Origin of the sequence: Paenibacillus sp. FSL R7-0189, assembly GCF_037969925.1 — a bacterium.
GTDB lineage: Bacteria > Bacillota > Bacilli > Paenibacillales > Paenibacillaceae > Paenibacillus_AQ > Paenibacillus_AQ odorifer.
Genome location: NZ_CP150223.1, coordinates 5,882,489 through 5,940,159, shown reverse-complemented (window position 1 = coordinate 5,940,159; position 57,671 = coordinate 5,882,489). Strand labels below are relative to the sequence as shown.

Below are 57,671 nucleotides of genomic sequence, written 5' to 3'. Positions count from 1 at the left end.
TTCTGGCCGCTTTCTGATGATTATGATTACATTTATAAATTTCAATGGAAAGCTGATGAGCAAAAATTGTTTATGCAGAGTTATCTCGGCAATGTATGGATCTTTGATCTGAAAACAGGAAAGGACGATATCCATCTTCTGAAATATCGCGTAATCCCACATTCGACGACCGGGGCGCCATCCCTGTTCCTCTCACCAACTTTTAAGAGATTTGTACATGATGATGAGAGCGGCGAATTAACTTTTTACGATAATAAAGGAGTTTCGTTACGTACTGTACCGTTACCACAAGAGCAATATGTACCTTCTGAGAAAATAAAGTGGAATCCGGCGGGCACGATTGCCTGGATGGATACAGCAGAGATCAACGAAAACCGAATTCTTGACATCGATATCGATTATCTGAAAATAGCTGCACAAAAAATTAATTTTTATAATCAGGATGGTCTTTCCATCGGTTCCATTAAGACTGAAGGCAACCATGAAGATACAGCTATTGAAGTTGTGGGGTGGATGGATGCTAATGTAGCCGTGATAAAATCATATACTGTAGAACTTATGCACAAGGATAATATAGGGCTTAATGTTAAGGATGTTTCTTATTATCTCTATGATGTAAAAAAGAAGCAGAAGGGGGCAAGCTTTTCGTCCATCCCTTCCAGTGCTACCGTTACTACAGATCTTCGAATGGGCGATGCCGATAATACGGGGGAAATCACTGTGAGTTTTAAAGAAATTACTTATAAAAAAGAAAAATAAATAAGCCTCGGGAGTTCACCGTAACGATCACACAAGATCATTGGGTAAGCTTTCCGAGGCTTCTTTTTATATTTAAAAGACAAATACTAAAGAATTCTCGAATTCTATAATTGTCCCGCTGTAGAACGCACGGAGGACAGCAGGTCTAGTCGGAAGCTTTGTACCAAGGTGTCACCGTTCATAAGATCGGTCTCATACGCACGATTAAAGCCTAAGCGCTGGTACAGTTTGATGGCTGAAGACATCATTTCCGAGGTGTGTAGGTTCAAGGTGGTGGCACCCAACTGTAGTGATCTCTGTGCAGCTTCGTGAATCAAAAGAGTTGCAACGCCAAGACCACGAGCGGATGGAGATACGGCTAGCAGACGTAGGATAGGGGAGTGAATCCCGAGCTCCGGTTTCCCGTATGCCGTTTCCGAGGAACTGAACAAGAGTGCGCTACCAACGATTTTCTTGTCGATTTCAGCGATGATCCGAACGAGCGGGGCATCACCATGAACGGAATCAAGAAGCGATTTCCGATACTCCAGCCACAACGGCTCAGGCATGATCTCCGAATATTGGTGGTATGCATCTAACAGCAAATCGGCGATAGCATTACGATCTTTATTCTCAGCTTCACGGATAATGATCTTTTGTGACATGTTTTCGCTATCCCCTTTCAGACAAATGTAATGTTCATTCGAATGAAATTATTATATATGATAATTCCCAGTGGAATAAGAGGGGTTTTATAATTCTGATATAGGAATAGAAAAGTTCTATATGAAATAAACATAACGTTTGATTCAAAATCCGATTGTTTTAAACGGAATTAATTGTTGACAAAAAATAGGGCGATGACTAAGATATAAACAAAATCTATAGGAAAGCATCGCTATAATTCATTGTTTTTACATCGGAATAGTAAAATTAATAAAAGCATAGGGGGATTAGGGATGAACATTGAAAATATTGAGGCCTTTGTCTACATCAATCATTATGGAAGCTTCAATAAAGCGGCCGAAGTCCTATATATCTCACAGCCGACAGTAACGGCCCGGATTCAATCGCTAGAAAGGGAACTGGATTGCAAAGTATTTGATCGGTTGGGGAAGCAGATTAACCTGACGGATAAAGGTAAACAGTTTCTTCCCTATGCCCAGCAGATTCTCCAGATCTATCAGAACGGTAAATATCAGGTTCAGGCTAAGGGGCATATTCCAAATGAACTGAGAATCGGCAGTACGGTCTCGGTTTCCAATTATTTAATGCCCTATCTGATGCTTCATTTAAAGCGTAGATATCCTCATATCACAATCAAGCTGATGACAGCTTCTACGGAAGTATTGACTGAAAAGTTGAAATCAAAAGAGGTTGATTTGGCTTTTATCCGTAAGGTCGTAAATCCGGCAATTCAAACCTTTCCTTTCTGCGAGGACCCCATCTCACTGTATGTACATGAGGGACACCGCTTTGCTAAAGCACAGCGGGCTTCACTGGAGGATATCCGCCAGGAGACGTTGGTTTTTTTTGAATGTGGCTCTTTGGACTGGATGCGGCTGCATCGTGTTTTTGAGAGTATGGAACAGCCGCCGAAGATTGAATATCAGGTAGATAACCTGGAGACAGCCAAAAAGCTGGTATTGAAAAAAGCAGGCATCTGTTTTCTTCCCGCCCTCAGTGTGCAGGAGGAAGTGGCGGTTGGGTCACTGATCCGGGTGGATATTGCGGAGACGGAAGGCATCTCCTTGCGAACCAGCCTGATTTCGCTAAATGGAGAGAACGCAGAATTCATCAAAACCCTGCTAGAACTGGGGATTGGTAAAGTGGGAGATCGACTAATTGTATAGATGTATTAAAAAACTCTATTAGCGCATGGACACATGCAGTGATAAAGTTAATTGCATATAATCACGACTATTTCGATAGGGATTATAAAGTTAATTTTCGAAAGGCTGGAGGGCATGTGATGAGTGAGGTATACAGGCTGGCAGAACTGAAGGATGCGGAGCAATTGCTGGATGTTACATATCGTGCCTATCAGCTGATTCGTGAACTCGGGCTGCATTGGCCGGCGGCCACAGCCGACTTGGCGCTTATTGAAGACAATATAGCTACAAATGAGTGTTATGTGCTTGAAGTTGACGGAACGATAGTTGCGACCATAACCCTTTCAAAGGAAGAAGAGATTAAGAAGATTAGCCCACTGCCTTTTATTAAATGGTTTGCTGCTCATCCAGATTACAGTAACAGAGGTTATGGTGGAAAACTTTTGGATTGGGTGGAAGAGAACATTATTGCTGGACAGTTAGGTTCGGCTGCAGTCACGCTGGCAACGGCGAAGAAACATCCGTGGTTGGTTCAAATGTATGAACGCCGGGGGTACGAACGGTTTCTAGAACTGGATCAGCAGAATGGTGACGGCATTATGTATCTGCTGAAAAAAACACTTACAGACAAACCACAGTTCATTCAAAGGGGATAAAACAATGAAAAAGTCCATTTCACTAGTATTTGCATCGATATTGACACTGGCGATTGCCGGCTGCGGAAACAACAGTAACAGCGCTAGCAGCAATCAGAATGGAAATACAGCAGAAGCTGCGGCACCGGCAAAGGATTCGGCTAAGATAACTAAGATCATTGTGGGCACGGGTACTGCTTTTCCGAAAGTCTGCTTCATTGATGAGAACGGCAAACTCACCGGATTTGATGTGGAGCTGCTCAAAGAAATCGATAAGCAGCTGCCAGAATATGAATTCGAATTTCAAACCATGGATTTCAGCAATCTGCTGCTGAGCCTGGAAACCAAAAAAATCGATTTGGTCGCCCATGTCATGGAGAAAAATCCGGAACGGGAGTTGAAGTACTCTTTTAACAAAGAAGCCTATGCCCACTGGAGAAACCGCATTGTAGTGGCAAAGGATAATAATTCAATCCAATCGCTTGATGATCTCAAAGGGAAAAAGGTGCTTGTAGGTGCAACGAGTGCACAAGCACAAATACTCGAGAACTACAATAAAGAGAATGACAATGCGATTGATATCGTGTATCAGAATGGTGCAGCGAATGATACCGTCGCACAAATCAGTACTGGGCGTGTGGACGCAACGCTGGCTGCAGATTTTGTCCTGCCGATCATTGATCCGCAGAATCAGCTAAAAGCAACGGGCGACGAGCTGTCCTCCGCGGACATTCTCTATGTTTTCCGTAAGGATGATGCCGATTCACAAAAGCTGTCAGATGCGATTGACAGTGCGATTAAAGAGCTGAAGACAGACGGCACACTAGGCAAGCTTAGTACGGAATGGTTGGGTGCGGATGTTACAGCGGATTCGGTTAAATGATTGAGCCGGTGAGCACGGGAAGGGAGGGAATATATGGGCGCACAGTTTGATATCAGCTTTGTATTTTCGTTTTTGCCTAAGTTACTAGGGACTTTAAGCACCACGCTTCTGATTGTCGCCTGTTCTCTACTGACAGGAATTCTTGTCGGCTTTCTCGTAGCTCTGCCAAGACTTTATAAAGTGCCTGTGTTAAAAACCATCTCCGAAATCTATATTTCTTTTTTTCGGGGAACTCCGATTCTTATCCAGCTCTTCTTGTTTTATTATGGTCTGCCCGAAATTATGAAGCTGGTTCATGTCGATATGACCCGGACTCCCGTGCTTGTTTTTGTGATACTTACTTACGGGCTGCATACGGGGGCATACATGTCCGAAATGATCCGGGCTTCTGTAATGGCGGTGGATAAGGGGCAGGTAGAGGCTGCTTATGCTACAGGAATGACGGGGTTTCAAGCCTTTACGCGAATCGTGCTGCCGCAGGCGCTCGGAATCGCAGTTCCGGTATTCTCCAATCTGGTGATTGCTCTACTGAAAGATACGTCATTGGCCTTTACTCTTGGGGTGATGGAAATGTCAGGTAAAGCTCAGACGCTAGGCAGCTTAACTCAGCATTTTATTGAAACGTATATCGCGCTTGCGCTAATCTATCTGGTCATCAGCTTTACAATCGAGAAACTGCTGCTTATAGCAGAACGCCGGCTGTTACGGCATGAGAAACGGAATACACCGGAGAAAAAATCGTTCAAAATCAACAAAAGCTGGTCCTACCGCCGCATCATTGCTGAACTTGGACCGGGTAAAGGAGGTAGCGGATTATGAAGCTGGACCCATCTTTTATCTGGACTGCTCTGGTGCAAATTTTAAGTGCAATTCCTGTGACCTTATCTATTACTGTTGTCTCAGTACTTATTGGATTTGTGATTGGTGTGGCTGTAGCGTTGATCCGGATATACAGAATTCCGCTGCTGTATCCGCTGGCTGTCGGTTATGTTACGTTCATCCGCGGGACACCGATGCTGACGCATCTTTTGCTCATCTATTTTGGGCTTCCCGTATTAATCGATGGTCTGGCGGTACAGTTCGGCTGGAGCTTCAGGTCAGTATCGATTCCGATGATCGGTTTTGCCTATATTTCGTTCTCGATTACAGCGGGAGCCTATATGTCCGAAGTCGTCCGTTCCGGTCTGCTTGCGGTGGATCGCGGTCAGTTGGAAGCGGCACATTCTATCGGCATGACCACGCCCCAGGCACTGCGGCGGATTGTTTTTCCTCAGGCGCTGGCGGCGAGTCTGCCCAATCTCTCAAATTCGGTAATTGGTATGCTGCATGGATCTACCCTTGCTTTTACCGTTTCGGTGGTGGATATCAATGCTAAGGCGCAAATTGTTGCTTCAACGAACTGGAAGTTTTTTGAGGCTTATCTGGCGGCAGCACTGATTTTCTGGGGACTTACGTTCCTGATCGAACGCGTGACGTCGCTGATTGAAAAAAGAATTAATCTTTACAATCGAGGTGGAGTAGCATGATCAAGCTTGCGCAAATTTCGAAGTCATTCGGTCGGAATCAGGTGCTCAACAATATAGATTTAACGGTGACGAAGGGTGAAGTTGTCGTCATTCTCGGTCCCAGCGGCTCAGGCAAAACGACACTTTTACGCTGTGTGAATTATCTGGAGAAGCCAAGCAGCGGAGAGATCGCCATCGGCGATTTCAAAGTGAACTGCAAGCATGCCCGTAAAAAGGAGATTCATCTGCTCCGGCAAAAAACGGCAATGGTGTTCCAGCAGTACAATTTATTCCGCCATAAAACCGCGCTGGAGAACGTGATGGAGGGACTGCTGATTGTCAAAAAGCTTCCGAAGGACGAAGCGAAAAATCGGAGTATTGCTCTACTTGAAAAGGTTGGTCTTGGCAGCAAGCTGGACGCCTATCCAAGTCAGCTGTCCGGAGGCCAGCAGCAGCGGGTTGGCATTGCCCGTGCCTTGGCACTCGAGCCGGAGGTTATATTGTTCGACGAACCCACATCGGCGTTGGACCCAGAGTTAGTGGGTGAGGTGCTGGCCGTCATCCGTAAAATTGCCAAGGAAGGCATCACAATGATTGTGGTGACTCATGAAATGGGCTTTGCTCGCGATGTGGCGAATCATGTGGTTTTTATGGACGGAGGCGTCATTGTTGAAGAAGGGACTCCGGCAGAGCTGTTTAACCATCCGCGCGAAGAAAGAACGAAGCAGTTCCTGAAGCGGATCACACCTGAATTTAACTATTCCATATAGGAGGAAAAACAATGGCTATTACAATCAGCGTACTTGATCAAAGTCCGATCTATCCGGGAGAAACGCCGGAGGAAGCATTCCAGCATACGATCAAGCTGGCACAATTGTCCGAAGAGCTTGGATTCCACCGGTTCTGGGTTTCAGAGCATCATGACTCCGAGCAGGTAGCCGGCTCTTCCCCGGAAGTACTTATCTCACATCTTCTGGCTAAAACAGAGCGAATCCGCATTGGATCCGGTGGAATCATGCTCCAGCATTACAGCCCGTATAAGGTAGCGGAGAACTTCAATGTGCTGTCTACACTGGCTCCTGGACGAGTGGATCTCGGTGTGGGACGTGCTCCCGGTGGACTCCCACGCAGCACACAGGCACTACAGCAGGGAAAAGCTGAAACCCCAGACCTTACGGGCAAAATCATCGAGCTGGAAAAGTATGTACATAACCGCCTCGAAGAAAACCATCCGCTGGCAGGGTTGAAGGCAGGTCCCCTTCCTGGTATTCCTCCCGAGCTGTATGTCCTTGGCGCGAGTGTAAGCAGCGCGGAAATTGCCGCTGAACTGGGGTTACCGTACGTATTCTCCCTGTTTATTAACAGCGATAAGGCGGTAGCGCTGGATGCCATTCGTGCTTACCGCAGCGGTTTCGCTTCTTCACAGGGCAGACAACCGCAAGCGATTATCGCTTTAGCGTTAGTGGTGGCTGAGACTGAGGAGGGAGCGAAAGAACTGGCAGGTGGACATAAGCTGATCCGGATTCAACTGGCGAGCGGGAAGAAGCTGACAGTAGGGACCTTGGAACAGGCGGAGGAATTTGCCCGCCAGAGCAATGAAGCCTACACGATTGAAGAGCTGGAACCGGAGATTACCAAAGGAACTAAATCATCTGTCCGTGAACAGTTGTTGGAACTTTCAGAGGCATCCGGTGTCGAGGAGTTCATCATAACGACGAATGTACAGCCCTTTGACAAACGGCTCCGATCCTTTGAGCTATTGAGCGAAGCAATCGCTGAAGTGGCGGCAGAGGCATAAAGCGGGCGGGCTCGGTATCACACAGGAAATCGTGTAAAGGAGGGTGACTGTATATGACAAGTAAAGCTAAAGAGTTAAGTGCGGAAGCGCTTGAAGAAGAATTAATCGGGATACGCCGTCATCTGCACCGGCACCCGGAACTGTCCAATGAAGAATATGGCACAACAGAATATATCATTTCCCTGCTGGAGCGGGCAGGAGTCAGGATCGTAGAATACGGTCTGTCTACCGGCGTGATCGCAGAGATTGGCGGCAAAAAGCCTGGTTCGGTCATCGCACTGCGCGCAGATATTGATGCCTTGCCAATCCAGGAGGAAAGCGGAGTATCCTTTGCTTCATTATATCCCGGCAAAATGCATGCCTGCGGGCATGATTTCCATACGGCTGCCTTGATGGGTGCCGCCTATCAATTGAAACAGCGAGAGCAGCAATTACAGGGAACGGTGCGCCTGTTATTCCAACCAGCGGAGGAGAAGGCACAGGGTGCACAGCGAATCATTGCTAGCGGGGCACTAGAAGACGTCCGGGCAGTGATCGGGCTGCATAACAAGCCAGACCTGCCAGTCGGAACCATCGGTATTAAGGGTGGTCCTTTAATGGCAGCAGCTGACGGGTTTGTGATTGAAGTGCAGGGTGGTAGTTCTCATGCTGCCGTTCCGGAAGCTGGCATAGACCCGATTGTAGCGGCTTCGCATATTGTGGCGGCATTCCAGTCCATTGTAAGTCGCAATGTCAGTCCGCTGCAGAGTGCGGTGGTTAGTGTGACGCAGATTCACAGCGGCAATTCATGGAACATTATCCCCGAAAAAGCCGTGCTTGAAGGGACGATCCGCACCTTTGATGAAACGGTACGCAGCAAAGTGCTGGACCGGTTTCAGGAAGTGGCGGTCGGTGTAGCAGCGGCTCTTGGAGCAGAAGCTACCGTTCGCTGGATAGAAGGGCCACCTCCGGTTATCAACGATCCCTCCCTAGCAGCGCTTGGAGTTGAATCGGTCGAAGCTCTTGGCTACCGAGCGATTCAGCCAGAGCATTCTCTGGCTGGAGAGGATTTCGCCTTCTATCAGCGCGTGGTACCCGGACTGTTCGTTTTTGTAGGTACTGAAGGAAGCCAGGAATGGCATCATCCGGCCTTCAATCTGGATGAACGCGCACTCCCTGTGGCAGCACGTTTCCTTGCGGATGTAGCTGTACGATCCCTAGTGCAGTACAGTCCCGATGGAGGTGCAGAATTATAGCTGAACATAACAGTTACGATGTAATTATCGTCGGCGCAGGCTCGATGGGCATGAGTGCCGGTTACTATCTTGCGAGGCGCGGAGTGAAGACGCTGCTAATTGATGCCTTTGATCCTCCACATACACAGGGAAGCCATCACGGGGAAACGCGGCTGATCCGGCATGCTTACAGTGGTGATCCCGCCTACATTGATTTGGCTCTGCGGGCAGATCGTTTATGGAAAGAAGCTGAGCAGTTGAGCGGAATAGAACTGCTTGTCCGCTCGGGCGTTTTGAATCTCGCAGATAGTGCAGTGTATTCCTTCAGCGGTCGTCTCGCGGAAGCAAAGAAACGGAAGGTGCAGGTCCAGCATCTGGATGCCGGAGAGATCCGGCGGCGCTGGCCGGGATTGAACATTCCGGAAACATTCGCAGCAATGTATGAACCAGATGCCGGGTATTTGTACAGCGAGCGCTGTATCTCCGCCTACCGCCAGCTTGCCCTTGGACAGGGTGCGGAACTGTTGACGAACACTTCGGTAGTAAACATCACCGCCAGCGAAAGCAGTGTAACAGTTCATACAACAAACGGCGATTATCACGGAGCGTCAGCTATCCTTAGTGCCGGAGCCTGGTTTGGAGCGTTAGCGCCTTTTGTGCATTTGCCAATCAAGGCGATCCGCAAAGTTGTGGGCTGGTTTGAGAGCTCACCTGCTTTTGCAGCCGGTAACTTCCCTGGCTTCGCGCTAGGAGCTGAGGAAGGTGGCTATTATGGCTTTCCCAGCATTGCTGGAGCCGGTCTGAAGATCGGCCGGCACGATACGGGGCTGGAATGGAAACCAGGCACACTACTTGCTCCCTTTGGCAGTGAAGCCAGCGATGAGCAAGACCTCCGAAGAGTACTGGAGACTTACATGCCGGGTGCAGCTGGCCGATTACTTAAAGGCTCTGTATGCAAATATGAGCATACACCTGATGAAGATTTCATTATTGACCGCCATCCGCTCCACTCCAATGTGCTGGTAGCCGGAGGGTTCTCAGGGCATGGTTTTAAATTTTCTAGTGTTGTAGGTGAAATACTTGCTGATTTGGCGACAAGTGGAGCTACCAACCACAACATTCAACCTTTTGCGTTATCACGTTTTACACCTGATCATTCGCAAGCAGGCTTTATATTGGAGGGGATTTAATGAGCAAAGTTCAAATCAGTAATTTTTTAAGTACTTACAACCAGCTGGTGCATGCAACTGCAGGGTTAACAGAGGAACAGCTGAAATGGAAGGCGGAACCAACAAGTTGGAGTGTCACTGAGGTGCTGGCTCATCTAGCTGATCACAGCATTGTGGTTTCGTTCCGCATCCGTGATATTCTCGCTGCTACAACTGCGCAGCTGCCAGTCTTCAATCAGGACGCTTGGGTCAGCGGCCAGTACGCCAACAGTGGTTATGCTTCCGATAGCCTGGAGTTGTTCCGCAGCCTGCTTTATTATAACAGTCTATTGTTTGAACGGCTCAGCGCAGAGGATTGGGAGAAAAGCGGGATTAACTTCAAGGGGGAGATCGTGAAAATTTCCGATATCGTCCATAGCTTCACCGCACATGTGGAAAGGCATCTTGGCCAGATCGAGCGAATCAAGCAGGGCGCTGCCAATGCATCGTTCGTGCAATAAATGCTTATAAAGTGAGTTTTGCACAAAGTAAAACCTGGGAATCGTATGCTCACAAAACTTTTAGGAGGAATGAACATGACCAAACCAAAACAACTGAAGCTAGGCGCACTGCTGCATGGAGTAGGAGGCAGCACGTCGATGTGGCGCCATTCTGATGCTAAGCCGGATGCAAGTGTAAACTTTGAATTATACAAAGCGTGGGTACAGAAGGCAGAAGAAGGCAAGCTGGATCTGATCTTCATCGCAGACGGTTTGTACATTAATGAAAAGTCCATTCCGCATTTCCTTAACCGGTTTGAGCCGCTGACCATCCTTAGCGCACTCGCCGCCGTCAGCACCAACATCGGTCTGGTTGGTACCCTGTCCACCTCCTACAGTGAACCGTTTACTGTCGCGCGTCAATTCGGCTCACTGGATGTAATCAGCGGAGGCCGGGCCGGCTGGAATGTGGTGACTTCACCGCTGGAAGGCTCTGCCTCTAATTACAGCAAAAAAGAGCATCCTGACCATGGCAAGCGCTACCGCATTGCTACCGAATATTTGCAGGTGACGCGCGGATTATGGGATTCCTGGGAAGATGATGCGTTTGTCCGAGACAAGGAATCAGGTGTATTCTTTGATCCGCAAAAAATGCATACCCTGGACCATCAAGGTGAGTTCTTCTCCGTGAAGGGACCGCTCAATATTGCTCGTTCGAAGCAGGGGCAGCCAGTCGTGTTTCAGGCAGGTTCCTCAGAAGTTGGTAAAAATTACGCCTCAAAGGAAGCGGATGCTATCTTCACTGGCCACGAAACGCTAGAAGATGCCCAGGCATTCTATAGCGATGTTAAGACACGGGTAGCTTCATTTGACCGGGATCCGAATGAGGTGCTGATCTTTCCTGGCATTGCACCAATCATTGGCGACACACCAGAGGAAGCAGAGCGCAAATATCAGGAGGTTGCTGGTCTCGTGACGATTGAGAATGCACTGAACTATTTGGGCAGATTCTTCGAGCATCATGATTTCTCGCAATATCCGCTGGATGCACCGTTCCCTGAGCTTGGCGAGTTGGGGCGCAATAGTTTTCAGAGCGGCACGGATAAAATCAAAAAGGACGCGAAGGAGAGAGGCTTAACACTAAGACAGGTCGCCTTACAATCCGCTACCCCGCGCAGCAGCTTTATTGGCACACCTGAGCAAGTGGCGGATCAGATTCAAACCTGGTTTGAGGGTGGAGGAGCAGACGGATTTATGATCGCAGCTGCTGTTCCTAACGGACTGGAGGAATTCGTCGATCGGGTAGTGCCGATTCTGCAAGAGCGGGGTCTGTTCCGCACTGAATACGAAAGTAGCACCCTGCGTGGAAATCTCGGTATTCCATTGCCTGAGAACCGCTATTCCAAGGCATCTCAACCGGCAGGGCATAAAGCCATACATTAACAATAATATTAATTTGAATTTCAATATTTAGCTTTCGTCATAAAAAATGTAACGCAGCCGTTTAAGGCTGCGTTTATTTGCGTGCGCGCGGAGCTTGTATATCAACGTAAGCGCTTTAAATATCCAATCAGAGCAATAGATAACCAATCACTGTTATATAGGCAGGGTTCCCGCTGCACCTTATGATAGAAATATCAAGGAGGGATGTAAATTGTACGCTAAGTTCTACAAGTACCGATGGCAATATTTAATGATTCTTCCGGGAGTGCTGTTGCTATTTCTGTTCAGCTATATTCCGATGGCAGGGATTCAGGTCGCCTTCCGCGACTTTCAGATTGGCACCTCGATCTGGAACAGCACATGGGTGGGATTAGACAACTTTTCTTTCCTGCAAGATCCCCAGTTTTTAACTGTCGTCAAAAATACGTTATATATATCTGTGCTTAAGTTCATCTTCGGATTCCCGGCACCGATTCTACTGGCACTGGTGATTAACGAGGTAACCCGGCCTGTATTTAAGCGATTCGTGCAATCGGTCAGCTATTTGCCACATTTTTTCTCATGGATTGTAGTCGCTTACATCCTGCAGTCTTTTCTGACTTTGGATGGTGGGCTGGTCAATCAGTTCATCGAGAAAGCAGGCGGTGATCCTGTATTTTTTCTAGGTTCCACGGAGTGGTTCCGGCCCATGGTTATATTAAGCGGCTTGTGGAAAGAGACCGGCTGGAACACGATTCTCTATTTGGCTGCGATCACAACGATTGATCCGCAATTGTATGAATCCGCCAAAGTAGAGGGTGCAGGAAAGCTAGCCCAGATTCGGCATATCACCTTCCCGGGTATTCTACCGACAATATCGATTGTGCTAATTCTGAGTATCCCAAGCCTGATTTCAGTAGGGATGGATCAGATTTATCCGCTGATGAATTCTGCTAATCAAGGGGTCGCGGATGTACTGGATACGTATATCATCCGCAACGGATTGCAGCAGGGATATTTTGGGATGGCGACCGCAGTGGGATTGTTATCCTCAGTGATCAGTTTGATATTGGTTGTTTCGACTAATCAGTTATCCAGAAAAATAAATGGTGAAGGATTATGGTGATGGTATATGAAGCTCAGCAGAGGTGAAAAAATAGCTCAATACGTCATCGTCATAGTACTGGCCGGTCTGTGCTTGTCTGTACTATATCCATTCCTGTACATGCTGGCTATCTCACTGAATGACGGTGCAAGTGCGGCCAAAGGTGGCGTGTATCTATGGCCCAAGAATTTCACATTAATTAATTATGAGATTGTATTAGGAAATGAGATTATCCGCCAGTCTTATCTAATTACAATCGCTAGGACAGTCATTGGCACATTTGCAGGACTTATCGTCACACTTCTGGTGGCCTTTGGCTTGTCCTACCGCGGTCTTCCATTAAGAAGCACGATACTAGGCTATGTTCTTTTAACCATGTTATTCAGTGGAGGACTGGTTCCTTTCTATATTCAACTTAATAATCTCGGGCTTATCAACACGTTCTGGGTGTATATTTTCCCCGGGCTGTTCTCGGTCTGGAACATGTTTGTCATGCTGAAGTTTATACAGGGAATCCCTGAAGCTCTGGTAGAATCCGCTGAACTAGATGGAGCCGGTCCTGTTCGTACTCTGATTCAGATTATTATTCCACTCTCTCAACCTATGCTTGCCGCACTTGGATTGTTTACCGCAGTGGGACACTGGAATGACTGGTTCGCCGGTGCTTTCTTCGTCACGAAGCAGAACCTGATTCCGGTGCAGACCTTCCTGCAGCAATTGCTCGCTGCACAGGATTTATCCGCTGTCCTTGGCTCGAATACCAATCAAGAGGCTTTGGCGAGAAGCTCACAAATGCAGAACATTACACTGATGTCGATTAAGATGGCAGTCGTTATGGTGAGTGCAATCCCCATCCTGTGCGTGTATCCGTTCCTGCAGAAATATTTTGTGAAAGGAGTTCTTGTAGGGTCAGTAAAAGGTTGATTTTCAATAATAGAACAGGGGGAAAAATCAATGATATTCAAAAAAACGGGTCTAGCCGCTTTGGCTGCAGCAACCTTACTGATGTCTATTGCCGGATGCTCCGGATCAGGTGGGAATACTGCGAACAAGCCTGGAAGCGACAATGAAACGTCAAGTAACCAGCCCGCCAGTGGCTCGACTTCCTTTAATCTCTGGCTTGGATGGACGGCAACCATCAATAATGATAGTTTGGTCCAGAAATATTGGCGTGAACAGGAGCCTGGAGTAAATGTGAAGCTGGAAACCACTCAAGGCGACGCAATGACTGCACTTAATTTGAAGATAAACACAGGCGGCTTTGAAGATGCAGCTATCTTCAGCCGAAACGAAACGGTCAAAAGCGCGATGAACCGGTCGAAACAGCTTATGCCGCTAGAGCAGTATTTCGACATGCCTGACAAATATCCAGGACTGGCGTCTATTCCAAAGCAGTATCTGGAACTTATGAAGGATAATGAGGGTCATATCTGGTCCATTCCTACCTGGTTTGACCAAAACCCGGAAGATCCGTGGCCAGGCTGGGCATCTCAAGCCTGGATTGTCAGAAGTGATGTGCTGGAGAAAACAGGTATGACCAAAGAGGACTTAGCAACGTTAGAAGGAGTTGAGACCTTCCTTCGGAAAGCTGCAGAAGAGAAGGATGCTTCCGGCAAATCGCTTATTCCTCTATCATTCCTGATGGACACTAGTGATAATCTGGGCTGGAGCGATGAAAACGCGATTTTGACAGCATTCGGGGTGACTACAGCAGGTAATGGCGTTGACAAACGCGGCGATGATTTTGTATTCGCTTACGACGATCCCAATTATAAAGCAGCTTATCAATGGATGAACAAGATGTACCAGGAGAAGTTGATCGATCCAGAGGTCGTCACCAGCAAAAGAGAACAGTATACAGAAAAGAACAAATCGGGTCGTATTGCCTTCAATGTCGGCAGCTTCTGGAACATTCCTGCCTCAGCCTGGGAGACATTGGACGGCCCAACAGAGCCAGGGTGGTTTTACGAAGCGATCCCTTTTCCTAAAGTGGATGGTGTAGAGAAAGTCGGAATTAACCAGGTTACCAATCCGAATCCAGGCTATGATGTCTATGTTAGTGAAAAAACTAAAAATCTGGAAGCTATTCTGAAATTCTTCGATTATACCTTGCAGCCAAAACCCGAGCAGCAGCAGGTCATTAATGAAGGACCGGCGGGATTATACTGGGATTGGATTGATCAACCGTTGGGCAAATGGAAATTCACAGACGAAACCTACAAGACGAGCCGCAATTCCGGAGACACCGCACAAAAAGCTAAAGTCACCCCGGAGCTTTACATGACTGCCTCTTACAGCAATGAATGGTACCCATGGTGGAACACAGAGGATGCAGGAAAAGCCGGAGCTGCTAAGACAATTAAGTTCACAGAAGCTATCGGCAAAATGGGAACGATCCGCGTGGCAGAGCCTTATGATCTATTCCAGATGAAACAGGGCGGCGCATGGGAGAAATATTCACCGGAGATCGAAAATATCCGCAAGGAATATCGAGCCAAGCTTTTAATGGCCAAAGACGAGGGGCAATTCGAGAAGAATTGGAGCGATTTCCAAGCAGCACTAGAGAAGCGTGGGCACTGGAGTGAAGTCAAGCAGGAGTGGCTGGATACGTACAAGGAGGAAGTAACCGCCTTGCAATAGACAACCGTGATGCTCTTTCAGTCACGGATCTTAAACGATAAAAAAATTAATGGAGCACCTCTCACTTGGAGGGGGCTCCCTTTGCACTTCATGGGGGGAATCTATGATTAAACAACAAATAGAGAAATGGATCATCCGTATGACCCGTTCTATGAACCTGAGGAGTAAGATTGTATTATTCTACGGACTAATTGTATTTCTCCCCACCGTACTGCTGGCTGCAGGTGCAGGGTACATGATGCTACATACGGTGCGGGCCAATTATATGCTGACGATCAGGGAAGCCGTTCGGCAAAGTGCGCAGAGTATTGAATTCAGGAAGCAAAGCTATGATCTGCTGGCTACCCGGACGGCTACGGATGGTGAGCTGATCTCTAGATTAGCCAGGGACTATGCGGATATCGATGAACAATTGGGTACGGTCAATTATGTGGACCGTTCCTTCCTGCTCACCAGTAAATACTTGCCAGGTATTGAGAATTTCCGGATCTATCATACCAACGATACACTAGTGCAAGATGGAGGGCTTCTGTGGAAGCCGGAAAAACGGAGCCTTTCGGGAATTCGAGAGCGGGAATGGTATACGAAAATGCTTCGCACAACAGACAATCTGGTATGGACTAATGCAGCGGACGACAGGACTAAGCTAGTAGTATCCCATAAAATTCTGAACGCATATGGAGATGTTTACGGGATTGTGTACCTGTTACTGAACTATAACGGTGTCTTCATGGAATCGTTCGAGCATCCTTTTGAAGGGGCCGGAGAATTGTATATTGTTGACGACAACGAACGAATTATTGCATCCTCGGAGCCCTCTGAAATTGGCAGCTGGTTATCCTCATCCTCCTTAGGTCAGTACTGGAATAACTCGTTGGAAACATCGGCTACAAAAAGCGGGATGATGCTGATCACTCAGGAGATTAAGTCTGGCTGGACGGTTGCCGCGCTTGTGCATCTTGACAGACTGGAGGAGCAGTCTACGCGGATTATGTACTATATCGGAGCAGGTATTGCATTTTTCCTGCTGTTGTCCATCTTTCTAATCATGATTGTACTTAAAAATGTGATTTGGCGGATCCGCAAGCTGGGCACCCGAATGACAGATATCTCACAGGGCTATTTCGAAGTTACAGTGAGAAACCGTGACAACGATGAGCTGGGTGAGCTTGAGGTATTGTTCAATTCCATGTCTGGCCGTTTGAGAAAACTGGTCGAAGAACATACAGAGGCCATGCTCAAAGAGCGGGAGCAATCATTCAGGGCGTTGCAGGCACAGATTAACCCTCATTTCATTTATAATTCGCTAAGTCTGATCCGTTGGCGGGCATTAGATCAGCAGGACGAATTGCAAATCCGAACCATAGATGCGCTGACGACATTCTATCGGCTGGCACTCAATAACCGGGTTAATGTGACGCTGATCCGTGACGAAATTGAGCATCTTAAGGCGTATATCGAAATTCAGCAGCTGCGTTATCCCGGTCAGGTATCCGTAGAGTGGCTGGTAGAGCCTGACGTTCTTGACTTGTACAGCATTAAGCTGATCCTACAGCCTACGGTCGAGAACTGTTATCTGCACGGGGGCATCACAACTAGAACTCATGCTTTTATACAAATTACGATCAAACGAGTGGAGAATACGGTGCAGTTTCAGATTTTTGATAATGGAAAAGGGATTGGCAGTGAGAAGCTGGAACAGATCCGTGCCGGCAGCCACACGGGTACGCAAAACGGATTCGGGATGAACAATATCCGTGAACGTCTTGCCTTGTATTTTGGCACAGAGGGCCGCTTTGAGATTGACAGTGTAGAAGACGAATGGACTTGTGTAACCATTGATATCCCTGTTTGCAAGGAAAGTCCTGAGATAAAAAAGGGGGATGGAGCTTAATGCGGGCATTAATTGTCGACGACGAGCCTATGCAGATTCAAGGGCTTCTTCGTCATATTGGCTGGAAAGCTCTGGGGTATGAGGAACCGTTAACTGCATTATCTGGTGAAGAAGCACTAACAATCCTAGGAGAAACTCCTGTGGATGTGCTGATCGCTGACGTCTCGATGCCCGGTATGACAGGGATCGAACTGCTCGCAAGATGCAGAGCGGATTATCCGTTACTCCAGTCTTTACAGACTGTGATGATCAGTGGATATGACGAGTTTGAATTTGTGCAGGAGGCTATACATCTGGGAGCTAAAGCTTACGTTCTGAAGCCCATCAAGACGGAAGAACTCGAAATGAAACTGGCTGCGTTCAGAGAAGTAGTTGAGAAGAAAAAACAGATTGAACAGGAAACCACTGTACTTAGGGAGAAAGTTACAGAGAGCTATGAGGTGCTGCAGGAACGTTTCGTCAAAGATATGGTCGAAGGCTGGATCCACAGTGATGAGCTGCTCGAATCCTGGCGGCGCCTGCTGGATCTGCCTATTGGGGAATGGCAGGCAACATTATTCCTGTTCGGATATGACCGCAGGTTCCTAGATAATCCGCATGATGCCAAGGATCGGATCCTGCTTAGCGAAGGGCTATTGAACTGCGTTAAGACTGGTCTATCTGGCTTCTCCGGTACCTATATAGGGAAGACAGGAGCGGATGAACTTGCCGTCATTGTGCTGAACGCAACGCCATTGGTGCGGGCAAGACTTGAGAAGCAGCTTGCGTTTATCCAAGACATCCTAAGAGAGCAGTATAAAGCCTCCGTCTCGGTCGGAATCAGCAGAGAGTGTTTGTTCTGGACGGAAATACCGTTGCTGTATAAGGAAGTAAGGCATATGATGGCCGGTGCCAGACTGGCCGGCTACGGACAAATCCTCTATTTCGACCGGAACTTGATGAACGAATATCATGATTTCCGCTTGCGTGAAGAATACATTCCGGAAATCGTTAAGCTACTGGACAGAGGAGAGAGCGATAAAGCTTCCGCTTATTTCAATCATGCTTTCGAAGTGTTACTTGCGCGAGAGCCTGTGTCCTTTTCCTATGTGCAGGCTTTCGGAATGGGTTTGCTTAGCGAACTAGCCAGAAAACTGAAGCGTATACATGAGAAGGATACAGAGTTGAACATCCTCATGTGGCAGCGGTTGATCGACTGTACAGGCGTAGATGAAGTCAGGAAGGTCGTACTGGAATATTTGGCGCAATATGCTAAGCTTAATCAAAGAGAGCAGGTCGCTCAGCAGCATAACCTTATCCAGCGGGTCGCCCGCCAATTGGAGGAGCATCTGCATGAGAACATGACTGTAAAGCAGCTTGCTGAGCAGTTTCACTTGAATCACAGCTATTTAAGTGTTCTCTTCAAGAAAGAAATGGGCCGGACGATTTCCGACTTCGTGCAGGAAGCGCGTATGAACAAAGCCAAGGAACTACTTCGTGACCCCAATATTAAGGTCTACGAGGTTGCCGAGCAAGTGGGCTTTCAAACCGCGGCTTATTTTGCCTTCCTTTTTAAGAAAACAACCGGCACTACACCTCAGGAGTTCAGAGATTATCATTATTAGGAGTGATATTTTGCAGACAAAGATCAGCCTGGAAGGCGAATGGAAGTTGCAATTGGATGAGGGAAATCAAGGACTGGCATTGCCTTTTACAGATGTTATCACACTGCCGGGAACAACGTCCTACGCACGCAAAGGTTCGAAGAACGATGATGTTTTAGTAAGCGCATTAACGGATGAGTATTTGTTTGAAGGGCAAGTCTGGTTTTCAAAAGAGGTCGTCATTCCGGAAGAACTAGCCGGCAAAGTCTGCTTCCTATATTTGGAACGCACGAGGCTGACGACTCTATGGCTGGACAATCAGGAAATAGGCAGCCGTAACAGTCTGAACACCCCACATATATACGAGTTGCCGCAGCTTCAACCTGGGAATCATACGCTCACCATCCGTGTGGACAATACGGGTTACCCAACCAAAGGTGGACATTTAACGTCGCAGGATACCCAGACCAACTGGAATGGGATTACCGGACGTATGGAGCTTCAGTTCTATGGTGAGTCACGGCTCAGCGGCATCCGGCTCGATCCGGATCTCTCAGCACGCTCAGTCCGAATCACGGCAACCTTGGACAGCAGGAACGAATCTATACTTACAGTGTCTGCTCAGAGCTTCAACAGCGACAATACACATGCTGTGGACGAGAGGGAGTACCCAGTCTCACCGGGTAGTTTTTCCGTCAACTATGAGCTTGGTCAAGACGCGCTGCTCTGGAGTGAAGGCGCTCCCAATCTTTATAACATAAACCTTGTTTTGAAAGACAGCGATGGATATATAACGGACCGACAGGAGCTCGTTTTTGGATTGAAGGAATTCCGGGCAGAGGGCGATAAGTTTACAATCAACGGAGAAAAAACCTTCCTCCGCGGCAAACATGACGGCCTGATCTTCCCGCTAACCGGTTATGCCCCGACTGACGTCGAGGAATGGGTAAGAATCCTGGGCATCTCCAAGTCTTACGGCATCAATCATTATCGCTTTCATACCTGCTGTCCGCCGGAAGCTGCTTTCACCGCAGCGGATATGCTCGGTATCTACATGCAACCAGAGCTTCCATTCTGGGGAACAATCACAGAAGAAACCGACGAGGGCCATAATCAGGCGGAGCAGGACTATCTGATCAGCGAAGGCTATGCCATACTTCAGGCTTTTGGCAATCACCCCTCCTTCGTGATGATGTCGCTTGGCAACGAGCTATGGGGCAGCAAAGCCAAGATTGATTCTTTCCTAAAGGACTATAAAGCATTTGATAACCGGATTCTCTATACACAGGGGTCCAATAACCACCAATGGGTGCCAGAAATTCTGGAACATGACGATTTCTTCAGCGGCGTGCGCTTCTCCAGAGATCGGCTGTTCAGAGGTTCCTATGCGATGTGTGATGCTCCATTAGGTCATGTCCAGATCGATCTGCCAGGCACGATGAAAGACTATGACGATCAGATCGTCCCTCAGGATTTCTTCAACGGAGAGGGGATGGAAGCTGCCGCTGGCGGAGAGATTCAGATCCAGTATGGTACGGAAGCCAAGACGGTGAAGGCTGGAGACGCTTCCGCAGAATGGATACCGCACATTCCGGTAATCTCGCATGAGATCGGACAGTATGCTACCTATCCTAATTATGAGGAAATCGATAAATACAACGGTCCGCTCAAAGCTGAGAATTTCAAAATTTTCCGTGAACGACTGGAAAGTAAAGGGTTGGGTCATTTGGCCGCCAAATATTTTGAATCCTCGGGGCAACTGGCAGTAGCTTGCTACAAAGAGGAACTTGAGGCGGCATTCCGCTCCCGGCGGCTTGCGGGCTTCCAACTGCTTGATTTGCAGGATTTCAGTGGCCAGGGAACGGCGCTGGTGGGTGTCCTCGACGCCTTTATGGATTCCAAAGGAGTGATAAGTCCTGAGGACTGGCGAACTTTTTGTAATGATGCCGTTCTGTTGGCAAGATTCCCTAAGTATAACTATGTCTCTGGTGAATCGTTCGATGCCCATGTTGAACTGAGCTGTTTCCGCAGTGGTATGCCGAGTGCATTTGAATTGCATTGGGAGCTTACCGCGGATAATGGTATTCTCGCCGCAGGTTCAACCGAGGTGGACGTACCTGCAGGAACGAATTATATCGATATCTGCGATCTGGCAATAAAACTACCAGAAGTTGACCGTATGAGTACTATCGTATTGTCCCTCTCCATACAGGGAACAGATATCCGTAAGAGTTACAACCTGTGGATTTATCCAGTGAAGAGTGGCAACATGCTGGAAGGTGTCCATGTCTTCGACAAGCTGTCTGATGATGCGCTTGCATTGCTGGAGCAAGGTGAGAATGTGCTGCTTATGCCGAAACCGGAATCTCTCCAAAATGCCGTTGAAGGTTATTACTGCACAGATTTCTGGTGTTATCCAATGTTCCGCTCGATCTCAGAGAGCATGAACCGGCCAGTACCCATTGGTACTATGGGGCTGTTGATTGATAACAAGCACCCGGTGCTTCGTGAGTTCCCGAGCGAGGAATATTCTACCTATCCCTGGTGGAGTATTGTTGAGAATTCGAAATCGCTCATCATGGATGCAGCTGACCGCGATTGGAATCCCGTTGTGCAGACTATCGATAATTTTGAACGCAATCATAAGCTGAGTTTCCTAGTGGAATGCAGTGTAGGAGCAGGCAACCTGCTGATATGCGCATTGGATGCTGATAAGGTTAGCGATACGCCGGAAGGCAGACAGTTCTTATTCAGTCTTGCGGGTTATATGAAATCAGATGATTTCAAGCCACAGTACAAGGCGAATGTTGCAGAACTTCTTGAGCTGATCCAATAGGCAGAGGCAGGCGATTGCTAAGGTTACCTGTCAAATTTCATATGGATGAATAGTCCAATGGGGCTACAGTGAAAACTACGTTCTCCACTTGAGTAAAACAGACTGTCGCATCGTAAAAAACTGAAGAGCAGCGATTCTCTTAATGAAGAGAGATTCGCTGCTCTTAGTTTTTTGCTGCTTTTAGTTTATTGGTAGCCGCCAGCTTCAACAGTGTCATCGTTATCTGAGCCTCTGAGGGTTTCGGACTCAGATGACACTATTTTCTGATTTTCAGCCTTGTGAACAACATTTCGGACTCCAGTGACGCTATTGCTTATAAAGAGGTTCATATGTGGTATATTTCATGCAAATAGTGGCTATGAAGACCGTTAGCCTACCAAAAGTGCAATAATACTGCATTTAGCGTCATCTATGTCCGATAGATGGTGCTAGTTTGAAAGATACAACAATGCGAAGAAGGTTTCAATTAGGCAGCATTTCGAAGTTGAAAAATTAAAAGATATTCCTTTAATTACTATACTTTTTCAAAGCTTCTGCCATATCCAATTTATATTGATCTACTTTTTTGAAATTATCGATAGTTGTTAAAACCATTTGGAAAAGATACTCCGATGTTCCTCCTAATTTTAGATTGTTACGTATTAAATTCATTACAATGTCTAAAACGATTGATGACGGAATGAGGACATCTGTAAGTCTAAACGTATGAGATAAGGATTGTGACCCTAAAGGCCATGGTAAGTCAATCGAAAAAGAAACGGGCACTTTAATATCCAATTTGAAATTTTTCATATTTAAACCTTTTTCAAGTTGATTCTGGATCTCCCCAAAAATATAATCGTTAAAAATCTCAGAAAATTTAGTAAAAGTAAAGTCGGAAACGTCTCGGCAAAGATCCACGAGCTTACGAGGATTGAACTTGATTTCTTTCACTGTCATAACAACAGGAGGGATGATTGCTTCTTGAATTATAGCTTCGACTGCTCCTCTTAACCCTTTGAAAAATTCATCTTTTACTTTACCGGCACCGATTAGAGAAAAAATGTTAAACGTTAATACGTCAGCGGCTTTTTCAGCGATTTCCATTACAGGTTCAATCAGTTCTTTCATTAATTTTTCTTGCATTAACTTAGTTATGAAATCGGTAATAGTATTTAATATCTTGGCTATTACATTTAGCCAGTGTTCGATTATGGCCAGGAGCTCATCGATCAAGGCTTGAAACAACGCTGGAATCAGTTTTAGAGCGAATTGAATCATATGATCAGTTAAATGATTTATCAAAATTTTGGCTATTGCTTCTATTTCAGCCATTTGAGGCATCCACATCGGATCGCTTTGCAAATGGTTGGCGAAGTCCACGGCGTTACCTTTTATTGGAGTAAATATGTTTAGAGCATTCTCAAAAAGTTGTTCTTGTACTTCAGGTGTCAAAGGCGCTACCATTTCCGCAATAATTTTAACAGCTGCCTCCAACGGTTTCTTTAAAATATCTTGAGCTCCAAGTGGTCCAAGAACATTTGCAGCCTGACCAGCAGCTTCGCGAAGAAGACCCTCGATTTGTTTATTAACTGAAGTCTGAATTCCGTCCATGACATGAATAACGCTTCTTCCAAGCATTGTGAGTAATACGCTGGATAATACTTCTTGCATAGTTTTTATGTCAAAATTTTTAAATCCATTAACGATCTCTGGAATTAGAACATCAGAAGTCAGTTGTATGCAGGGAATCAGGGCTTGCTCAAATAGAATCTTAATCTCTTCCTCGCCAGCCAAAGTGTTCGAGATTGCAGTTTTTCTAGCACTTATTTCCGTATCCACGTAATGATCGAAAGCTTGATTTATGGCTCCAAGTGTTGATCTAAAAGAGTTTTCCCCTGTAGTCGAAGGAAATGAGGGACTAAATAAGAACTTCATTGCATCTTGGGCCGTTCCTGAAACGGCAGGTTTGAGAATTGCTGCTATCTCCCGAACGCTATCTACATGTTGTATGGTAAGCGTCAAAGGTTTATCAAGTAGAAATGATAGAAGATCCCCCTGGTTCAAATTTGTGTCAGACGGACGGTTCAAATCTGTATTAATTGCACTTTTGACAGCGGGAGGAGGTTGGTAAGACAATTGTGCCGTAAAAGTAGGCATGGTTGCTTTATCTGCCGCTTGCACTGCAAGGGGGAGCAACAAAGCTGATACCCACAAAGCAGAAATACTTCTGACAAACTCCTTCTTAAGCTGCTCGTTTTGAATTAATGCTGATAATGAGTCTAAACGAACAAAAATTTCATGGTTATCCGGCACTAACTGAAAAGAATTAAAACCTTGCAGGGTTTGAATGACTTCTGAGGTTTGTTCAGCTGGTAAAGAAGCAAGGCCAATTAAACGAAGGATCTCTTCCTTAAAGAACACATTCATAGTCAAGAAGAACAACGATTGGAACTGTCCGCCAATAAATGTAAGAACGGTTTGCGCTAGTTTTTCGTTATTGCTCCCGGTACCTTCATTTAATTGTCTACTGACCTCATAGGCTGATTTCACTCCTATCCTTAGCATAGTACCGAGCATTAATGCTTGTTCCTGCTGTGTGTCAATAGCTTTATTAACAATGCCCTCAATTAAGCGGTCCCCATAACGATTGACCAGTTTTGCAGGATCGGGGAATTTAAAATTGATGCCACCTCTATAGCCACCCCCCGCAATAAATCCCATTCCCGCCTCATAAACAAATTGGAATCCAGATTCCCCCAGAGTAGCTGTCTTATGTAAATTACCAAGCATAACAAAATTGGCATACGCCATAAAACCAACCGCAAATTGGGCGTACAAATAACCTTCGAGCTCTGATTCTTCTAACAATAGCTCAATCAATTCACCGGATAAACCATTTCCTGACGATTTATTCTTCAGAATATTCAATAACTCTTTAACTGTCATATTCATGCTTAATCCAGCCGCTACCGCCGCTTTAAGAACGGCTTGAAGTCGACCAGCTAGCCCGGCTTCGTCGAATAGATCCAGGGGCGTTTGTATCTGTACTTGGAGAAGAAGCGAAACTTCGGCACTCCCCAATATTTTTAATTCAGCCCATTTATTTAATAAATTATTGATTTGTGCCATAGCCTGAGCGCCTAACTTATAGTTCATTCCTCTTCTCAAGCTACCCTGGCCTGCAACTAAGGTCTGTCCCTGGATATTTCCCCAGCTTTGAGTTGTTGTGCTTTGTTGAAAGATCTGCTGATCTTGATTCAGTGGCAATCTAACACCTCCATATTACATTGTTTTAGTATTAAGTAATATGGGGTGTGAACTCATTTGATAACTTTTATGGAAAAAATTTGCTTGGATCAAATCGAAAACTTCTCATGAAACATTTCATCTAATAATATTATTTCTGCTTTTCTGCTGACAGCTTGGTTTCCAAACTTAACATCAATGATAAACTCATCACTCAGCATCTGCCGATACCGGGATATAATCTCTTCTTCCATCAGTTCTCCCATTGACTTCGTTTCAGTCGGGATTACAGAGATTCCAGCTTGCTCTACCAAGTAAAGATTTTGTTTGATATCTGTAGCTACTTTGCTAAGAATGCTTTCGCTTATTGCTGTCTCAATATCTACCATTCCTTCATTCGTATAAAAATGCTTGTTGACTGCAGCGAGTGCAGCATGTGAAACATGAAATGCTTGAATATCTTTTTGTATTTCATACTGCATTTCAGCTGTTTCGAATATCAAAGCAAGCTCCTTAACTCTTTCGGTCGTTTGTCCATTTATTTCACCAAAATAAGTTTTGGAACCAAATTGAGCGTATAAAATATCCTCTTTAATGTCTCCACCTGCACCAGGGAATCCTGGAAGTAACCGATCACCCACGATTTCAAGCCAGGAATTATAACCAATAGTGTTGGTCAGTGTAATTATTGTTTTGCTCTGATTATTTTTGATCGCAGACAGGGCAGATTCTGCCTGATCATATCGTACAGGAACAAAGATAAAATCATAGATGTCATCATCTACAAGCTTTTCGACCGTCTTAATGGATAGTTGCTTTATCGTACCGTTGTCGTTGTATCTCAAACCCTTCCGCTTAAGTTCATCCAGCCTTTTTCCTCGAGCCAGTAAAGTGACGTCAAACCCCGATTGTGCAAATCTAAGAGCGTATAAACTGCCAATTACGCCAGCGCCAAATATTAGAAGTCTATTTTGTTTTATGTTCACTATTATCATTCCTTCCGACTAACTAGTCACTGATTGTTTAAGCAACATCTGTTTGATAAGATAATAGTATGACAAGATTATGCTTACAACCGTCAATGTAAGAAAAGAGTTGCATAGACAACAAATTCCGATAATTGATGTTTTAGAAAGGGGATACTAAGATGGTACATCAAGAAGATCCGAGAGTATTACGGACTCGCCAGTTAATAAGAGAAGCTTTCAGAGATCTTTTACAGACTAAAGGATTTGATTCAATGACAATAAAAGATATCTCACAGAAAGCTACGATAAACCGGGCTACTTTTTATGCCCATTATGAAGATAAATATGCTTTACTCGATGAATTTACAGAACAGTCTTTTCATCAGATGATTCCTGAACAAGTAATGAATGCACGGGAGTTTTCAGATGAAATATGTAACCAGTTGATCTTGTTGACTCATCAGTACATCGTTGATTTTTATCAGAAATGCAGAATGGATTCCAAATCCATTGCTAAGCTGGTGGATGAGAAAGTAAAAAATATGCTGCAGCAAATCATTGAAAACATATTTTTGAAAGGGATTAATTATGATATCGCAGACCGCCAACATACAAAGATCATTTCAGCAATGACAGGTTCAGCGATCTATGGCGCTGCATTTACTTGGTTAATTGAGGGGGAGGCTGATCAGACCGATTTACTTGTGGACATTGTTCGTCCTTATGTAATGAGTGGCCTGGGACTCTTGATAAGATAGAATAGGAACGCTTACAAGCATAACACTCGGGACAAGTCCCACGAACAGGAAGGTTTAATCACTTCGCCAAGATTATCAGAAAGGTGGAACCTATGGTTGATTTTGACTGGTCATTTTGGGAGACGATATTACTTTATTTCATGCTCATTTTTTTCGAATCACCAGTAGGTATAATTATCGTAATTATTGTTGTTATTATTTTAATTATGTTTATAGTTGATAAACTAGTCATCAAATCCTAAATTGCAAATATCCACAAAAACTAACGCTTCGGACCATTCCGAAGCGTTAGTTTTTGTATGCGCAAGTTATGTTTAGTCATCTAACGCATGCCTAAATCCAGAAAATAATAATTCTCAAATTAGCTATTTTAAATATGATGAAAATGATATAAGATAATGTAACAAATGAAACGATACGTATCGTTCTATAATTGCATACTTTTAATAAATAATATCTAGGAGGTGAAATGAATATGAAAGGGAAAAACAAAGAACCTCGAAGTAAAAAGGAGATTCTTACTGCAACCATTGAAATGTTAGAATCCAACAGTTATTCATCATTAACGATTGAGGCGATTGCAGCACAAGCTGGAGTAGGTAAAACAACCATCTATAGATGGTGGGAAAATAAAGCACGTCTTGTATTGGACGCTTTTCTAATGACCGTAGAATCAGAGTTTGAATTTGATAGCAATAAATCCATTGAGGTTAACTTTAAACAACAGCTTGAAGCTTTAGCTCGTATCCTCAATAGCAAAATCGGGAAATCCACTTTAACTATAGTTACAGAGAGCGAAGAAATCGCGAAAGATTTTTACGTATTGTTTTTAATGACTAAAAGAAATGAAGCCAAACAATTACTCCAAGCAGACATAGATAAGGGAGAATTGAAGTCAACAATTAACCTGGATATAACTTTAGATCTGCTTTATGGTCCCATTTACTTTCAAATTCTCATCTATAAAAAAATTCCGGATGCGGATTACATAAAGGATTTGTTGATCCATGTCTTGGAAGGCATCACTGTTGCAAATTAATAGTAAACCGGGGGATATTCACTTTATGAATCAGACGATAGACGTTCAGAATTACAATAAGAACTATTCATTAATGACGATTATTTTATTTTGGTGTGGTTTAGTTATTCTAACTAGCATGTATATTACAATTCCATTATCCGAAGTGTTTTCGCATGCCTTCCAGATTAGCCCGAGTGAGGCGGCTTGGATTGGGAGTTCATTTTCTCTTTGTTATGCTCTGGGCTGTCTTTTGTATGGACCTTTCTCAGACAGGTATGGACGTAAAGTATTTTTAGTAGCCAGCATTATTGGGTTAACCGTAGTTACGCTTGCGCTAGGATTTGTGGATAGTTTTTACGGGCTTATTATGCTTAGAGGAGTGCAAGGCCTAGTGGCTGCTGCATTTGCACCTATTGCGCTAGTGTATGCAGGGGAAATGTTCCCTCCTCTTAAAAGACTAACAGCCGTTGGATTTATAAGCTCAGGACTGTTAATGGCAGGCATAGTAGGCCAGGTTTTTAGTGGGATTGTTAACGAAGCTCTTGGCTGGCGTGCTATTTTCTTTATTTTGGGGATTGTGTATGGTATTACTTCAGTGATTGTAATGAGGTTCCTTCCTAAAGATGAAATGCTAAGACCGAAAGAAAATGTTCTGCGGAAGTTTAAACAAATGACATTTCTGCTAAAACAATCACACTTGCTTTTGGCTTTTGCGATAACCTTTATGCTTCTATTAACTTTAGTTGGCATGTACACTGTTTTGGGAAGTTATTTAAGCTCAGCTAAGTTTGGACTTTCTTCACAGGATATCCTTTATATTCGTGCATTTGGAATCGCGGGGATGCTTTTATCACCCTTTTCCGGAAGAATTGCTCAAAAACTTGGAATGGCCGCTGTTCTAAGGGGAGGCTTAGCTTTAGCTGCAATTGGGTTGCTTGCTCTAGGTTTTAGCACGAACCTGCCACTTCTTGTCCTAATGAGCGTTGTATTTGTGGCTGGTATCGCGCTGGTAACTCCCGTTATCATCTCAATCGTCAGTCAATTAGGGGGAAATGCAAGAGGGTCTGCTATTTCATTCAATGCATTTATTCTATTCCTAGGTGCTAGCACAGGCCCGATATTAGCTTTGAAATTATTAAAAACAGAAAATTATTCGTTATCCTTTACTATATTAGGTTCTATTCTTTTATTAGGTTTTTTAATCTCTCTTTTTCTTAGATTATCGGCTAGGGTTCCAGTAGTGAAAAATGAACGGGCTGCTTCTTTACCCACAGAGTGATAGGAATGATTAAAGAAACGGAGATTTGCATTGTTGGTGGTGGACCTTCAGGCCTCTTTCTAGGGCTGCTGTTAGCCAAAAATGGAATTAGAGTTACCGTACTGGAAAGTCAAACAAGCTTTAATCGCAAGTTTAGAGGAGAAGTTCTCCAGCCTCGATTTGTAAGGCTCGTGAAAGAGCTGAACCTGGAACAGCGTCTTGAAAAGTATGAGCATATAAAATTATTTAATGCCGAAATATGGAATAATAAGAAATATATCACGAAAAAGAAATGCCGGAGGCACCTTACGCAATTAAAATAAAACAATCCGTCCTGTTAACTTTTCTTTATGATCTAGCAAAGGATTATACTAATTTTGTGCTCGTTTTTAACGCTAAGGTCACTTCAACTATTAAAAGTGCAAATCGAACAGTCGGAGTAAACGCCTTAGTAGATGGACATATGACTGAGATCCATGCTTCTTTAGTAGTCGGAGCGGATGGACGGATGTCCACGGTTAGGAAGACAAGCGATTTTTCTTTTAAGTATAAAAAAGAAGATTTTGATTTAATCTGGTGCAAAATATCGACTAATGAGTTCAAGCTAAATCAAAAACTCCTTTTCACATTGTCTGATTTTAGTAACTTCATAGGACTTCCTTATTCCTCTGATTGTGTGCAAATAGGTTTTACAATGAAGAAAGAGCAACGGAATACCATAAAAAGAAAAGGCATCGAACCATTAAAGCTTGAATTCATAAAGGCCTTTCCTGAGCTTGAAGAAGACATTGAAAAAATCATTGATTTCAAATCGTTCGTTTCTATCCAATCAGAGACTTTTATGCTGGACAATTGGCATGATAAGGGTTGTATTCTAATCGGTGATGCTGCACATTGTTCTTCTCCACTCGGAGCTATCGGATTGTCCTTGGCTTTTGAAACAGCGCTGGTCACAGCTGAACTTATTGTTGCATCAAAATTAGAGCCAAATCATGAATACAAGCGTTTAGATCGTTTGCAGCCCATTCGTAATCGGGAAATTCGTTTTGTGCATTTTGCTCAACAGTTGATAATCAGCATGATCGTTAAATCCCCTAAAGGGATAAAAACTTCTCGCTAGCGTGCATGAAACTGATGGGAAATAGCAGGATCGCTAGATATTTAATGCGGAGATTCTTTTTGGGGAGTCCTAAAATAACGGTTGATAATGCCTTTAAATTTTAACGAAGCCTCATTCCTAAGTAGAGTTCATTGGGAATGAGGTTATTTTAATTTGTTGAAACGCAAAGAATTTGTATAGAAAACGCTTTCTATCCATTGTAAAATACAGGTTGAGGTGTAATTACAAAACAAGGATGGAAATCCCATGCGGATCAAATTTAATATTTTTCAGAAAATGTTAGTGTTATTGCTGATTCTGCTAACTCCGGTTGTGGCGCTGTACTATTATTCTACCTCTAAGAGCATCAACGTCATACAGGAGGAGCTTATCAAAGCCAGCCTGAACCGGATGGAGCTTTTCGTGGCACAACTGGATGCCAGCATTGAGAAGTTCGACTTAGTCTCCGCACCTATGCTCGTTGACACGAACGTCCTGGAGTACCTTTACAACCTCAACATGAGCGATTATTCCCTAATGAAAACAAGGCTGCTGATCCAAGAGAAGCTGTCGCTGGCCAGCGCATCGGGCAACTGGCGCAATGACGTAACCGTCTATTTCCCGCAACGAGACGATAGTATTTCTTCTTCCCCCTCCTATGAATATGACCTTCAAGAGTTTGAAAGCCGATTTTCGCTAGGGTGGAGCTACAGCGAAGATTTGGAGATTGGCTCCGGTTTTACTCGAACTTATGTCACTACGGGTTACAAACCAGCCCGTCCGGACGATCTGGATGTTGCCGTTCGCATTAACCTCTACAAGTGGAGCTTCGAAAATTTGCTTGATACCTACAAATCTGGTCACTCTGACAACCCGTTTTTCTACAAAGAAGGACATGCCATCATCGCCAGCCGGTCCGCAGATGGGCCCAAGATGGACCAAATTATCGCGGAATTAGGCGACAGGATCAATAGCCGGGATTCAAGTTTTTTAATTCATTCCTTCGACGGCAGGCCTTATCTGATTACCTATTATTATTCCAATATTCTTGAGTGGCATCTCGTCGATTCTGTTCCACTTAACCAGATTATCGGACCTATCAAGCAACAGCGGTTATTGTTTGGAGCTTCTTCGATTATTTTGCTCCTATCCTGTATTACCGCCGCGTCTGCCTTGTACTGGAACGTACATCGGCCTATCTTTCAACTTGTGCGTGCGGTGCAGCGGATTAAGGAAGGCGATTACGCCTACCGGCTGCCGAAGAAATCAAACAATGAATTCACGTTCCTGATGCAGAACTTTAACGAGATGGCGACGCAGATCCAAGATCTCATCGAGAATGTCCTACAATCGCGTATCCTTGCGCGCGATGCCACGCTAAAACAGCTACAAGCACAGATCCATCCTCATTTTCTGTACAATTGTTTAGGTTTCATCATTAATATGACCAAGATGGGGAAGAATCGGGCTGTCATAGACATGGCGTATCATCTGGCCGACTATTACCGGTATACGACGCGAATGGATAATCAAGGAGTCAGCCTGGGGGAAGAACTGGCGTTCGTGCGCATTCACCTCGAGATTCTTCGGCTTCGCAATGAGACGCTGTCCTACAGCATCGAACTGCCTGAAGAGTTGGCGGAGCTGCGAATTCCCCGGCTTCTTATCCAACCGATCGTGGAGAATGCGATCGTGCATGGACTTGAGAACGTCGAATATCCAGGCCGGGTTGAAATTAGAGTTTACGTCAATGAAGATCAATTGCACTTGGAAGTGGAGGATAACGGAAAAGGATTAAATAAAGAACGGATGGACCAACTGCAAATGGAGCTTCATATTCCGGCCAGTGAATATGCAGGCTGCGGTCTTTGGAACGTATATCAAAGACTGCAAGGCAACTTCGGTTCAGACGCTCAAATTGAGTTTTGCCCGTCCAGACTGGGGGGGCTAAACGTGAGGCTGATTTGGAGACTTGGGATAAAAGACGAAACGAAGGAGGAAGAGCAATGAATAGCCTGCTTGTAGTTGATGATGAGAAACATTATGCGGACAGTCTGGCAGATACGATTCCATGGGCGACACTTGGTATCTCCCGCGTTTGGAAGGCTTACAGCGCGAGCGAGGCACTTGCTCTGATAGACACCTTCCCCATTGACATCCTTATGACGGATATCCGTATGCCGCGCATGAACGGCCTGGAACTGATCGAACAGGCCAGGCTTCGTATTCCAGGGCTGAAGTGCCTGCTGCTCACAGGTTATGCGGACTTCGATTACGCCCGAAAAGCGATTGAGCTGCAAGCGCTCGATTACCTGATGAAGCCCGCGAAGGACGAGCAGCTACTTACGGCAATGGGCCGGATCATTAAGCAGCTTGAGCAGGAGCGATCAATCGAACAGGGCTTCCGTATCTACCGAGACAATAGTGCAGAACTGAAAGCAGGGTTGTTGCTCAAAGTGCTCAGCGGAAATCTGAATAGCAAGGCGCTTGCAGAGAAGTTAAAGCTGTTTGACCTCCCTCTTCCGATACCAGGTCATGTCTCGATGTGCCTGGTCCGATTGGGTTCCCCCTTCGATGGACAAGACCTCTATTCGCAGTCACTGATCCGGTTCGCGGTAACAAACATGCTGGAAGAATTGCTGATGGACCGCTATGACTGCTGGTCGGCGGCGGATGATGAAGGAAACCTGCTCGCTCTGGTATACGACCTATCAGGAGCACCACCCGATCCGGAATGGGTGCTTGAGCGGATAGAGCGATTAAAGCAAGAAGTACAGAGTTTGCTTAAAGGTGAAATTTCTGTAGGGGAAACCGACTGTCTATTCCCGGAAGGACTGCAAGCTAGTTATATGACAGCTAAATCGCGATTAGATAGTGACGGTTTTTCGGGTGGGCAGGTGCCCGAGCGGAATGAAGAGGAAGCGCGTCTTATGCGCAAGCTCTATGAAACGCCTCTGCTGACACATCTTTTGGAAACGGAGCAATGGGAAGCGGCGGAAGCTAAGATCCGAGCGTTTGTGTCACCGCTAATGCATACGGGTTCGCCTTACCTCATGCGCGATGTCTTTTTCTTTCTCTCCAATGCCTTCCAGTATATCGCGAATCGCAGCGGCAGGACGCTGGCCCAAATGCTCACTCCTGAGCAATCGGCTTTCGTTAAAGGAAAAGCGATGCTGCACGCGTCGCAGCTGGAAAGCTGGGCGCTCGACTTACTACGCACACTTCGCGATAAGCTAGGGGAGGAGACCGAGGACCACAGCCAGGTGATCGTCCGGAAGACGCAACTCTACATCCAGAAAGAGCTGGACAAGGACTTGTCACTTACTTTGCTGGCCAAACGCGTCTTCGTACATCCTAACCATCTGTCAAAAATCTTTAAGCAGTGTACAGGCACTACCGTATCCCAATATATTTACGAGCAGCGTATGCTCAAAGCCTGCGAGGTGCTCAAGCATACAAATAATAAAATCTACCATATTGGTGAAAGTATTGGCTATCCCAATACCAACTGGTTTATTCGGAAATTCCGTGACTATTATCAGGTGACGCCGCAGGAATTCAGGGACAGATACCGATCGGGAATGGAGGGATTGGGCCGGTGAAGAAGCAAAAAAGAAAGGCCATCTTTCTATGGGCAGTTCTGAGCGGAGTGCTGCTAGTTTCCGGCTGTTTAAGTAGCACAGGGAAAACGGCACAGAACAGTACATCCAATGGGGAAAAGAAGCCGGTATGGGACTTTAAATACGATCCGCCTATAACGATCACAACAGGAATCGTAGACGAGAATCGGCCTAACGCATTCAAGCCAGATGAAAGCCTTACAGACAACGTGCATACCCGCTGGATGGAAGATAATCTGGGAATCGTCACGAAGTTTGATTGGATTGTCAGCAAGTTCGAAGATGCAGATACCAAAATTCGGCTCGCGCTGGCTGTGAATGGCAAGCTGCCGGACACCCTTAGCGCTGAAGGAGACATCCTGAAGTATCTGCTCAAAGCCGACAAGTTGCTTCCGCTGGATGATGCCATCGAGAAGTATGCTCATCCTAAGCTAAAAGAAGCGCTGGAGAAGTACGCTTATACCATGGCAGAAGTGACCAAAGACGGCAAGATATATGGACTTCCCCGTTTTAGTGCAGGAGATGAGGGAACGGTCATGTGGATCCGTAAGGATTGGCTTGAGAAACTGTCGCTGAACCCGCCTACGACGATAAGTGAGTTGGAGAACGTGCTGAAGGCATTTTCTGAACAAGATCCTAATGGGAATGGCGAAGATGACGAAGTTGGTCTAGCGGTTCCGCTGAAGGAAGGTCCCTGGAGCTGGATGGGGCAGACAGATGCGATTGCCGGAGCTTTTTCTAGGCAGATGATTAGCACGTCTGACATCAAACTGTTCTGGAATGAAGACGAGAAGGGCAGCTTGATCTTTGGCGCCGTACACCCGGATGCTAAGAAATACCTGGAAACGATGGCGTCCTGGATGGCGAAGGGCTATATGGACAGGGATGCAGGCATGCAGGACCCGAGCCAAGCGTCCGAACTGGCGGTTAACGGAATGGCCGGTGTCATGTTCGGCCCGTTTTGGATGGGAGCCTGGCCGCTCGGCGATACAGTGAAGGTCGATCCCGAAGCGGCTTGGCAGGCTTACCCCCTTCCTGCCGGACCGGATGGGTTAAAGGGCAAGGCACAAAAGCCGTTGTACGGTATCTACACGGTGTTCAGCAAGGATTTCGCGAATATGGAAGCCTGGTTCGCTTATTATAACAAGTTGCTTGCCAAAAATTTCGGCCCGGATGACCCGTACTTCGATCCCCGATTCGCACAAGGGTTTCACGAAGGTTACGATTATGTGATCATGAACGACAAGGTCATTACTGTCAATTTCGCGACTGAAGGCGTGCCAAATGATAAGTGGCCGCTTGCGGACGGGTCTTCAATGGATATGCGCTGGATGCTCTATCCGCTGACAGGTGGCGCTCCAGCCTTGCCTTATATGAATGCGGATGCAATCAGAAAATTATCTGAAAATTCGGAAGCCATAGTGACGACGCCGATCGAACAAGCCATTAAAGGTTTAAATTCGGCTCAACTTACGGCGGCTGGGGTGGCGATTGCCGAGCAGGGACTCGAAATCCCAAACCGATACCACGGACCTTTAACGGACGGGATGGAGAAACACGGAGTGTTCCTGCAGAAACTCGCAACGGAGAGTTATCTGAGCATCATTTATGGCGAGAAGCCGATCTCCTACTTTGATGAGTTCGTAGCCCAATTTTACAAGAATGGCGGCGACGTAATCACGAGAGAAGTAAATAATTGGTACATGGAAAACAAGCCATAATATTGTGGCTTGTTTTCTTCTATGTTCCTTTATTTCTTCTATATAACAGGATTAACTTCGTGAATTAAAATGATTTTATTAGAAAGCGTTTTCAAAAAAAGAGGTGATGGTATACGAAGTTAATCATAGAGTAACTCTCACTAACTAAGTATAAACTTTCGAACTGATTTTTGTATGAAGCGGAGCGAAGCAGTTTATGCTCACAAAACTTTTTAGGAGGAGAGGTAATGAGGAAAAAAGTAAGCGTGTTTCTGGCATTAACTATGTTTGTGGCTATCTTTTTTTCAAATCCGATCAAGACTAATGCGGCAACCCCCGAAGCGCCTGCAGGGTGGAGAGACTTACTAGATTACCAAATATTCAGTAATATATCCGACGGCTGGGCAGGAGATAGCGGGTTTGGATTGGAGACGGAGAACAGCAAGCTGCCCATTGATACTACAGCAATGTACAATGGATTGCCTTCATTATTGTTGAATGCAAAGACGCCTACCAGTCCTTCCTGGTACAACGCTTTAATTACGGTTGCCGGCTGGAAAGCATATGATTTTACCTCTTATCATCCAAATGGATTCCTTGAGTTTAATATCAAAGGAAATGCGGGCGGAGAGTCCTTTTTACTGGGCTTCAAAGACCGGGTATTCGAAAGAGCTGCCGGCAATGAAATTACCACTACTGTAAACATTAACAACTACGTCAACATTTCTACAAGTTGGACCCATGTGAAGATCCCGTTAAAGGATCTAATTCAGGTCTCCCAAGGAATTGATGTATCTTCCATAGATGCATTATCCATCAAGAATAATGGTTTTCAACCTTTAAAAGTGTGGCTTAATGACATCAGGGTTACGTCTCCCGATAAGGAGAAAGAGTACGCCCCCATCAAGGTTAATCAATTAGGATATCCCGTAGATGGAGTAAAGCAAGCGCTTGTAACCGGTTTTGAGGATGTGCTCACGGTCGATGCAGGTACTCCGTTTAACATTATTAACGCCACAAATAATTCGACAGCTTACTCCGGAACGCTTGTACTCACCAAAAATTATGATGCTATCGATAGCGGGGAGCGTATTTTTACCGCCGATTTCACAAATTTAACGATTCCGGGAAAATATTATGTTTCAGTGCAGGGTCTCCAGAATTCGCCCAAGTTCACTATCGGCGAAGCTAACGAAATCTATGAACCCTTTTTAAATGACGTAACAAGATACTTCTATTACCAGAGAACCGGGATTAATATTACCAGCCCATACACTCAAAATTATCAAAGAACAGATTTTACCCCTGACACCGCAGTGCCTTTAATGTCTAACCCTTCCATCAAAAAAGATGTTTCCAAGGGATGGTACGATGCGGGCGATAAAGGCAAGTACGTTAACGCAGGAGCCAAAGCCTTGTCGGATCTCTTCTGGGCCTATGAAATGATGCCGGAGAAATTTACAGACAATCAATTTAATATTCCTGAGAGCGGAAACGGCATTCCCGACATCCTGGATGAGGCAAGGTGGGAACTGGAATGGATGCTCAAAATGCAGGATGCTGCAACTGGCGGTTTCTATGCGCGAGTGACCTTTCAGGATGACGACAATATGGTAGACAGAGAAATTATCGATAAGGATACGGTAAGCTCGCGGACTGATATCAAAACGACCGCCGATACAGCTACCGCAGCCGGTGTATTGGCACATGCCTACTTAATTTATCAGAATATTGATCCGGCTTTTGCCCAAAGTTGCTTGGATGCGGCAATAGACGCATGGGGGTACCTGGAAGCACATCCGGAAAATATTCGGACGCCTAACACGGGCAGATGGCCTTACGATGTGACGGATGACGCTTCGAATCGTCTGTGGGCTGCAGGCTCCCTGTACCGATCGACCGGCGATGCCGAATACAATGATTATTTCCTGGCGAATTACACCGATATGGGAATATTTTTTGAGGATACCCTTGATTTCGCCAGTGGTTGGGCAAACACCTGGAATACAGGCTTCTTCAGTTATCTGAAAGCCGCTAATCCGGACTCCGGAGTCTTAAGCTGGTATTCGGATAAATTCCAGCAATGGTTCAATGACAAAGTGAGCAGATATAACGATAGCCCTTGGAAAAGCATCATAAAAGATGGTAACTACTATTGGGGAATCACCATGCAGGTTGCGGACACACCGATGGAAATGATCATCGGTACGAAGTTACTGGGAACTTTTGAGAGCAACCGCGCTATCATTAATGAGATTAACAATAGTCAGTTAGACTGGATTCTTGGCCAGAACCCGGTAGGCGTATCTTTTGTATCAGGTTACGGCGATAACAGCGTGAAATATCCGTTCAGCATCATGTATAGAACAGATGGATTACCTGGTGTACCTAAGGGATATCTTGTCGGAGGACCGAATAAATACTCCAACGACATAACCGTAGGAAACCAGATATCAAGATTTGCAGCCAAAAACTATACCGATAACTTCCAAGAATGGACTACAAATGAACATACCGTTTATTGGAATTCAGGGTTGGTATTCATTGCCGCATTCGCAACCGGAAATAGCAGCAACTCGACCATTAGTCCAACGACTGCTGCCTTTGATAAGAAAACAGCAAATCAAGCTGATATTCCGGTGACTCTAACGTTGAACGGCAACACGCTCACCGACATTAAGAACGGTACGACATCTCTCGTTGTGGACACGGACTATACCGTTTCGGGCAACACGGTCACTCTACACAAGAGCTATCTCGCGCAGCAGCCAATCGGCAAGGCGAACCTCACTTTCCTGTTTAACGCCGGTTCATCTGCTACGCTATCCGTTGCTGTGAACGATTCGTCGGTTATTAACTCGACGATCAGTCCGACGACCGCTGCCTTTGACAAGCAAATCGCGAATCAGACCGACATTCCGGTGACCTTGACGCTGAACGATAACACACTCATCGGCATTAATAATGGCACGACTGCCCTAGTTGCTGGTACGGACTACACCGTATCAGGCACGACAGTGACGATTCAGAAGGCATATCTGGCTGCCCAACCGGTGGGAACAACGACGCTGACGTTCAACTTTAGCGCAGGAGTAAGTGCGAATCTTGCGGTCTCCGTGGTCGATACCCCCACTGCCGAAAGTGGTTCTATCAAAGTGCAGCAGTACAATTCTCCTGTTACGGCAACGAGCAATTCGTTGAGCCCTCGGATAAAGCTGAAGAACACCGGTACCACTGCCATCAATCTGTCCGACGTGAAGCTTCATTATTATTACACGATCGATGGGGAGAAGGACCAGAATTTCTGGTGCGATTGGTCCACTGTCGGCAGTAGCAACGTAACTGGCGACTTCGTCAAGTTGCCGGCTCCTTTGACAGGAGCTGATCATTATCTGGAAATCGGCTTTACGAGCGGAGCCGGAAGTTTGGCAGCTGGAGCCAGCATTGAGCTTCAGATCCGCGTGAACAAGACCGATTGGACGAACTACACGCAGACGGGAGATTACTCCTTCGATCCGACCGATTCGACTTACACCGATTGGAGCCATACAACTGGCTATATCGCAGGCGCTCTTCAGTGGGGAACAGAACCTCAATAAGTAACGTCACAATTGACGTTACGGCTCAATAGTGAAAACCTGAACTCCCCATTACCGCCTAAACAACGGTGTGGGGAGTGTGTAAGACAGTGAAAGGAGTGCAACAACTCTATTGAAAGCTATGCCGCTTCCTACAAATAGGAAACCAATACGTACTGTACGTAATTTTTCCATCGTGAAGAATCTTCGTACTTACTGGATGTTCTACGCAATGATGCTGCCGGGAATCGTTCTGCTTGTAATAAATAACTACATCCCTTTGTTCGGGATCGTTATTGCCTTTAAAACAATCAATTACCAGGACGGAATCCTGGGAAGCCCATGGACAGGGATGAAGAATTTCGAATATCTGTTTGCCTCGAAGGATTCGTACATCATCATTCGCAACACATTGCTTTATAATTCGCTGTTTATTGTATTGAACATGGCGCTTCCTCTAGGGTTCGCCTTGATGCTTAACGAGATGAAGAACCGCTTCCTCTCGAAGCTACACCAAACGATCATGTTCCTGCCATACTTCCTGTCGATGATCGTCATCTCGTACTTAGTGTATGGGTTCATGAGCGACGAACGAGGATACTTCAACGGCACGTTGCTGCCGGCGCTTGGTCTTGATTCCGTACGCTGGTACTTCACGAAAGAAGTGTGGCCGATCGTTTTGCCGATCATTAACACGTGGAAGAACATGGGGTACTACACGGTTGTGTATATGGCAGCAATCATTGGTATCGACGAGGAGTACTACGAAGCCGCGACAATTGATGGGGCAAACAAGTGGCAGCAGATCAAGAAAATCACGATTCCCTTGATCATGCCTGTCCTCACGATTATGACTTTGCTGCAGGTTGGCCGGATCTTCAATGCCGACTTTGGCCTATTCTTCCAAGTGCCACGTGAATCGGGGGCATTGTTCCCTGTGACAAACGTTATCGATACCTATGTCTACCGCACCTTCCTGACCGTTGGGGATATCGGACTTTCCTCAGCAGCAGGCCTGTTCCAATCAGTCGTTGGTTTCATCTTGGTTTTTGTATCTAATTGGGTCGTTCGCCGCTTTAACCGCGAGAACGCGCTGTTCTAAGAGAGGAGCCCTTATGACCAATACAATGAGTAAATCCTTATCTGGGTCCAATCCAAAGAATCAGCTGTCGGGATGGGCGTCAACCCTCATCAACATCTTCTTTGTCATCTATTCGGCGCTCTGTATCCTACCGCTTTTGCTGATTCTTTCGGTATCGTTCTCCGATGAGCAGTCCGTTATGACACACGGATATCGATTTATGCCCGAAAATTTCAATCTGGCAGCCTATCGATTCCTAATGAAAGATATCAGTCAAATCGTTCATTCCTATGGAATCTCACTAACCGTCACGGTGATAGGTACGATACTAAGTGTCATCATAATAGCTCTGTATGCGTACCCCATTTCACGGAATAATTTTCCGCAGGCTAAGTATTTTACATTTTTTGTTTTTCTAACGATGCTGATTTCCGGCGGCTTAGTCCCTTGGTACTTGGTATACGTACAGATGCTGGAATTAAAAGATACACTTTGGGCACTGATCATGCCGCTGATCATGTCCGCATTCTGGGTACTGATCATGCGCACTTTCTTTAAGGAGACCGTACCTGAAGCTGTGCTGGAGTCAGCAAAAATAGATGGGGCAGGGGAGCTACGGATATTTATCCGAATTGTATTGCCATTATCTCTGCCGGTTCTGGCAACCGTTGCACTGTTCCAAACACTGACATACTGGAACGACTGGTTCCTAAGCCTAATGTTTATTACAGACAACCACAATATATCCGTGCAGTACTTTCTTTACAAGATGATGGTCAACATCCAGTACTTATCCAGTAACCCGAACGCGATGGCTGAAATTACCCGAGCTGGCGGAATGATCAACTTCCCAAGTGAAACCGTGCGTATGGCGATGGTGGTTGTAGGTGTTGGACCTATCGTATTTGCTTACCCGTTCTTCCAGAAATACTTTATCAGAGGCCTTACAGTAGGCTCCGTTAAAGGCTAAGATTGCCGATCACTTACGTGGGCACGGAAACGGCTAAAACCAGTATATGGTTTAGCATATCATTCTATTTTATGGGGGGATTACTTGAAAATGAAGGATACGAAAAGCAAGGCTTCACTGCTTCTCACACTGATGCTTATTTCAGCATTAGCCACTACGGCTTGCGGCAATTCAAACAACTCGAACAACGCTACACCAGATAATGCCGGAAAAGAAAGCGCCGCACCGAGCTCATCAGCGAACTCAACCACCGATAACACATCCAATGAGCCCTCGAAGCTGGAGCCTTATAAAATAAAGCTGGTCTACGAAGGAGCTCCACAGGCGGACGAGGCTATCGTCGAGGAAGCGCTGAACAAGATCTTGACCGAAAAAATCAACGCGACGGTAGATATCGCACCAATCGATTGGGGAGCGTGGGATGATAAGACTAACCTCATCATCGCTTCTCGAGAGCCCGTAGACATTCTATTTACAGCCTCATGGAACGGGTATGCAAAGAACGTTGCCAAAGGTGCTTACTTAGATCTCGGTCCCTTGCTCGATCAGTATGGCCAGGGCATTAAGGATAGCTTGGATCCAGCTTTTCTCGATGGCTCCAAAATCGGCGGCAAAAATTATGCAGTCCCTACGAATAAAGAATTGGCATCGTCAGGGGGCATTGTGTACCGGAAGGATATCGCTGATGAACTCGGCATTGACATGAGTAAAGTGCAAAAGATCGAAGATTTAGATGCCGTTTATAAGATCGTTAAAGAGAAGAAGCCAACCATGTATCCGCTGTATACAACGGGTGGCACGTTCGCCTCTCACTCCTTTGTGGAATTGGATTTTTTAGGTGATACGACGATACCTGGCGCTATCGATAAGAATGGCACGGAAGCGACAGTCAAACCGGCCGAAGAGTATCCACAATACTTAAATGCATTAAAAGTAACCCGTGATTTCTTCCAGAAGGGGTATCTTAACAAAGATGCGGCCACTTCCCAAACGTCATCCCTTGATGCTTATAAGACGGGCAATGTATTTTCCACTGTAGAGCCTCTTAAGCCAGGCAAAGCAGAAGAAATCGCATCCGCGACAGGACTTGATGGCAAGCTTGCACAAATTACTTTAACAGGTAAAACGGTCGCCACATCGGAGACTACCGGCGCCATGTTAGCCATCTCATCAACGTCTAAGAACCCGGAACGCGCCATGATGCTGATTAACCTGCTTCATACAGATCAAGAAATTATTAATCTGCTTAACTTCGGTATTGAAGGTACACACTTTACACTTAATGGTAATGTTATGACGCAGACGGAGAAGTCAGGACAGTACGCACCGGGCGTCGCTTGGGAGCTGGGAAATCAATTCCTGAACTATGTCTGGAGTTCGGAAGCTCCAGACAAGTGGGAGCAGTTCAAAAAGTTTAACGAAGGCGCTAAATCATCGCGGGCACTGGGCTTCACCTTTGACAGCGAGCCAATCAAATCCGAAGTCGGAGCACTAGCAAACGTTCTAAGAGAATATCAAAAGATGCTTGAGACCGGCTCGGTTGATCTGGACAAAGAATTGCCGAAATTTATCGCCGCCCAAAAATCGGCCGGCCTAGATAAAGTCATTGCTGAAAAGCAAAAACAGCTTGATGAATTCCTAGCCAGTAGATGATATGTGTTCATAGCAAATAAAGGACCTACTCATTGTTCTGGATAAGAACAATGAGTAGGTCCTTTTGACTTTCGCTATATAATTCACAGTGTCAACTAGGCTTTAAGAGGCTTGGTCGAATTGGCTATTATAAAGCTCCGCATAAAAACCATTTTTGGCAAGTAGTTCTTCGTGGCTGCCGCTTTCCAGGATATCGCCTTCCTTCAGAACCAGAATCACATCGGCGTTCTTAATGGTTGAGAGTCTATGCGCAATAACAAAAGAGGTTCTTCCCTCCATGAGCTTATCCATTGCCTGCTGAATCAAGAGCTCTGTTCTTGTATCGACTGAGCTTGTAGCTTCATCGAGGATGAGCATTGGGGCATTTTTGAGCATCGCGCGGGCGATCGTAAGCTGTTGCTTTTGGCCCGTGGATAAATTAACTTTGTCATTTAGTATGGTATTATAACCGGCACTTAAGGTCTGAATGAAATGATGCAAGCCTACCGACTTACAAGCATCTTCAACTTCTTTATCGGTTACACCTGTTTTGTTGTACACTAGATTTTCTCTGATAGTGCCCTCAAAAAGCCAGGTGTCCTGCAAGACCATACAGAATAGATCATGGATGTTTTCTCTTGTTAAGCTGCTGATGGGGGTATCATCAATATATATTTCTCCGCCCTTTAATTCATTAAACCGTATTAGAAGATTTATCAGTGTAGTTTTACCTGCGCCGGTAGGACCGACTATAGCAATTTTTTGCCCAGGCTTAATCTCTGCAGAAAAATCTTTAATCACAAGTTTATCTGAATTTTCATAAGCAAATTGCACATGTTCAAAATCAACTTTGCCCACAGCAGTTTTAAGATGTCTTTCTTTATGACTTTCATTGTCCATTTCGTCAGCATCGAGGAACTCAAAGACACGTTTGCTTGCCGCGGAAGCCGATTGCAGACTTTGTGCGGCTTGAGCAATCTGAGAGAGCGGTTGTGTAAAGTAACGGACATACAGTATAAAGGCTACAATGACCCCAAAGGATATCGTTCCGTTCATAGCAAGTACAGCACCAACTACACAAACGGCCACAAAACCTAGATTGCCTATAAACATCATAATCGGCATCATAAGACCGGAGAGGAACTGCGCTTTAAATGCACTATCTTTAAGATTCATATTCAGGGATTCAAATGTATTGCGCATTTGCGATTCACCATTGTAGGCTTTCACTACAGTATGTCCTGTATATACTTCCTCCACATGGCCATTGATTTTCCCTAAGTATTCTTGCTGACTTTGAAAATACTTTTGGGATTTTTTCATAATTGCCGCTATGAGGCCAAAGCCAATGATAGTTGCAACAACCGCCGTAATAGTCATGATCACATTTGTTTTGAACATCATGATGATGGATCCCGTAAAGAGGGCAAGGGCAGTTACCAGTGTGCCGACGCTTTGGTTTAAAGCTTGCCCGATCGTATCCACATCGTTGGTAACCCGGGACAGGATGTCACCGGTTGTAGAATTATTATAATAAGAGATCGGAAGTTTGTTCATTTTGCGTGAGAGATCGGCTCTTAAGTTTTTGGAGACCTTTTGCGTAACTGCGGACATAATTAATCCTTGTACCAAAGATAACACAGCGCTAAGGATATAGATAAATACAAGGAAAAGGCCGATAGAAGTTACTGCTTCCATATCAATTCCGGTGACGAGGCCGGCCGTGATCAAGTCTGTCATCTCCGAAAGCTTATCCGGTCCAAGCAGAGTCAGAACCGTACCGATTGCTGCACTAATAATAGCTATAAGAACTACAGGGATATATTTTCTGCAATAGTGGAGAAGTTTGCTCCACGTGTTGAGTTGCTCTTTGCTTTTGTTCATTAAGCTAGCTCCTCCTTTGAAAGTTGTGAGTAAGCAATCTCTTGGTAGACATCACAGGTCTGCATCAATTCATCATGTGTTCCCATGCCTGCCATTCGTCCGGCTTCCAGTACAATGATTTTGTCTGCATCTTTGATTGTACCGATCCGTTGGGCAACGATTAGTATCGTTGTACCGCTGGATTTTTTCTTCAATTCACTTCGCAATTTGCGATCCGTCTTATAATCAAGCGCTGAGAAGGAATCGTCGAAGATTAATATTTCAGGACGACGGGCAATGGCTCGGGCAATGGAAAGACGTTGTTTTTGACCGCCAGACAAGTTCGTACCGCCTTGAGAGACATGAGCCTCGTAGCTTCCTTCCATCTTTTCAACAAAATCTGAAGCTTGAGAGGTGTAAATGGCATCAACAACATCAGAGGACAGATCACTGCCATTATCGCCAAAAGCAACATTAGAGCTCACCGTGCCGCCAAACAAAATCGCTTTCTGAGATACATATCCCATTTTATTGCGCAGTGCAGTTTGCTCATATTGGTTAACATTAATTCCATCCACCAACACTTCACCTGCTGTAGCATCATAAAAGCGAGGAATCAGGTTCACGACGGTACTTTTTCCGCATCCGGTTGAACCGATGAAGGCTACAGTTTCTCCTTTTTTCACCGTAAAGCTGATATCTTCAATAACGTATTCTTCTGCATCCGGATATTTAAAGCTGACATTTTTGAATTCGACCTCACCCAACCGATTTGCCTTGGAGGAAGTAAGTGATCCGTTCTCTAAGCTTGGCTTAGTATCCAGCACTTCATTGATTCTTTTAGCGGATACATGGGCACGAGGCATCAGGATAAAAATCATGATCAGCATCATGAATGCCATAACCACCTGCATCGCATAGGATGAGAAGACAATCATATCTGAAAATAAGCCCATCTTCGCCGTACCATTGGCATTTTGAATCAAAATAGCACCAATCCAATATATTGCGAGACTTAAACCGCTCATAATCAGAGAAATACTTGGCATCATCATGGACAGTACATTATTGGCGAATAAATTCGTTCGGGTAAGCTCGCTGTTGGCTACGCTAAATTTATCTTCCTGGTAACTTTCCGCATTATACGCACGAATGACACGAAGGCCGGTAAGATTCTCTCTTGCAACACGATTAAGATTATCAGTCAGTTGCTGCAATTTTTGGAATTTCGGAAGCACTAGCACGATCACTATGCCGACAATAAGAATCAATACCCCAATGGCGACACCGGTAGCAAGCGACCACTGCCAACTCTTGCCTGTAATTTTGAGCATTGCCCAAACGGCAAGGATGGGAGCCTTCACCAGCAGTTGCAGACCGATGACAATCAGCATTTGCACTTGTGTAATGTCATTTGTTGAACGGGTAATTAAACTAGCTGTAGAGAAGTTGTTGATTTCTTCCATAGAGAAAGACTGTACCTTATCAAACAATTTGGAGCGTAATCTTGAAGAGAAGTTGGCGGCAATTTTAGCGGCGATCCCTGCCACTATAATTGATGTGGCTAAGCTGCCGAGGGCACAGAGCAACATCCAGCCTCCGGCTGCAATGATTTCGCTCATTTCACTCCCTGGTATCTGTACAAGACGAGTAATCTCGCTCATATAACCGGGCAATTCCAGATCCAGCCATACCTGTGTGACAATGAATAGGATGCTGATACCGATTAGGGCCCATTCCTTCGGTTTTAAGTACTTAAGTATAGTTACCATACATCTGACTCCTTTATGTGGCGTTGCTTAAATGATAACGAAAGAAGATAAACTGAAAGTTAACTTTTCTGAAAAATAAAAAAAACCTGAAAGAACGATGAGGTTCTCCAGGGCTCGCACTACATTCCAATCGGAATCGTAACTGTAAATGTGGTTCCTTGTAATGGAATGCTTTCGCAAGAAATGGTTCCATGGTGTAGATGAATGATTTTTTTAACAATTGCTAATCCAAGTCCATTGCCTGCAGTCGAGTGGGAAGTATCCTGCTGATAAAATTTATCGAATATCTTGGGAAGAGCCTCAGGATGAATACCGCTTCCGCAGTCATGAACTAGAATCACCAGGTTATCCTCGTTTTTCTTCATCTTAACTTCAATTTCACCATGCTCAGGAGTGAATTTGATCGCGTTATCCAATAAATTTAACCAAACTTGATTTAAAAGCTCTTTATTGCCGGAGAGTTCATAATCCTGAATATTAACATTCAGCTTCAGGTGCTTCTTCTCAAATTTGGCAGCCAGTAAAAGCACAGACTGGCGAATTTGTTCCCCAACATTAAACCGCATTTTGTTTGTCAGAATCTTTTGCGTCTCAACCTGCGTCAGCTCCAGTACATTCGAAGCAAGGGAGGCAAGTCTGGTCGATTCCTCAATGACAATATCTAGATATTCATCACGTTCTTCTTTAGTAAGATCATCATTCTTTAAGACTTCAGCAAACCCTTTAATAGATACAATCGGTGTTTTGAATTCATGGGAAAAATTGTTTACAAAATCAGTTCGCAGAATTTCGATACCCCCAAGCTCTTCAGCCATACGGTTAAAGTTCTCTGATAGAATTTCAAACTCTGGCGGGCTTTTGAGCTGGAGCCGCATGGAGAAGTCACCACTGGCAAGACGCTCTGTGGCCTCTATAAATATCCGGATGGATTTTACCATTTTCCGGCTTGTGATGGCTGATATCGTGGTACCGATAATTGTACAAGCGATTAATACCATTATGGGTAGTACGAATCCATCCTGGGCAAGCTCTTCGTTCAACAAACCAAAAACCTGTGCGAGAAAGAAGAGTAGTCCTGTAATCACAACGGTAATAAGAAAGATGAAAAATATGATAAGAGAAAAATAGATGGGAAGGCTGATTCTGTTGCTGAGCTTGTTACTTATTTTGCTCACTGGCTTCGCACCGCCTTGTATCCAAGACCTCTGACGGAAACCAGTTCAAACTCTGGATAAGCGTCAAACCGTTTCCGCAAACGATTGATATGCACATTAACGGTTGTATCCGTACTTTCACTTTCCATGCCCCATATCTCGTCCATAAGCTGGATGCGCGTGAAAATCCGTTCAGGATAGGACAACAACTTATACAACAAATAGAATTCTTTTTGCGGAAGCGTTTGTTTCTCGTCCTCCCGGGTTACTGTCAATGCGTCATAATCAAGGATCACTTTACCCACTACTAATTTACGGGCACTTGCGATTTGCGAACGGCGAAGCAGCGCTTGGATTCTGAGCAGCATTTCTTCGGTATCAATGGGTTTGGTCATATAATCATCAGTTCCAATCCGGAACCCCTTTTTCTTATCTTCAGGCAGCTGTTTTGCTGTAGCCATAAGAATGGGGACCAAGCTATCGGCATCTCTTACTTCCTTGGCGAATTCATAACCATCCATATTAGGCATCATGATATCCAGAATGATTAGATCAATATGCTGTGAATCAAGGACCTCCAAAGCTTTAACTCCGTCTTCAGCAGTTACAACATCATATCCTTCGCGTTTCAGAACAGCTTCAAGAAGTCTTCTTACATGCTTATCATCTTCAACTACGAGTATGTTAATCATTACTGTTCACTCCAATAGTAGGTTTGTATCCATTATTACCTGTTAGGATTTTGTTTTAAAGGGAGCAGAATCAATATTTATCTAATCTTAAGATTTGGTTTTAAATCCTTGTAGTCGCCATAAAGTAACTCATACATAGGGAGGTTTCAATGAAATGAGAGGAATAGGCAATGATTTAATACTATTATGATATCTGTTTTGTGAAAAACTGTTGCATACTAAAATAGTACCCAAACTAATTTAGCTGGATTAACGTGCTGAAAATAATGCAGACTACGTCGAGCGTTGAACTTTGACTGAACTTCATGCGAAAGGAAGATCACAGATGCAAATGCGTAAATTAGGAAATAGTGGCTTGGAAGTTTCGGCAATAGGGTTTGGCTGTATGGGAATGGATCATGCCTATGGAAAGCCAGCAGATCGTAATGAAATGGTTAAATTAATTCGCAGAGCAGTTGAACTAGGATGTAATTTCTTTGATACTGCTGCTTTTTATGGAGATTCCAATGAGGAATTAGTAGGCGAAGCCCTTGCACCACAAAGAGATCAAGTTGTGATTGCAACTAAATTCGGAATTTTAGGACAAGAAGCTGTAGACGGTCAACCTCAACTTATTTTGAATAGCACACCAGATTCTATTCGTGAACAAATAGAAGGTTCATTAAAAAGGTTGAAGGTCAATTGCATTGATTTATATTATCAGCACCGAGTGGATCCAAATGTCGAACCTGAAGCTGTCGCTGAAACAATGAAAGATTTAATAGCTGAAGGGAAGATTAAAACATGGGGTGTCTCAAATGCACCGATTGATTATATGAAACGAGCAAATGCTGTATGTTCGATTACTGCAACCCAAAATCAGTACTCCATGATGTGGCGTGAACCGGAAAAAGAGTTGTTTGAACTTTGTGAAGAATTAGGAATTGCTTTTATCGCTTACAGTCCATTAGGAAATGGTTTCTTAAGTGGTAAATATACCAAGGAAACCAAATATGATGAAGGTGACTATCGAAGTTTCATGGGAAGATTCAAACCTGATGTGATTGATCATAATCAAGTGTTATTAGATTTAATTACTCAAGTTGCAAAAAGTAAAAATGCAGCACCAGCTCAAGTCGTACTCGCGTGGGAATTAGCACAAAAACCATATATCATTCCAATTCCAGGCACTACAAAATTAAACAGATTAGAAGAAAACCTATATGGAGCTGATCTCAAATTAACAAAGGAAGATGTAGATAGTCTAAATGAAGCTTTGTCTAAAATGGATATTGATAGTTCACACTTTTAAATAGAGCTATATCATCAACTAATAGGAGGATTTTTTATGCAAAAAGTTATTTTGAACAATGGTGTTGAAATGCCGATACTTGGTTTTGGGGTTTTTCAAATTCAAGATGCAGCTGAATGTGAACAAGCTGTTTACGATGCGATCATGTCAGGTTATCGACTGATAGATACCGCAGCCTCATACCTAAACGAAGAAGCGGTGGGAAGAGCCCTCAAACGGAGTGGAGTACCAAGAGAGGATCTATTTATTACTACGAAATTATGGGTTCAAGATACAGGATACGAACGTACAAAGGAAGCATTTGAAAAATCCCTTTCAAGATTGCAACTTGATTATTTGGATTTGTATTTAATTCATCAGCCATTTGGTGATGTGTATGGTTCTTGGCGGGCGCTGGAGGAATTGTACCGTGAAGGAAAAATCAGAGCGATTGGCGTAAGTAACTTCCAGAACGATCGTCTGATTGATTTGATTATTCATAATGAAGTAACTCCTGCAGTTAATCAAGTTGAGACACATCCATTCTGCCAACAAATTGAAAGTGCTGCATTCATGAAAGAAAACAATGTTCAGATTGAATCATGGGGTCCATTTGCTGAAGGTAAAAACAACATGTTCCAGAACGAAGTTTTAGTATCAATAGCTCAAAAATATAATAAATCTGTTGCCCAAGTGGTTTTACGCTGGTTGACGCAAAGAGGAGTTGTTGTGATTCCAAAGTCTGTCCGGAAAGAAAGAATAATTGAAAACTTTAATATCTTTGACTTTGAATTAAACTCAGAGGATATAGAACAAATTGCGCTGTTAGACACAAAAGAGAGCTTGTTCTTTTCACATAGAGATCCTGTAATGGTAAAAGCGTTAAGTACAAGGAAGCTGGATATCTAATTTTTCTTAGGATCTTGTTGGTTTTGATAAAAGAGGGGTTAACCATAATTAAGGGGTTAACCCCTCTTTTATTTATAAGACCCTTAGCCTTGAACAGTTCATTTTAATTTGAAGGTTTAAGAATAAAGGCAGCTAAAGCTTGTGAATATCGCATTATAATCTTGATCTTCTCCAGTGGCGTACAAACCAATAAGCACACCTGTGAATCCTCCGGCTATTTCAGAGGATAGATATTTGGTTTGCGCAGCTCCGAGTAAGATCTCAATACCGTCTACCTGGATATAAAATTGATAATGCGTTGGACTGCTTTTGACAACTAATGAAGCATGGTTGCACTGACCTATATTTTTTGTTTTTTCAATGGATTTGATATCTCCGATATTCAGCCGTTCGATAATCTCATAACCCTCTGGATGTTTACGCAAGGCCAAATCATAATGGTGATTTTCGTCCATGTAAAGTGTAATTCCGGCTTCACCATTCGTAAGGCTGACTTGGCACGAAATAATTGCGTTAAAATCTTTTTGACGAATACCAATAAATGTCGGAGTAGCCGGGATATCTAACGTAACTGCAGTTCCTTTAAGCTTTATTTTATCAGCTTCTAACCGATAATTTTCTGTAACCGGGTGACGCAGGTAACACCAGTCTAAATTCCAATCTGTGTTCTCGAACGTAAAGACTCTTTTCTCCTGCTGAATGACTGTGTCCGCAATACGATCAGTCTCGAAACTTATAAGTGTGGTACCTTCATGACCTGCTGTAAACCATCCATCCTCGCCAAAGGTAATCGGAGTTAGAAAAACCTCGCGCCCCAAATGGTGATAGGTAAGATACTGGCCAGTCTGCCGGAATCCGAGATGTAACAGCCACCAATCCCCCTCATGGTCTTGTACCAAATCTCCATGTCCAACTCCCTGAAGCTCGTAACCGCCTAAATTTCGATTAGTCAATACGGGGTTATGCGGGTAGGCTTCGAATGGGCCAGTAGGAGAATTGCCTCTTGCATAAGTAACCATATGCCCATATTCGGTTCCACCCTCAGCAGCTAGTAGATAGTATTGTCCATTAATTTTGTATAAATGAGGACTCTCCAAATAACGCCCACCGGATCCTTGCCAGATTGAACGGCTTGGCGACAGCTTCTGCCCAGTTACAATTTCAATTTCACATTGGACAATACCATTAACTCCGTAATCGTCTGTCCCATTACTCATGAAATACGTTTTGCCGTCTTCAAAATACAAATCCGGATCAATACCGCCTTGATCTACATTAATCGGATCAGACCATTCGCCGTAAATATTGTCAGTCCAGACATAGAAGTTCTGGCGCAGAGTGTCATTAGTGGTCGTCATGTAGAATCGTCCTTTATTGTACCGCAGGGTGGGGGCGAATACACCACCGGAGCTGTCCACAGTATCCAGTTGAATCTGGTTCTTTCGGGTTAAGCAATGACCGATTTGGGTCCAATTAATTAAATCTTTGCTTTCAAAAATCGGAACACCGGGAAAATACTGAAAGGAACTGCAGACCAAATAATAAGTGTCTTCAACTTTACATGCGCTGGGATCAGGATAAAACCCTTTGATGACCGGGTTATTGTATTTCATTTCTCCACCTCATTAATAAATTCATATAAATATGAATTCAATATATTTAACTACTAAGAAAATTAAACACTATTGCTTATAGGTTTTCAATGAATCGGGGTTGAAGATATACGTTATATTTATTAAATTAATATATATGTAATTTCAATAAGCACAGGTCAGGTGATTATGATGATGATCAAAGCAAACGGCGAAGCAAAATTCATGGCATTATATGAAGCGCTGGCAAGCGAAGTCAGATGGAGGATTATGAGCCTCATTGCAGATAATGAAATGAATGTGAAGGAGATCGCGGCTAAGTTAGAGCTTAGCCCTTCCATAGTTACTATGCATATCCGAAAGCTCGAACAAGCTGGACTTACAGGAAGCCACAGGGTACGCCTAAACGGAGGAACGCACAAAATGTGCTTCCTTAAACAAAAAAGAGTTGAAATCGAACTCCCCACTGCCACTCAAACCCCGAGGATCAGAGAGCAGACCATTTCAGTCGGTCATTATACCTCGTTTGATGTCCATCCTACATGTGGTCTTGGGACACAAGAGAAAGAGATTGGGGTTTGGGACGATCCCCGCTATTTTCTCGATCCCGAACGGGTCAACGCCGGCATTTTGTGGTTTGGGAGAGGTTACGTAGAGTACAAAACGCCTAACTACTTACTTCCCGGTCAAATGCCCGAGGCCATCGAGATTTCAATGGAAATTGCTTCTGAAGCGCCAGGCTTGAGAGATCATTGGCCTTCGGATATTGAGTTCTTTTTTAACGGTGTGAAGCTTGGAACTTGGACCAGTCCGGCAGACTTTGGAAGAGCGGCACGAGGCATATATACTCCGGATTGGTGGCATCGGAATGTAAATCAATACGGGTTATTGAAGACGATCCGCATTGACACTTCGGGCACATTTATTGATGAAGAACGGATGTCGGACATTACTGTCGCAGATATTTTGCTACGGGAACAATTCTGGACGCTTCGGTTCGCAGTTGACGAGAAGGCTGCTAATGTTGGTGGTTTGACACTTTATGGGGCTGGATTCGGTAACCATGACCAAGATATTTTAATTCGTGTGTACCTAGGAACGATGACCTAATGAAGCAGGATATTTCAGTTATAGTTGTTTTCTCCATCCAGTTTATCAGCTGGAACTGGTAAACTATCCATATATTGAAGGAGTTGAGAGGAGAGATATTCTGAATTATAACGAGGTTATTAAAATCGCTGATACACACTTACTTCCATTAGTGATGGAATTGTACGGATTGGAAGGTTATGAAATCAGGCTTATCAATGCACATGAAGGAGGACGGAATATCGCATATAACTGTGATAAAGCTGATTCTGAAGCAAAAATAATCAGAATTGCCTTCTTAAGTGACAGAAGCCGAGAAGATATTCTGGGTGAAGTGGAATATATCAGGTATTTGTACGAGCATGGCGGCAGTGTTTCGAATGTGGTCAACTCCCAGAAGGGGAATCTGCTGGAAACGATAACTCTTAATAATCATACCTTTTTTGTCTGCTTGTTTGTAAAGGCCAAGGGGGGTATGCTCGTGGAAAATAATTATCAGTATCGGGAAGGCGTTCCTATTACTGAATACTATTATAACTGTGGTAAAGTCCTTGGAAAAATGCATCAATTATCGAAGGGTTATACACCTGTCCATTCTCGGTATGATTTTTCTGATAAATACAATGCCGATTATATAGATAAGCTAATACCTGACTCGTTATCTCTGCTGAAGGGGAAGCTCGTAGATCTCCTTACAACCTTAGAAGAGATGGACAGGAATCACGAGTCTTTTGGGATGGTACATTTTGATTACTGCGATGGGAATTATATGATCGATTTTGATACAGGGCAAATAACTGTTTTTGATTTCGATAACTCCTGCTTTTGTTGGTATATGTATGACCTGGCAAATCTCTGGACACTTGGAGTGGGCTGGATACAATTTGAACAAGACACTGATAAACGCAAAAAGTTTATGGATGATTATTTTAAAACAGTCCTTGATGGCTACAGATCCGAGACCAGGATCGAAGATTCGATGTTAGACACATTGCCATTATTTATCCAAGTAACCCTCATGGAAAACATCGTTGATGCATTCGAGGTAATGCGGAACAATGGTGAGGAGCCGGAATGCGATGAAGAGCTGTCATATCGTATAAAATGTCTAGAAGACGATATCCCGTATGTAGGATTTTTCCATGAAATTTACTCATGTGATGAACCCTTTGAGTATGAGGAACGAGATATTTAGGATGAGGGTGTTTTTGATATGCTGCGGATAAATTCATAGTAGACTCAAATAAGCAGGAGTTGGAGTAAAAATGGCTTACGAAAAACCGGAATTGACCATGAGTGAAATTGAAAAAGTACTGTGGAATCATCTTGGACAGGGAGCGGCTGAGATTACACCGTTGTCTGGCGGCAATATAAGCAACGTGTTTTCTTTTATTTTAGAAGGAAAAGACTATGTTGTGAAATTCAGCGATTTGGAACGAGCATATGAGACCGAACAATTTGTATCCAATTTGCTACTCGACCAAGGTATCCCTTTCCCAAAATGTTTAGGGTTAGGGAGGACTAATCAGTTAACCTATTTGATCATGGAGCGAATGGAAGGTCGCAATCTATCCGATTGTACAGCAGAGGAACAAACCCGTCTGATGCCGGAAATTATCGGCATTTTAACAAGAATGGCCGAAACGGATATTGAGGGAACTAACGGTTATGGTTGGATCGGACCTGACGGCAATGGTTCCTATTCATCTTGGAAAGACTTCGTCATTGCCGTAAATGCGGAAGATCAGACGGGGACATTCTGGGAGAATTGGCATGAACTCTTCCGCACGTCTTGCTTGGAAAGAGACGTATACGAAGAAATCTATAGTCGTTTGATGACCTACGTACCCTATAATGAATCTAATAGAAGCTTTATACACGGAGATTTTCAACAGTGGAATATTTTGTCCAACGGAACACGGATAACCGGCATTATTGATGGTAATTGCATGTATGGCGATTCTCTCATAGACCTTGCGATTCTCGACAAGCATATGCCTTGGTGTAATGTCATTAACACGTATCAAAATTATCAAAAGAAAACTAGAATAGTGACCCCGAATTTTGAGGAGCGGCTAATCGGTGCCTATTATTTTAAGGGACTCGATGGACTTCGATTCTATGCTAAGATGGGTTGGACAGATGCTTATCAGGACACACGGCATTTTCTTTTAAACCTAAAAGCGTAATAACTGAACGCTTTACCTTATCCTATACATTTAATAGCCGCATAATTGCGGCTTTTTGTATATAAATATCAAATTTCTAGGAGCAAATTCCCCACTGGGATTATAGCCTAGGCTGACGACCTGTAATAAATGCACCTGAACTTGCCATTAATCCACTATCTATAGCTTTGTCCAACTTGATAAAATGTAAGCGCAATCATTTAATCTATCGATTGGAGGAGTATGGCATGAAAAAGATTGGGGCAGGTTTTATATTCTTACTTGTGATGTGCGCAGTCTTATCCACAACTGCGTTCGCGAAACAGCCTTATTCATCCTATTGGTTTCCGGAGCAATTGCTTCAGTGGAGTCCGGCATCCGACCCGGATGCGGCATTTAACCGGAGCACAGTCCCGCTGCAGGACCGTTTTGTAGCAGATGGAGTCAACGCTCATGCAACCAAAGCGCCAAAAGTCATGGCTTTATCAGCACTTAACCCGGGAACAAGCGGAGTTCCATCGCAGGGTTCAAGCAAATTCGAAGCTAACACATTTACCTATTGGCAATATGTTGACAAGCTGGTCTTTTGGGGTGGTTCCGCGGGCGAAGGGATCATCGTACCTCCAAGCGCTGATACGATCGACGCGGCTCATAAAAATGGCGTGCCGATCATCGGAACGGTGTTCTTCCCACCAACCGTATATGGCGGGAAGTATGAATGGGTCAAGCAGATGCTTCAGCAGAATAGTGACGGCTCCTTTCCTGCTGCTGACAAGTTGATCCAGGTTGCGAGCCATTACGGATTTGACGGCTGGTTTATTAACCAGGAGACTGAGGGCGGAACGCTGGCCGACGCACAGCAAATGAAAGCTTTCCTAAGTTATCTGGAATCACACAAGTCAAATTCTATGCACATCGTATGGTATGATTCCATGACCAATGAGGGCAGTATCAGTTGGCAAAATGCACTTAACGACAAGAATGCGATGTTCCTGCAAGACAATAAAAAGCAAATTACAGACAATATGTTCCTGAACTTTTGGTGGAAGGATCTTAAAAGCTCGGCAGAGAAGGCTAGAAGCTTGGGCAGAAGTCCATATGACTTGTATGCAGGCATCGATGTCGAAGCCAAGGGTTACGATACAAAGGTGAACTGGAATCTGTTGTTTCCGGATAAAGATCCTGCCGTTACTTCCCTTGGTATTTACCGCCCGGATTGGGCTTTTAACAGCGCAGAGAGTATGGAAGATTTCTTCGTACGCGAGAACAAATTCTGGGTGGGTCCAAACGGGAATCCGAGTAACACCTCGAGCGATCAAGCCTGGAAAGGAATCGCTAACGATGTGATCGAATCATCACCAATAAATGAGCTGCCTTTCACCACTAACTTCAACACGGGAAGCGGACAGAAATATTTTGTAAGAGGGAAGCAGGTGCGGGATAAAGGCTGGAACAACCGGAGTCTGCAGGATATTCTTCCCTCCTGGCGCTGGATTGCAGACAGCAAAGGTTCCCCGCTTTCACCAGTGCTCGATTGGTCCGATGCCTATTACGGCGGCAGTTCGCTGAAGGTATCAGGCGTGCTGAACCCTAACAATGCGACACATCTGAAGCTCTACAAGACCGACCTTAAGATCGAAGCAAGCACAAAGCTGTCTATTACGTACAAAACACAAAATAAGCCAAGCCTGAAGGTTGGTCTTGCATTCGCAGATCAGCCCGATCAATATATCTTCCTTAATGTGAAGGATAAGACATCGCCAGACTGGACAACTGAAACATTGAATTTGACCCCATACAAAGGGAAACGGATCGTAGCGTTGTCACTGTATTTTGATTCTAAGAATGCGATTAATAATTACAACATTCAAATTGGCCAGCTCTCCATTCAAAATGCTAATGACCCGATCAAACCACTACCCGCGGTTCGCGATCTTAAGGTCACTCAAACTGATTTTCGCAATGGTATTTATGGAGATGCCAGATTACAGTGGAAACAGCTTGACCAACAGGTCAAGCAATACGAAATCTATCGAGTACTTCCAGATGGCAGTGAGATGTTCATAGGTGCAACACCAAATCATGTGTTTTACGTTCCTGAGATGCGAAGAATAGACAAAGAAACTATCACAGTATTGAAGGTTGTTGCCGTCAATGGAAGATACGAGCAAGGTCAATCCTCTAGCGTGAAGATCAGCTGGCCGGATTATCCAAAGCCGACTGCGGAGTTCAAAACTGATCGAACCCTAGTCGCTCCAGGCGAGAGCGTAAACTTCACCGACCTGTCGACTGAAGTGACAGAAGGATGGTCATGGACCTTCGAAAGCGGAAGCCCCGCGGTCAGCACATCAAAGAACCCAGTTGTGACGTTCGCTCAGGAAGGCGTTTATAGTGTGACGCTGACTGCAACTAACAGCTCGGGCCAAGACACAATTACGAAAAAAGCGCTCATCACAGTGAGCAAGGAAGCTGGCGCAGTGAAAAATCTGGCACTTGGTAAAGCTGCAACAGCCGAT

Annotated in this window: 44 protein-coding genes (2 of these 44 running past the window's edge); 36 read left to right on the top strand and 8 right to left on the bottom strand. The window is 44.7% G+C overall.

What is annotated here, in order from left to right:
* Window positions 1-759, top strand: partial view of a hypothetical protein gene (locus tag MKY63_RS25980; RefSeq protein WP_076274501.1) — the 3' end only. 1,179 nt of this gene lie to the left of the window's left edge; the window shows 759 of its 1,938 coding nt (coding positions 1,180-1,938); its start codon lies beyond the left edge, outside the window; its stop codon occupies window positions 757-759.
* 104 nt (window positions 760-863) lie between these two features.
* On the opposite strand, the gene MKY63_RS25975 is transcribed toward MKY63_RS25980, so the two are convergent.
* Complete coding sequence (locus tag MKY63_RS25975; RefSeq protein ID WP_076274502.1) at window positions 864-1,403, bottom strand: GNAT family N-acetyltransferase; 540 nt, start codon at window positions 1,401-1,403, stop codon at window positions 864-866.
* 294 nt (window positions 1,404-1,697) lie between these two features.
* Here MKY63_RS25975 and MKY63_RS25970 point away from each other — a divergent pair, with 294 nt between their 5' ends.
* The 17 genes from MKY63_RS25970 (at window position 1,698) to MKY63_RS25890 (ending at window position 21,733) form a co-directional block, all read left to right on the top strand.
* Complete coding sequence (locus MKY63_RS25970) at window positions 1,698-2,591, top strand: LysR family transcriptional regulator (RefSeq protein ID WP_339810324.1); 894 nt, start codon at window positions 1,698-1,700, stop codon at window positions 2,589-2,591.
* 119 nt (window positions 2,592-2,710) lie between these two features.
* Window positions 2,711-3,226: a GNAT family N-acetyltransferase gene (locus MKY63_RS25965; RefSeq protein ID WP_036677287.1), complete on the top strand. Its 516-nt coding sequence runs from the start codon at window positions 2,711-2,713 to the stop codon at window positions 3,224-3,226.
* A 4-nt stretch (window positions 3,227-3,230) separates the two neighbouring features.
* Window positions 3,231-4,088 (top strand): transporter substrate-binding domain-containing protein, encoded by an 858-nt coding sequence (locus MKY63_RS25960; protein ID WP_076105724.1) that lies wholly within the window; start codon window positions 3,231-3,233, stop codon window positions 4,086-4,088.
* Between the two features lie 33 nt (window positions 4,089-4,121).
* A complete protein-coding gene (locus tag MKY63_RS25955; RefSeq protein WP_076125555.1) occupies window positions 4,122-4,907 on the top strand; it encodes an amino acid ABC transporter permease in 786 nt (261 codons plus the stop codon).
* A complete protein-coding gene (locus MKY63_RS25950; protein ID WP_036677282.1) occupies window positions 4,904-5,614 on the top strand; it encodes an amino acid ABC transporter permease in 711 nt (236 codons plus the stop codon). The genes MKY63_RS25955 and MKY63_RS25950 overlap by 4 nt, the downstream gene beginning before the upstream one ends.
* Window positions 5,611-6,363, top strand: coding sequence for an amino acid ABC transporter ATP-binding protein (locus MKY63_RS25945; RefSeq protein ID WP_076296670.1), 753 nt, complete (start codon window positions 5,611-5,613; stop codon window positions 6,361-6,363). The genes MKY63_RS25950 and MKY63_RS25945 overlap by 4 nt, the downstream gene beginning before the upstream one ends.
* An 11-nt stretch (window positions 6,364-6,374) precedes the next feature.
* A complete protein-coding gene (locus MKY63_RS25940) occupies window positions 6,375-7,391 on the top strand; it encodes an LLM class flavin-dependent oxidoreductase (RefSeq protein ID WP_076274504.1) in 1,017 nt (338 codons plus the stop codon).
* Window positions 7,392-7,444: 53 nt separating this feature from the next.
* Window positions 7,445-8,626 carry an amidohydrolase gene (locus MKY63_RS25935; RefSeq protein ID WP_339810322.1) on the top strand — a complete coding sequence of 394 codons (1,182 nt, stop codon included), beginning with the start codon at window positions 7,445-7,447 and terminating at the stop codon, window positions 8,624-8,626.
* A 44-nt stretch (window positions 8,627-8,670) separates the two neighbouring features.
* Complete coding sequence (gene solA / locus MKY63_RS25930) at window positions 8,671-9,795, top strand: N-methyl-L-tryptophan oxidase (protein ID WP_339810320.1); 1,125 nt, start codon at window positions 8,671-8,673, stop codon at window positions 9,793-9,795.
* Window positions 9,795-10,274 (top strand): DinB family protein, encoded by a 480-nt coding sequence (locus MKY63_RS25925; protein ID WP_036677271.1) that lies wholly within the window; start codon window positions 9,795-9,797, stop codon window positions 10,272-10,274. Before solA ends, MKY63_RS25925 begins: the two co-directional genes overlap by 1 nt.
* Window positions 10,275-10,349: 75 nt before the next feature.
* Window positions 10,350-11,696, top strand: coding sequence for an LLM class flavin-dependent oxidoreductase (locus tag MKY63_RS25920; protein WP_036677270.1), 1,347 nt, complete (start codon window positions 10,350-10,352; stop codon window positions 11,694-11,696).
* 211 nt (window positions 11,697-11,907) lie between these two features.
* Complete coding sequence (locus tag MKY63_RS25915) at window positions 11,908-12,801, top strand: ABC transporter permease subunit (RefSeq protein WP_081383282.1); 894 nt, start codon at window positions 11,908-11,910, stop codon at window positions 12,799-12,801.
* A gap of 6 nt (window positions 12,802-12,807) precedes the next feature.
* Window positions 12,808-13,704 (top strand): carbohydrate ABC transporter permease, encoded by an 897-nt coding sequence (locus MKY63_RS25910; protein ID WP_076218970.1) that lies wholly within the window; start codon window positions 12,808-12,810, stop codon window positions 13,702-13,704.
* Between the two features lie 30 nt (window positions 13,705-13,734).
* Window positions 13,735-15,420, top strand: a complete 1,686-nt coding sequence (locus MKY63_RS25905) for a hypothetical protein (protein WP_076184637.1) — start codon at window positions 13,735-13,737, stop codon at window positions 15,418-15,420.
* 103 nt (window positions 15,421-15,523) lie between these two features.
* Window positions 15,524-17,314: a sensor histidine kinase gene (locus MKY63_RS25900; protein ID WP_076274507.1), complete on the top strand. Its 1,791-nt coding sequence runs from the start codon at window positions 15,524-15,526 to the stop codon at window positions 17,312-17,314.
* On the top strand, window positions 17,314-18,918 hold the full coding sequence (locus tag MKY63_RS25895) for a helix-turn-helix domain-containing protein (RefSeq protein WP_076274508.1): 1,605 nt from the start codon (window positions 17,314-17,316) through the stop codon (window positions 18,916-18,918). The genes MKY63_RS25900 and MKY63_RS25895 overlap by 1 nt, the downstream gene beginning before the upstream one ends.
* 10 nt (window positions 18,919-18,928) lie before the next feature.
* Entirely contained in the window at window positions 18,929-21,733 is a 2,805-nt protein-coding gene (locus tag MKY63_RS25890) for a glycoside hydrolase family 2 TIM barrel-domain containing protein (protein ID WP_339279306.1), read from the top strand.
* A 507-nt stretch (window positions 21,734-22,240) separates the two neighbouring features.
* Here the strand turns inward: MKY63_RS25890 and MKY63_RS25885 are convergent.
* Both MKY63_RS25885 and MKY63_RS25880 read right to left on the bottom strand, forming a co-directional pair.
* Window positions 22,241-24,982: a hypothetical protein gene (locus tag MKY63_RS25885; RefSeq protein ID WP_339810315.1), complete on the bottom strand. Its 2,742-nt coding sequence runs from the start codon at window positions 24,980-24,982 to the stop codon at window positions 22,241-22,243.
* Window positions 24,983-25,071: 89 nt separating this feature from the next.
* Window positions 25,072-25,947 carry a 2-dehydropantoate 2-reductase N-terminal domain-containing protein gene (locus MKY63_RS25880; protein ID WP_076099199.1) on the bottom strand — a complete coding sequence of 292 codons (876 nt, stop codon included), beginning with the start codon at window positions 25,945-25,947 and terminating at the stop codon, window positions 25,072-25,074.
* Window positions 25,948-26,108: 161 nt separating this feature from the next.
* Here MKY63_RS25880 and MKY63_RS25875 point away from each other — a divergent pair, with 161 nt between their 5' ends.
* The 12 genes from MKY63_RS25875 to MKY63_RS25820 all read left to right on the top strand — a co-directional run bounded on the left by MKY63_RS25875 (window position 26,109) and on the right by MKY63_RS25820 (window position 42,667).
* Window positions 26,109-26,687 carry a TetR/AcrR family transcriptional regulator gene (locus MKY63_RS25875; RefSeq protein ID WP_076274511.1) on the top strand — a complete coding sequence of 193 codons (579 nt, stop codon included), beginning with the start codon at window positions 26,109-26,111 and terminating at the stop codon, window positions 26,685-26,687.
* Window positions 26,688-27,162: 475 nt separating this feature from the next.
* Window positions 27,163-27,726, top strand: coding sequence for a TetR/AcrR family transcriptional regulator (locus MKY63_RS25870; RefSeq protein ID WP_036677216.1), 564 nt, complete (start codon window positions 27,163-27,165; stop codon window positions 27,724-27,726).
* Between the two features lie 73 nt (window positions 27,727-27,799).
* Complete coding sequence (locus MKY63_RS25865) at window positions 27,800-28,987, top strand: MFS transporter (protein ID WP_339810312.1); 1,188 nt, start codon at window positions 27,800-27,802, stop codon at window positions 28,985-28,987.
* 5 nt (window positions 28,988-28,992) lie between these two features.
* Entirely contained in the window at window positions 28,993-29,289 is a 297-nt protein-coding gene (locus tag MKY63_RS25860; RefSeq protein ID WP_076274512.1) for an FAD-dependent monooxygenase, read from the top strand.
* The gene (locus tag MKY63_RS25855) at window positions 29,259-30,086 is read left to right on the top strand and encodes an FAD-dependent monooxygenase (RefSeq protein ID WP_076274513.1); all 828 of its coding nucleotides are present in this window, start codon (window positions 29,259-29,261) and stop codon (window positions 30,084-30,086) included. The genes MKY63_RS25860 and MKY63_RS25855 overlap by 31 nt, the downstream gene beginning before the upstream one ends.
* A gap of 246 nt (window positions 30,087-30,332) precedes the next feature.
* Window positions 30,333-32,075 carry a histidine kinase gene (locus MKY63_RS25850; RefSeq protein WP_076274514.1) on the top strand — a complete coding sequence of 581 codons (1,743 nt, stop codon included), beginning with the start codon at window positions 30,333-30,335 and terminating at the stop codon, window positions 32,073-32,075.
* Window positions 31,991-33,667, top strand: coding sequence for a response regulator (locus MKY63_RS25845; protein ID WP_339810305.1), 1,677 nt, complete (start codon window positions 31,991-31,993; stop codon window positions 33,665-33,667). Before MKY63_RS25850 ends, MKY63_RS25845 begins: the two co-directional genes overlap by 85 nt.
* The gene (locus MKY63_RS25840) at window positions 33,664-35,406 is read left to right on the top strand and encodes a hypothetical protein (RefSeq protein ID WP_339810302.1); all 1,743 of its coding nucleotides are present in this window, start codon (window positions 33,664-33,666) and stop codon (window positions 35,404-35,406) included. The genes MKY63_RS25845 and MKY63_RS25840 overlap by 4 nt, the downstream gene beginning before the upstream one ends.
* A 227-nt stretch (window positions 35,407-35,633) precedes the next feature.
* Window positions 35,634-38,984 (top strand): glycoside hydrolase family 9 protein, encoded by a 3,351-nt coding sequence (locus tag MKY63_RS25835; protein ID WP_339810299.1) that lies wholly within the window; start codon window positions 35,634-35,636, stop codon window positions 38,982-38,984.
* Window positions 38,985-39,105: 121 nt separating this feature from the next.
* A complete protein-coding gene (locus MKY63_RS25830; RefSeq protein WP_038574490.1) occupies window positions 39,106-40,065 on the top strand; it encodes an ABC transporter permease subunit in 960 nt (319 codons plus the stop codon).
* 13 nt (window positions 40,066-40,078) lie between these two features.
* Window positions 40,079-41,014 (top strand): carbohydrate ABC transporter permease, encoded by a 936-nt coding sequence (locus tag MKY63_RS25825; RefSeq protein ID WP_081383287.1) that lies wholly within the window; start codon window positions 40,079-40,081, stop codon window positions 41,012-41,014.
* A 90-nt stretch (window positions 41,015-41,104) separates the two neighbouring features.
* Window positions 41,105-42,667, top strand: coding sequence for an ABC transporter substrate-binding protein (locus MKY63_RS25820; protein WP_339810296.1), 1,563 nt, complete (start codon window positions 41,105-41,107; stop codon window positions 42,665-42,667).
* A gap of 102 nt (window positions 42,668-42,769) precedes the next feature.
* On the opposite strand, the gene MKY63_RS25815 is transcribed toward MKY63_RS25820, so the two are convergent.
* From MKY63_RS25815 to MKY63_RS25800, 4 genes are all read right to left on the bottom strand, one after another.
* The gene (locus tag MKY63_RS25815) at window positions 42,770-44,530 is read right to left on the bottom strand and encodes an ABC transporter ATP-binding protein (RefSeq protein ID WP_036677200.1); all 1,761 of its coding nucleotides are present in this window, start codon (window positions 44,528-44,530) and stop codon (window positions 42,770-42,772) included.
* Window positions 44,530-46,281 (bottom strand): ABC transporter ATP-binding protein, encoded by a 1,752-nt coding sequence (locus MKY63_RS25810; RefSeq protein ID WP_076130605.1) that lies wholly within the window; start codon window positions 46,279-46,281, stop codon window positions 44,530-44,532. Before MKY63_RS25810 ends, MKY63_RS25815 begins: the two co-directional genes overlap by 1 nt.
* A 119-nt stretch (window positions 46,282-46,400) precedes the next feature.
* Window positions 46,401-47,456 (bottom strand): HAMP domain-containing sensor histidine kinase, encoded by a 1,056-nt coding sequence (locus MKY63_RS25805; protein ID WP_081383288.1) that lies wholly within the window; start codon window positions 47,454-47,456, stop codon window positions 46,401-46,403.
* Window positions 47,453-48,127 (bottom strand): response regulator transcription factor, encoded by a 675-nt coding sequence (locus MKY63_RS25800; RefSeq protein ID WP_036677195.1) that lies wholly within the window; start codon window positions 48,125-48,127, stop codon window positions 47,453-47,455. Before MKY63_RS25800 ends, MKY63_RS25805 begins: the two co-directional genes overlap by 4 nt.
* A gap of 325 nt (window positions 48,128-48,452) precedes the next feature.
* Between MKY63_RS25800 and MKY63_RS25795 the strand changes: the two genes are divergently transcribed.
* Both MKY63_RS25795 and MKY63_RS25790 read left to right on the top strand, forming a co-directional pair.
* Window positions 48,453-49,418, top strand: a complete 966-nt coding sequence (locus tag MKY63_RS25795) for an aldo/keto reductase (RefSeq protein ID WP_076302104.1) — start codon at window positions 48,453-48,455, stop codon at window positions 49,416-49,418.
* Window positions 49,419-49,454: 36 nt separating this feature from the next.
* A complete protein-coding gene (locus tag MKY63_RS25790) occupies window positions 49,455-50,306 on the top strand; it encodes an aldo/keto reductase (protein ID WP_339810289.1) in 852 nt (283 codons plus the stop codon).
* A gap of 116 nt (window positions 50,307-50,422) precedes the next feature.
* Here the strand turns inward: MKY63_RS25790 and MKY63_RS25785 are convergent, their stop codons facing one another.
* Window positions 50,423-51,919: a glycoside hydrolase family 43 protein gene (locus tag MKY63_RS25785; protein WP_339810287.1), complete on the bottom strand. Its 1,497-nt coding sequence runs from the start codon at window positions 51,917-51,919 to the stop codon at window positions 50,423-50,425.
* Between the two features lie 174 nt (window positions 51,920-52,093).
* Here MKY63_RS25785 and MKY63_RS25780 point away from each other — a divergent pair, with 174 nt between their 5' ends.
* The 4 genes from MKY63_RS25780 to MKY63_RS25765 all read left to right on the top strand — a co-directional run.
* Entirely contained in the window at window positions 52,094-53,008 is a 915-nt protein-coding gene (locus MKY63_RS25780) for an ArsR family transcriptional regulator (RefSeq protein WP_339813620.1), read from the top strand.
* A gap of 154 nt (window positions 53,009-53,162) precedes the next feature.
* Window positions 53,163-54,182, top strand: coding sequence for a phosphotransferase (locus MKY63_RS25775; protein ID WP_339810285.1), 1,020 nt, complete (start codon window positions 53,163-53,165; stop codon window positions 54,180-54,182).
* A gap of 70 nt (window positions 54,183-54,252) precedes the next feature.
* On the top strand, window positions 54,253-55,176 hold the full coding sequence (locus MKY63_RS25770; RefSeq protein WP_339810283.1) for an aminoglycoside phosphotransferase family protein: 924 nt from the start codon (window positions 54,253-54,255) through the stop codon (window positions 55,174-55,176).
* Window positions 55,177-55,403: 227 nt separating this feature from the next.
* Window positions 55,404-57,671 carry the 5' portion of a discoidin domain-containing protein gene (locus MKY63_RS25765; protein ID WP_339810281.1) on the top strand. The gene runs 384 nt beyond the window's last position, so only the first 2,268 of its 2,652 coding nucleotides appear in the window; it begins with the start codon at window positions 55,404-55,406; the stop codon falls past the right edge of the window.

Bases quoted from the DNA above. Each gene is read 5' to 3' on its own strand.
- MKY63_RS25975 (WP_076274502.1), bottom strand. From the start codon at position 1,403: ATGTCACAAAAGATCATTATCCGTGAAGCTGAGAATAAAGATCGTAAT.
- MKY63_RS25970 (WP_339810324.1), top strand. From the start codon at position 1,698: ATGAACATTGAAAATATTGAGGCCTTTGTCTACATCAATCATTATGGA.
- MKY63_RS25965 (WP_036677287.1), top strand. From the start codon at position 2,711: ATGAGTGAGGTATACAGGCTGGCAGAACTGAAGGATGCGGAGCAATTG.
- MKY63_RS25960 (WP_076105724.1), top strand. From the start codon at position 3,231: ATGAAAAAGTCCATTTCACTAGTATTTGCATCGATATTGACACTGGCG.
- MKY63_RS25955 (WP_076125555.1), top strand. From the start codon at position 4,122: ATGGGCGCACAGTTTGATATCAGCTTTGTATTTTCGTTTTTGCCTAAG.
- MKY63_RS25950 (WP_036677282.1), top strand. From the start codon at position 4,904: ATGAAGCTGGACCCATCTTTTATCTGGACTGCTCTGGTGCAAATTTTA.
- MKY63_RS25945 (WP_076296670.1), top strand. From the start codon at position 5,611: ATGATCAAGCTTGCGCAAATTTCGAAGTCATTCGGTCGGAATCAGGTG.
- MKY63_RS25940 (WP_076274504.1), top strand. From the start codon at position 6,375: ATGGCTATTACAATCAGCGTACTTGATCAAAGTCCGATCTATCCGGGA.
- MKY63_RS25935 (WP_339810322.1), top strand. From the start codon at position 7,445: ATGACAAGTAAAGCTAAAGAGTTAAGTGCGGAAGCGCTTGAAGAAGAA.
- solA (WP_339810320.1), top strand. From the start codon at position 8,671: ATGGGCATGAGTGCCGGTTACTATCTTGCGAGGCGCGGAGTGAAGACG.
- MKY63_RS25925 (WP_036677271.1), top strand. From the start codon at position 9,795: ATGAGCAAAGTTCAAATCAGTAATTTTTTAAGTACTTACAACCAGCTG.
- MKY63_RS25920 (WP_036677270.1), top strand. From the start codon at position 10,350: ATGACCAAACCAAAACAACTGAAGCTAGGCGCACTGCTGCATGGAGTA.
- MKY63_RS25910 (WP_076218970.1), top strand. From the start codon at position 12,808: ATGAAGCTCAGCAGAGGTGAAAAAATAGCTCAATACGTCATCGTCATA.
- MKY63_RS25905 (WP_076184637.1), top strand. From the start codon at position 13,735: ATGATATTCAAAAAAACGGGTCTAGCCGCTTTGGCTGCAGCAACCTTA.
- MKY63_RS25900 (WP_076274507.1), top strand. From the start codon at position 15,524: ATGATTAAACAACAAATAGAGAAATGGATCATCCGTATGACCCGTTCT.
- MKY63_RS25895 (WP_076274508.1), top strand. From the start codon at position 17,314: ATGCGGGCATTAATTGTCGACGACGAGCCTATGCAGATTCAAGGGCTT.
- MKY63_RS25875 (WP_076274511.1), top strand. From the start codon at position 26,109: ATGGTACATCAAGAAGATCCGAGAGTATTACGGACTCGCCAGTTAATA.
- MKY63_RS25870 (WP_036677216.1), top strand. From the start codon at position 27,163: ATGAAAGGGAAAAACAAAGAACCTCGAAGTAAAAAGGAGATTCTTACT.
- MKY63_RS25865 (WP_339810312.1), top strand. From the start codon at position 27,800: ATGACGATTATTTTATTTTGGTGTGGTTTAGTTATTCTAACTAGCATG.
- MKY63_RS25860 (WP_076274512.1), top strand. From the start codon at position 28,993: ATGATTAAAGAAACGGAGATTTGCATTGTTGGTGGTGGACCTTCAGGC.
- MKY63_RS25855 (WP_076274513.1), top strand. From the start codon at position 29,259: ATGCCGGAGGCACCTTACGCAATTAAAATAAAACAATCCGTCCTGTTA.
- MKY63_RS25850 (WP_076274514.1), top strand. From the start codon at position 30,333: ATGCGGATCAAATTTAATATTTTTCAGAAAATGTTAGTGTTATTGCTG.
- MKY63_RS25835 (WP_339810299.1), top strand. From the start codon at position 35,634: ATGAGGAAAAAAGTAAGCGTGTTTCTGGCATTAACTATGTTTGTGGCT.
- MKY63_RS25830 (WP_038574490.1), top strand. From the start codon at position 39,106: ATGCCGCTTCCTACAAATAGGAAACCAATACGTACTGTACGTAATTTT.
- MKY63_RS25825 (WP_081383287.1), top strand. From the start codon at position 40,079: ATGACCAATACAATGAGTAAATCCTTATCTGGGTCCAATCCAAAGAAT.
- MKY63_RS25820 (WP_339810296.1), top strand. From the start codon at position 41,105: ATGAAGGATACGAAAAGCAAGGCTTCACTGCTTCTCACACTGATGCTT.
- MKY63_RS25815 (WP_036677200.1), bottom strand. From the start codon at position 44,530: ATGAACAAAAGCAAAGAGCAACTCAACACGTGGAGCAAACTTCTCCAC.
- MKY63_RS25810 (WP_076130605.1), bottom strand. From the start codon at position 46,281: ATGGTAACTATACTTAAGTACTTAAAACCGAAGGAATGGGCCCTAATC.
- MKY63_RS25800 (WP_036677195.1), bottom strand. From the start codon at position 48,127: ATGATTAACATACTCGTAGTTGAAGATGATAAGCATGTAAGAAGACTT.
- MKY63_RS25795 (WP_076302104.1), top strand. From the start codon at position 48,453: ATGCAAATGCGTAAATTAGGAAATAGTGGCTTGGAAGTTTCGGCAATA.
- MKY63_RS25790 (WP_339810289.1), top strand. From the start codon at position 49,455: ATGCAAAAAGTTATTTTGAACAATGGTGTTGAAATGCCGATACTTGGT.
- MKY63_RS25785 (WP_339810287.1), bottom strand. From the start codon at position 51,919: ATGAAATACAATAACCCGGTCATCAAAGGGTTTTATCCTGATCCCAGC.
- MKY63_RS25780 (WP_339813620.1), top strand. From the start codon at position 52,094: ATGATCAAAGCAAACGGCGAAGCAAAATTCATGGCATTATATGAAGCG.
- MKY63_RS25775 (WP_339810285.1), top strand. From the start codon at position 53,163: ATGGAATTGTACGGATTGGAAGGTTATGAAATCAGGCTTATCAATGCA.
- MKY63_RS25770 (WP_339810283.1), top strand. From the start codon at position 54,253: ATGGCTTACGAAAAACCGGAATTGACCATGAGTGAAATTGAAAAAGTA.